The 57,671-nt window shown below is 47.3% G+C and carries 36 protein-coding genes and 2 tRNA genes (1 of these 38 running past the window's edge); 17 read left to right on the forward strand and 21 right to left on the reverse strand.

Annotation, left to right across the window (positions count from 1 at the left end; all coding sequences use genetic code 11):
- Nucleotides 1-197: 197 nt before the first annotated feature.
- The 4 genes from mmp10 to WC593_02255 form a co-directional block, all read right to left on the reverse strand.
- Nucleotides 198-1,439 (reverse strand): methyl coenzyme M reductase-arginine methyltransferase Mmp10, encoded by a 1,242-nt coding sequence (mmp10, locus tag WC593_02240; GenBank protein MFA4823957.1) that lies wholly within the window; start codon nucleotides 1,437-1,439, stop codon nucleotides 198-200.
- 371 nt (nucleotides 1,440-1,810) lie between these two features.
- A complete protein-coding gene (locus tag WC593_02245; GenBank protein ID MFA4823958.1) occupies nucleotides 1,811-2,287 on the reverse strand; it encodes a pyridoxamine 5'-phosphate oxidase family protein in 477 nt (158 codons plus the stop codon).
- 79 nt (nucleotides 2,288-2,366) lie between these two features.
- The gene (locus WC593_02250) at nucleotides 2,367-3,734 is read right to left on the reverse strand and encodes an MBL fold metallo-hydrolase (GenBank protein ID MFA4823959.1); all 1,368 of its coding nucleotides are present in this window, start codon (nucleotides 3,732-3,734) and stop codon (nucleotides 2,367-2,369) included.
- A gap of 86 nt (nucleotides 3,735-3,820) precedes the next feature.
- Complete coding sequence (locus WC593_02255) at nucleotides 3,821-5,134, reverse strand: 2'-5' RNA ligase family protein (GenBank protein ID MFA4823960.1); 1,314 nt, start codon at nucleotides 5,132-5,134, stop codon at nucleotides 3,821-3,823.
- A 316-nt stretch (nucleotides 5,135-5,450) separates the two neighbouring features.
- Here WC593_02255 and WC593_02260 point away from each other — a divergent pair, with 316 nt between their 5' ends.
- Nucleotides 5,451-6,146, forward strand: a complete 696-nt coding sequence (locus WC593_02260) for an HAD family hydrolase (GenBank protein ID MFA4823961.1) — start codon at nucleotides 5,451-5,453, stop codon at nucleotides 6,144-6,146.
- Nucleotides 6,147-6,318: 172 nt separating this feature from the next.
- Nucleotides 6,319-6,861: an arginine decarboxylase, pyruvoyl-dependent gene (locus tag WC593_02265; GenBank protein MFA4823962.1), complete on the forward strand. Its 543-nt coding sequence runs from the start codon at nucleotides 6,319-6,321 to the stop codon at nucleotides 6,859-6,861.
- 26 nt (nucleotides 6,862-6,887) lie between these two features.
- On the opposite strand, the gene WC593_02270 is transcribed toward WC593_02265, so the two are convergent.
- The 6 genes from WC593_02270 to acsB are packed head-to-tail and all read right to left on the reverse strand — an operon-like array spanning nucleotide 6,888 to nucleotide 14,941.
- Nucleotides 6,888-7,646 carry an AAA family ATPase gene (locus WC593_02270; GenBank protein ID MFA4823963.1) on the reverse strand — a complete coding sequence of 253 codons (759 nt, stop codon included), beginning with the start codon at nucleotides 7,644-7,646 and terminating at the stop codon, nucleotides 6,888-6,890.
- A gap of 22 nt (nucleotides 7,647-7,668) precedes the next feature.
- The gene (locus tag WC593_02275; protein ID MFA4823964.1) at nucleotides 7,669-8,703 is read right to left on the reverse strand and encodes a hypothetical protein; all 1,035 of its coding nucleotides are present in this window, start codon (nucleotides 8,701-8,703) and stop codon (nucleotides 7,669-7,671) included.
- 5 nt (nucleotides 8,704-8,708) lie between these two features.
- A complete protein-coding gene (locus WC593_02280; protein MFA4823965.1) occupies nucleotides 8,709-10,610 on the reverse strand; it encodes an ASKHA domain-containing protein in 1,902 nt (633 codons plus the stop codon).
- Complete coding sequence (gene acsC / locus WC593_02285) at nucleotides 10,611-11,945, reverse strand: acetyl-CoA decarbonylase/synthase complex subunit gamma (protein MFA4823966.1); 1,335 nt, start codon at nucleotides 11,943-11,945, stop codon at nucleotides 10,611-10,613.
- Nucleotide 11,946: 1 nt separating this feature from the next.
- Nucleotides 11,947-12,903, reverse strand: a complete 957-nt coding sequence (locus WC593_02290) for an acetyl-CoA decarbonylase/synthase complex subunit delta (protein ID MFA4823967.1) — start codon at nucleotides 12,901-12,903, stop codon at nucleotides 11,947-11,949.
- 7 nt (nucleotides 12,904-12,910) lie between these two features.
- Complete coding sequence (gene acsB / locus WC593_02295) at nucleotides 12,911-14,941, reverse strand: acetyl-CoA decarbonylase/synthase complex subunit alpha/beta (GenBank protein ID MFA4823968.1); 2,031 nt, start codon at nucleotides 14,939-14,941, stop codon at nucleotides 12,911-12,913.
- Between the two features lie 145 nt (nucleotides 14,942-15,086).
- On the opposite strand from acsB, the gene WC593_02300 reads away from it, so the two are divergent.
- Both WC593_02300 and WC593_02305 read left to right on the forward strand, forming a co-directional pair.
- The gene (locus WC593_02300; GenBank protein ID MFA4823969.1) at nucleotides 15,087-16,193 is read left to right on the forward strand and encodes a PEGA domain-containing protein; all 1,107 of its coding nucleotides are present in this window, start codon (nucleotides 15,087-15,089) and stop codon (nucleotides 16,191-16,193) included.
- 108 nt (nucleotides 16,194-16,301) lie between these two features.
- Complete coding sequence (locus WC593_02305; GenBank protein ID MFA4823970.1) at nucleotides 16,302-17,804, forward strand: MBL fold metallo-hydrolase; 1,503 nt, start codon at nucleotides 16,302-16,304, stop codon at nucleotides 17,802-17,804.
- Nucleotides 17,805-17,831: 27 nt separating this feature from the next.
- Here WC593_02305 and WC593_02310 read toward each other — a convergent pair whose 3' ends face one another.
- The gene (locus WC593_02310) at nucleotides 17,832-18,611 is read right to left on the reverse strand and encodes a site-specific DNA-methyltransferase (protein ID MFA4823971.1); all 780 of its coding nucleotides are present in this window, start codon (nucleotides 18,609-18,611) and stop codon (nucleotides 17,832-17,834) included.
- 166 nt (nucleotides 18,612-18,777) lie between these two features.
- Between WC593_02310 and hxlB the strand changes: the two genes are divergently transcribed.
- From hxlB to WC593_02325, 3 genes are read left to right on the forward strand one after another with little or no spacing between them, the layout of a single operon-like run.
- Nucleotides 18,778-19,377: a 6-phospho-3-hexuloisomerase gene (gene hxlB, locus WC593_02315; GenBank protein MFA4823972.1), complete on the forward strand. Its 600-nt coding sequence runs from the start codon at nucleotides 18,778-18,780 to the stop codon at nucleotides 19,375-19,377.
- Nucleotides 19,378-19,387: 10 nt separating this feature from the next.
- Nucleotides 19,388-20,494: a pyridoxal phosphate-dependent aminotransferase gene (locus tag WC593_02320; protein MFA4823973.1), complete on the forward strand. Its 1,107-nt coding sequence runs from the start codon at nucleotides 19,388-19,390 to the stop codon at nucleotides 20,492-20,494.
- Nucleotide 20,495: 1 nt separating this feature from the next.
- A complete protein-coding gene (locus WC593_02325) occupies nucleotides 20,496-21,533 on the forward strand; it encodes a M42 family metallopeptidase (GenBank protein MFA4823974.1) in 1,038 nt (345 codons plus the stop codon).
- An 870-nt stretch (nucleotides 21,534-22,403) separates the two neighbouring features.
- Here WC593_02325 and WC593_02330 read toward each other — a convergent pair.
- Nucleotides 22,404-23,261: a hypothetical protein gene (locus WC593_02330; protein ID MFA4823975.1), complete on the reverse strand. Its 858-nt coding sequence runs from the start codon at nucleotides 23,259-23,261 to the stop codon at nucleotides 22,404-22,406.
- A gap of 302 nt (nucleotides 23,262-23,563) precedes the next feature.
- Nucleotides 23,564-23,635 (reverse strand) — tRNA-Arg (locus tag WC593_02335).
- Nucleotides 23,636-23,937: 302 nt separating this feature from the next.
- Here WC593_02335 and WC593_02340 point away from each other — a divergent pair.
- Nucleotides 23,938-25,389 carry a hypothetical protein gene (locus tag WC593_02340; GenBank protein ID MFA4823976.1) on the forward strand — a complete coding sequence of 484 codons (1,452 nt, stop codon included), beginning with the start codon at nucleotides 23,938-23,940 and terminating at the stop codon, nucleotides 25,387-25,389.
- 81 nt (nucleotides 25,390-25,470) lie between these two features.
- On the opposite strand, the gene hypD is transcribed toward WC593_02340, so the two are convergent.
- Entirely contained in the window at nucleotides 25,471-26,499 is a 1,029-nt protein-coding gene (gene hypD / locus WC593_02345) for a hydrogenase formation protein HypD (GenBank protein ID MFA4823977.1), read from the reverse strand.
- A gap of 59 nt (nucleotides 26,500-26,558) precedes the next feature.
- Between hypD and WC593_02350 the strand changes: the two genes are divergently transcribed.
- The 6 genes from WC593_02350 to WC593_02375 all read left to right on the forward strand — a co-directional run bounded on the left by WC593_02350 (nucleotide 26,559) and on the right by WC593_02375 (nucleotide 46,329).
- Nucleotides 26,559-27,590, forward strand: coding sequence for a mechanosensitive ion channel family protein (locus WC593_02350; GenBank protein MFA4823978.1), 1,032 nt, complete (start codon nucleotides 26,559-26,561; stop codon nucleotides 27,588-27,590).
- Nucleotides 27,591-27,650: 60 nt separating this feature from the next.
- Nucleotides 27,651-28,361 (forward strand): sugar phosphate isomerase/epimerase, encoded by a 711-nt coding sequence (locus WC593_02355; GenBank protein ID MFA4823979.1) that lies wholly within the window; start codon nucleotides 27,651-27,653, stop codon nucleotides 28,359-28,361.
- Nucleotides 28,362-28,520: 159 nt separating this feature from the next.
- Nucleotides 28,521-28,594, forward strand: a tRNA-Thr gene (locus tag WC593_02360).
- 914 nt (nucleotides 28,595-29,508) lie between these two features.
- On the forward strand, nucleotides 29,509-29,847 hold the full coding sequence (locus WC593_02365; GenBank protein ID MFA4823980.1) for a hypothetical protein: 339 nt from the start codon (nucleotides 29,509-29,511) through the stop codon (nucleotides 29,845-29,847).
- A 386-nt stretch (nucleotides 29,848-30,233) separates the two neighbouring features.
- Nucleotides 30,234-31,457 (forward strand): PLP-dependent aminotransferase family protein, encoded by a 1,224-nt coding sequence (locus WC593_02370; GenBank protein ID MFA4823981.1) that lies wholly within the window; start codon nucleotides 30,234-30,236, stop codon nucleotides 31,455-31,457.
- A 190-nt stretch (nucleotides 31,458-31,647) separates the two neighbouring features.
- The gene (locus WC593_02375) at nucleotides 31,648-46,329 is read left to right on the forward strand and encodes a tetratricopeptide repeat protein (protein MFA4823982.1); all 14,682 of its coding nucleotides are present in this window, start codon (nucleotides 31,648-31,650) and stop codon (nucleotides 46,327-46,329) included.
- Between the two features lie 82 nt (nucleotides 46,330-46,411).
- Here the strand turns inward: WC593_02375 and WC593_02380 are convergent, their stop codons facing one another.
- The 5 genes from WC593_02380 to WC593_02400 form a co-directional block, all read right to left on the reverse strand.
- Nucleotides 46,412-47,044, reverse strand: a complete 633-nt coding sequence (locus tag WC593_02380) for a tetratricopeptide repeat protein (GenBank protein MFA4823983.1) — start codon at nucleotides 47,042-47,044, stop codon at nucleotides 46,412-46,414.
- A gap of 74 nt (nucleotides 47,045-47,118) precedes the next feature.
- Complete coding sequence (locus WC593_02385) at nucleotides 47,119-48,087, reverse strand: methyltransferase domain-containing protein (GenBank protein ID MFA4823984.1); 969 nt, start codon at nucleotides 48,085-48,087, stop codon at nucleotides 47,119-47,121.
- A 70-nt stretch (nucleotides 48,088-48,157) separates the two neighbouring features.
- Nucleotides 48,158-49,282, reverse strand: a complete 1,125-nt coding sequence (gene dnaJ, locus WC593_02390; GenBank protein ID MFA4823985.1) for a molecular chaperone DnaJ — start codon at nucleotides 49,280-49,282, stop codon at nucleotides 48,158-48,160.
- An 8-nt stretch (nucleotides 49,283-49,290) separates the two neighbouring features.
- Complete coding sequence (dnaK, locus tag WC593_02395) at nucleotides 49,291-51,141, reverse strand: molecular chaperone DnaK (protein MFA4823986.1); 1,851 nt, start codon at nucleotides 51,139-51,141, stop codon at nucleotides 49,291-49,293.
- A 19-nt stretch (nucleotides 51,142-51,160) separates the two neighbouring features.
- Complete coding sequence (locus WC593_02400) at nucleotides 51,161-51,685, reverse strand: nucleotide exchange factor GrpE (protein ID MFA4823987.1); 525 nt, start codon at nucleotides 51,683-51,685, stop codon at nucleotides 51,161-51,163.
- Between the two features lie 307 nt (nucleotides 51,686-51,992).
- On the opposite strand from WC593_02400, the gene purH reads away from it, so the two are divergent.
- The 3 genes from purH to WC593_02415 all read left to right on the forward strand — a co-directional run bounded on the left by purH (nucleotide 51,993) and on the right by WC593_02415 (nucleotide 55,279).
- Nucleotides 51,993-53,477 carry a bifunctional phosphoribosylaminoimidazolecarboxamide formyltransferase/IMP cyclohydrolase gene (gene purH, locus WC593_02405; protein MFA4823988.1) on the forward strand — a complete coding sequence of 495 codons (1,485 nt, stop codon included), beginning with the start codon at nucleotides 51,993-51,995 and terminating at the stop codon, nucleotides 53,475-53,477.
- A 265-nt stretch (nucleotides 53,478-53,742) separates the two neighbouring features.
- Complete coding sequence (locus tag WC593_02410; protein ID MFA4823989.1) at nucleotides 53,743-54,402, forward strand: DUF4013 domain-containing protein; 660 nt, start codon at nucleotides 53,743-53,745, stop codon at nucleotides 54,400-54,402.
- Nucleotides 54,403-54,520: 118 nt separating this feature from the next.
- Complete coding sequence (locus WC593_02415; protein ID MFA4823990.1) at nucleotides 54,521-55,279, forward strand: DUF4013 domain-containing protein; 759 nt, start codon at nucleotides 54,521-54,523, stop codon at nucleotides 55,277-55,279.
- Between the two features lie 41 nt (nucleotides 55,280-55,320).
- Here WC593_02415 and ilvD read toward each other — a convergent pair whose 3' ends face one another.
- Together ilvD and WC593_02425 are read right to left on the reverse strand one after the other, a co-directional pair.
- Nucleotides 55,321-56,964, reverse strand: coding sequence for a dihydroxy-acid dehydratase (gene ilvD / locus WC593_02420; GenBank protein ID MFA4823991.1), 1,644 nt, complete (start codon nucleotides 56,962-56,964; stop codon nucleotides 55,321-55,323).
- Nucleotides 56,965-57,296: 332 nt separating this feature from the next.
- Nucleotides 57,297-57,671: the 3' end of a cobyrinate a,c-diamide synthase gene (locus WC593_02425; protein ID MFA4823992.1), read on the reverse strand. It continues 957 nt past the right edge of the window; 375 of the gene's 1,332 nt are visible here — the last part of the coding sequence; the start codon falls outside the window, past its right edge; it ends in the stop codon at nucleotides 57,297-57,299.

Raw genomic sequence — 57,671 nt, forward strand, 5'->3', positions numbered from 1 at the left:
CAAGGGGATACTCCCCTTGGGCTGCCTCCCCCTTTGGGGGAGAGAGGTGGTCACCCTCCTGTCTTTAGTCGAGGACAGACAAGCAACAGAAAAGAGGATTTCAACAGAGCCGTAAAACATTATACTTTTGAGATTTCCAACTTTTGATGGAATCGCGGCGACGTTTTGTTGTCTCGTCTTTAGCCGGTCCGTTTAATTCAGCTTGGTTTTTTATTACTTCCGTACCGGTTTATTGTCTGGATAAGCTCGGCAAAGCCTTCCATCTCAAGAGCGAGCACTTGATCGCGGGTCATGCCCATACTGGTTTCAGCATCAGCAGTAAGCATATCCGGCCCACGGATCACTTCACGATCCACACCATCTCGTGCCAGTATTTCCTGTGCCTCAGGGTCAAACACAAATGCCCGTCCCGGAATGATGACCGCACGTTCAAGCGCAGATATATCGACTTTCTGAAGATCGTCTGCTGTGATGAGACACGCGATCTCCTTGCTAACCGGTATTACCGGAACTTCTGCACCACAGGCAGACAGGATTTTCTCGATATAGGGAGCTGCCACGCTCCCACTGATAACAGATGCCCTCCGGTTTACCCGGGGTAGTTTCTGTATCAGATCAGGTTCACTGATAATTGCAAAGGGAGAACCAATATCAGGATCCCACAGGGGGGTTCCGGATATCTTCATGTCGAATTTGACGCTCAAATCAGCAACAAGATCACGGAAAGATTCCACCGTCTGCACCCTCTGGTTTTTGATGATCGGACCATTTCCCAGGATCAAACCCTGATCCGTTGAGTTTGCAAACCGCATCAGGATTAATCCTTTTGCTCCACAGGCATCCAGCCATTCGCAGGTGTGCTCGAGAACCTCTCCATCATTGATCCCGGGCAGTATCACAGCAGCAGCATATACATCAGCTTTCTCACACAATCGTTCCACAATCTTTAATGATACTTCAGGAGTTCGATCATGCATGTAACGTTTGCGAAGAGCAGGATCCGATGCAAAGATCGTAAAAGATATTTCTGAAAGACCATTGTTTATCAGGAGATCGGCAATCGCAGGATCATCCCAGCCTTTACCACTGGTATAACCTATGTGAAGCGGTGCTTCCATACTGCCAAGCAGTTCAATAAGTTCGGTGAACCGGGGATAGCAGCTCGGATCCCCACCCCCGCTGATAGTAATCCGGTCGATATCTCCCCTTTTTGTCTGGAGATTCGCAAGAGTTTCTTCAGCAATAGTTTTGAGATCCTTAAATCCGCTGTACTCTTCTTTAACACCGCGAGTGCAGTAATCGCATCCTTTTTTAAATGGGAGGCAGTACCGGCACCCCAGTGGCTGGACACCCTTGACATGTTTGAAGTAGCAATATTCGCAGAAACCGCGGCAGTTAATGCCCGGGCTTCCTCCAATGTCAACAGTCAATTGGGTCATCTGTGTATCTGATCTCCGTTGTTGTGCATAAAATGTGTTTGGAAATGTGAACGCAGGTCCGGGATACAAGAAAAAAGGTTTTTCAAAGGATCGGAAGAGTCCTTGATTATCTGAAAGAAGATACGTGCTGGCGTTGATAATGGGCTGCGGTTGCGGTATCGTATCAGTCCTCCATCATGCTGTGTGCACCCTTCCCGCAGGTATCTGCGCTGGAAAAGCAAGCACCGCAGATACGGGAGAGACGACTTTTTTTAAATCAATGAATTGCGTAGCAATTACTTATGCCTGTTCCGGAAATGCCTTTTTGCAATCCTTCATGTATCCAAAAGTTTTCCTTGAATTTCTTGAAATCTGAAAAGGATACGTAACCATCAAAGATTTTTTAATGCAACAAGATCCTTGACGCCTACCAGTTTCCAGACAAGCGATCGCTCTTCTTCGCCAATTGCAGCAGGGGGGTCCAATGGTGAATGACCCAGTGCAGCAAGAATATTGCATGAAAGGTTGCGTTCAACAATAAGATCCACGAACTTTTCCCTAATGATCTTCTTCTCAATGGAGTCGTGCACTTCTTCCATGTATCCCTGGAGTGTTACAAATGTGTAGGATGAGAGATCTTTTGTGTATTTTTCGATTTCAACCGAGGCATACGGGCTTTTACGGAAATATTCGATCTTTTTCCCGTATTTTGTCGAGAGAAAATACAAAAATGAACCGTCAAAAACATACAGGAATGGTGCAATATAGGGATATTTCTCCCCCTGAAATGCAATACGACAGATGTACCCCTTCTCAATCAGACGGTCATATTCCTGTTTTTCCATCCTCGGGATCTTAATTATATCCATACATTCACAACAATCTGCATTCCCATACAAAGAAGATAAATCTTGTTAATTCTGGCAGGAATAATAAAAGATCTTTTAATTATTTCTCAATACTATAACCCGCCCGTATCCATGCCGTCATACCTCCGAGCACATTGGTCATCTTCGTGTAGTTGTGCAGGGCAAGTATGCTCGCTGCAAGGCTTCCCTTGTACCCGGCATCACAACAGATCACGAGAGGTTCTTTTTTCGGGATCTCATCCAGATGATCAGTAAGTTCCCCGACATACCGGTGATGTGCATCCTGAATATGTCCCAGTAAATTCCAGTTTTTAATATCGCGCACATCAAGGATATACGGTGATTCGGTTTCCAGGCGTTCTTTGAGCTGCTGCACGGAACAGGTAGGAAGGGTCGTGAAATCCTGCGCGGCTTTTGTCCACTGGGGAAATCCTCCCTTAACGTATCCTGCAACATTGTCGTAACCAAGCCGGATGAAATGACACTGCACGGTATCAAGAGAGAGATTAAAATCATCTACAATGACGATCGGCAGCTCGTAATTGAGTATCCAGCCCATGAACGCAGGGAGCCCCTCGCGCCAGATTGAGATACTTCCCGGAATATGTCCTGCACCAAAACTGGTGGGTGAACGGATATCGAGAATCTGGCATCCGGATGTCCTGAGCACATTAACTTCACTGATTGAAAGGGGCTTGAGATCCGGAGTCCTGTGCAGGAGCGGTGCACCTTCTTTGTTATAGTGTTCCATTTTCCTGAAATAAGGAGGGACATAGGGAGATTCCTGGATCCTTGCAGATACAAAAGCATCCTTATCAACTTGAAGCCATTTGTTGGTTTTCTTTTCATATCCTATGGTGGTGAAAGGGTGATCCGCTATCTCTCCTCCACAGATCGAGCCCGCCCCATGCGCAGGACAGATGATCACGCCATCGCCCAATGGCAGGATTTGTGTAGTGATGTTCTGATAGATTCTGGCTGCCATCTCCGCGTTACGATCCTTTCCGTAGAAATCTGTTCGGGCAATATCACCGGAGAACAGGGTATCCCCACAGAAAACCATGTATGGTTGTGTTGAAACCTCCTTATCCCTAAGGACCAGAGAAATACTTTCTTCAGTATGTCCCGGGGTTTCAAGAATGGTAAGTTCAAGAGAGCCAAATGTAAAGGTATCTCCTTGCCGGACCGGTATACCATAAGAAAAAGCCATCGCTCTACCATGGTATATCGCTGCACCGCAGCGGGAGGCAAGTTCTTTCGATCCTGTTACGTAATCCTCATTCCGGTGCGTTTCAAAAATATGGGTGACAACCAGATCATTTCTCCGCGCTATATCGAGATATATCTCACAATCCCGGCGCGGGTCAATCACTGCGGCCTGTCCTCCCGAACCGATGAGATATGAAATATGAGAAATTCCTTCCGACACAATCCGTTCAAACAGCATTATCATTTCACCATTACAGTGGGACTATATTTCCGGTTCGTAAATAGATTATGACAGAGCGGTTTCCTGCGCCAGTACAGGGGATTTCAATCTATGGAGTGATTTCTGAGGAGAACAGGGGCGGTATTTCCGCCGGACTGGCGGGATTGTATGAGTGAGCAGATCTCGTCCAATCCCACTGGTACATAACCGATTACTTCCGCACTGACATTTATCCGTCGTTTTTCCCTATTGATGAAAGGATAATGATGGAGATTGTTGTTATGGTGATGGCCGTGGATAACCCATCCTTTAAAATCCTGAGGGGCATCGGCAGGATTATGCACCAGAAGGAATGTTAACCCTTTGTAATCCAGTGTTGATGACGGGACTGCTCCGAGTTCAACATCATCGTGATTGCCTTTGATAAATGTTATGTTCCCGGTCAGTTTTTTCCGGTAATCATTGATGCTACGTGCATGTTTACCGTAGCGGAAATCACCCAGATAATAAACCCTGCTTTCGGGTAGGATTACGTAGTTCCAGTTGTCAATGAGAACACGATCCATCTCGGCCACATCGGAAAAAAGGAAGGGGCGCGAACAGTACCTGATGATATTGGCATGACCGAGATGTAAATCCGAGATGAGAAATACCTCTCCTCCCTGATCGGGTTTTCTGGTTGTCAGTTCAAATCCTGTTTTTTTACGGTATTGTGACAGGGTGTTCTGCCATGATTGGGAGGTATGGCGATTTCCATCAGCAATCCAGCATTTTTCAAGAAGATCATATTCTGCAAGAATCTTTTCACCCTGCATTACGGTAATTCTGAGCCCGGTTTCATTCAGCGTTACCGGCCAGATGATCAGCCGGGATTTTAATCCGGCTGTTTTTTTCAGCCATTTGAGAAGCCCGGTGAATAATCCCGGTTGCGTCCGGTCAATATGGGGCAGCGTATCATCGGATTTTGTAATAGCTGAAAAATAATCTTCTGCTTTCCGGGGATCGAGCCGGTTGGCAATGGTCACGTGAAACCATTTCCTGTCGCGATATGCATCCCAGACATTATAGCTGAAGGTTATCGGCATGAGTGCATCAGCAATTGCGGCAGTGAGATTTTTTAGTGCTTCTGAAGATCGGACCGAAAAAGCGATCACACTTCCATGCATACCTTCACGTTTTTCCCATCCGTCTATCATGAAAGGAACTGGATCATACCGGGATGCAACCTGTCCGATAGCGTCAAGGAGTTGCTGCGAGCTGATGCCTTCATTAAGGTTCAGGGGTCCATACAGGGTGATATGAGGATTTCTCTCCACAAATTTTTCGAGCCGGAACTTTTTGGCAATGGCATATATGGTCTCTCTAACCCGCCATTTTGTCGTCCCCAGACGGATCTCAATGAGAAATATTTCGGCCATGTAGTGCATCCCGGTAGATAATTTCTGCTCTGTAGAAAACCTTTTTTTTCACGTAATATATTGCCCCCTTCTTGCGCCACCAGTCCCCTGTTGGGGGGCGGGCGCAGTGCGATAGCCCGGGTAAGGTTACCGGTAATACGTTGTCATCGCAATGGGGGGTGCCCCCGTGGCGGGGGCAAAGCCCCCATGAACGTCAGAGTTTTCTCAATGATTTCTACAAAGCAATATTTTCTATTTGCCGTCTTTGGGGTTAAATCTTTGACCCGGAATTTGCCCGGATCAAAAATCCTATGCATTGAGCAACCAAACTATTGAGATGATGATAAACCCCAAGACCGGGAAAAACAATGGAATTACCACTCTTCTTTTCGACATGGATAATACCCTTTTTGATCTTGTCGGAGCACAGATCACGTCCTGCCACGCTGTCACAAGATTTCTTGGAACTGATGATGGTGATGAACTCTTTGAGTATTTCCTGCGCCCGGTCCGGGGATTCGAATCCCATGAAAACATTCTTGATTATATGAGTGATCGCTCACTCTCTCCGGATGGAATTTTCAAGGATGTATGCCGGATATACGAAACTGAAAAACTCCATCACATTACACCCTATTCCGGTGTAATGGAAACTCTTGAAATTCTCAAGGAACTCGGCTATCCTATGGGGATTGTGACTGATGCATGCGCAAAAGATGCCACACTTCGTCTGGAAAAAGCAGGACTTCTCCCGTTTTTTTGCGGGATGGTAACCTATGATATGGTTGGTGTAAAGAAACCCGCGCCTGATCCTTTCCTTGTTGCACTTGACATGATGAAAGCCAGAACTCACGAGGTACTTTTAGTGGGAGACAGTCCCCGCAGAGATATCGAACCGTGCAGGAAACTGGGCATACGTTCGGTCTATGCCCGGTATGGTGACCGATTTTCTGATGATCGAAGTGAGTTTAATGCTGATTTTACGATTGACGCGATGGATGAGTTACCCGGCATCCTGGCCGGGCTTTCGTAATTTGAGGGTATTACATTACAGACATACCGTATGGATGGGCTCTCGATTTTCCCGATTTTTCATCAACCAGCAGGGCGCGGTCATTTTTTTTAACGGAATACCTCTTATTTTTATTTTATATATTGCCCAAATGACCAAAACTTAAAAAGGAAACAGATATTATTTAAAAAATATGTTTGTTCCGACCCAGATTTTTTTCACCAAAGGTGTAGGTGTCCATAAGGACCGTCTTGCCTCATTTGAGCTGGCATTACGAAGGGCCGGGATAGAGAAATGCAATTTAGTGTACGTTTCAAGTATTTTTCCTCCCAACTGCAAGCAGATCTGCAAATCTGACGGGTTAAACCAGCTCCTCCCGGGGGGAATCACGTTCTGCGTTATGGCAAGGAATGATACAAACGAACCGAATCGCCTGGTATCGTCAGCTATCGGTCTTGCCCTCCCAAAGGAAGTTGAAGATTACGGGTATCTCTCAGAGCATCACGCATATGGAGAAACCCAGGAAAAGACCGGGGAATATGCTGAAGATCTTGCAGCCACGATGCTGGCAACCACCCTCGGTATCAAGTTTGATGCCAGTCTTGCATGGCAGGAACGCGAACAGATCTACAAGGCCAGCGGAAAAATTATCAAGACAAAACACGTCTGCCAGTCAGCTGAAGGGAACAAAAACGGCCTCTGGACAACCACTATTGCCGTGGCTGTTTTCCTCTGATTTTTTCTACGTTTTTTTTAAAGAGATTAATTTTTTTTCGCGAGTAAACAGAGTTTCCTAGCAAGTTCCCGCACAACAATCCGTGCCGGACTATCCGGCGGGATTTCTGAAACCGGCTTTGCAGCAAGATCCGCAGCTTCCACTTCGGGATCATCCGGAAGAATTGCTATCGGAGTTTCGTTGCCGATATCAACCGGTGCAGCACCTGACTTGTATTTGTTGAACACGATATGGATTTTGGCTGGTTCAAGTCCTAACTGGGTGGCAATCTCCCGTATCCGTGAGACCGTGCGCAACCCCCGTGCACCGGGATCACTTACAATCAACAGCATGTCGGGTTTTCCTATGGTTCCCCTGCTGATATGCTCCATGCCCGCTTCAGTATCAATAACAATAAAACGGTATTCCCGCTCCAGTTCTGTCATGCATTCCGAAAGGAGATCGTTTGCGAAACAGTAACACCCGCTGCCTTCCGGTCTTCCCATTGCAACGAGATCAAAACCCTCCGCCTCAACAAGTGCCTGCCGGAACCTGAAGCGGACATAATCGTGCCGGTTCATACCCGGGGGAATCCTTCGGGTAAACGCTTCCTCGCGCATACTCCCCAGGGTCTCAGTGACCGAAACTCCCAGTGCCTCGTGGAGATTTGCATTGGGATCTGCGTCAACGGCAAGTACTGGCTTTTCTCCAAGATCGATGAAAGAGCGGATGAGCAGTGAACTGATGGTTGTTTTCCCGGTTCCGCCTTTACCGGAAATGACAATGGTGAAGGGATGTGTTGACATGAAAAAACCTTAATTCCGGTTATCAGGTGAGGTTTGAACGAATACGACGAGAAATTTCTGCGGCAGCCTGCATTATATCTCCGGCAGAGGCGCGATCAGCAAACCGAATCCCGCAACTCGGCGTGATAAGTGACTGTTCATCGAAGAGCTGTTCGGGCATACGCGTGGAGAGCTGCGTTCGGATATCGAGATATTTACGGTACAGGGATTCGGTGGTTTCGGTTATAAAGATCCGTGAATCCGCTGGAACAATTCCCCATGCAACTACTCCTCCCCGTTCCATGTATCCGGTTATTGCGTCAGCATAGAGCAGGAATTCCTTCGATGTTGCGTAGGCATCGATAGATACAACAGATGGATTGAGCCCGAGGACAAATTCCCAATCGGTATTTGAACAGCAATGGATCCCCAATCCGCCTTCAACAAGCATTGCGATATCTTCCCAGCCGGACTTCACCGTCTCTTTATCTACAGGCACAACCGAAGATCCAAGGGACGCAAGATAGGGCTCGTTGAGGACGATCAGGGTTTCTTTTACACCGGTCTTTTTCTGCATCTCGACTTCGCACCAGCGGGCTTTCAATGCCAGCATCTTTGCCAGCACATCGGCGAGTTGTGCATCATAATAAATCGGACGTTTGTTGGCATCTACTACCTGCATACCAAACGTGACCGGACCGGTGACCTGGTATTTCAACATGCTGACCCGGGAGAGATCGTGCGTCATCATTTCAGAAAATGCCGAGGCATAATCCTTGTTCAGGGTATAAGGAGCGAAATTTTTCTCAACATAGTCCATATACACCTGTTCCATTGCAGCGGTCTGGTCTGTTGTGCTGTCAAAAAGGAGCCGGTCATCGCGTATTATCCGCCCGGGCAATTGTTCTGAATCATTAAAGACAATGCTCTCCAGTTGTCCCCGGTCGGGTAATGTCGGGATATACGGGAAGGAGGGGAATATTTCCAGCACATCGTTGCATGCTTCACGGGGATCTTTGTGGGGGAGGGCACCGACACCGGTTGCCTTTGAACAGGGAGAAGAGATCATTTTTGCCATGGTTCTTACTCCTTTGCAATACGGCAGGTATCCAGCAGTTTCTGTACCATGGGAAAAAGGGTGAGATCCGTATGAGGCAGGAATGTGCTGGAGGTGTACTCGTCCATGAACGACGACTCGGCATTCAGCTCGATATAGGCAATCCGGTAGGCAATCTCATCAAGGGTTTTTCTTTTTCGCCGGTTGATGAGTGCGATATTTGCACCGGTCACCGCCCCGTTTCCTATATTAATAATCCGGTCGATACCGATTTCCGGTATGAGACCGATAATCGTGGCATTCTTTTTGTTGATGTAATTGCCGAATGCACCTGCGAAATAAATGGTAGTAATTCCACGACGGGTTATGCCTGCCAGGTTCATCAGGGTCAGGCAGGCTGCATGCACTGATGCCTTACTCATGATCAGGTTTTTGATATCATTTTCAGTGATAACGATATCTTTTCCTATATCGGTCTCGGTTGCCCACGCAACGACAAATTCGGGAAAGTGGCCGGTGGTTCGTATCCGTGGGTTGGTAATACTGGTATTGATGCGCCCGGTGCGGTCGATAATACAGGTACAGAGAAGTTCTGCCAGGAGGTCGATAAGCCCGGATCCGCAGATGCCCCGGGGTTTTATGCCATTAATTGTTGAATAAACCGGATTTAAGGTTCCCGGTTCGATGGTGAGTTTTTCAATCGCACCCGGGTTTGCCCGCATACCGAAGAGCACCTCACCCCCTTCGAGCGCAGGACCGGCTGCGCCGGCGCACGAGAACATCCACTCGTTGTTCCCGAGTACAACTTCAAAATTGGTACCGATATCGATCAGGAGGGAGATCTCTTCTTTCTCGCTCATGCCGCAGGCAAGGATATCTGCGATGATGTCCCCGCCAATAAAATCACTGACTGCAGGAAAGACAAAAAGCCCGCCATTTTTGTTGCATGCAATACCAATCCTGCCGGTTGCCACTGAAAGTGCCCTGCGCACTACCGGAACATACGGTTCGGCGATCATATACGCCGGATCGATGCCGAGCAGCATATGGGTCATAACCGTATTTCCTGCTACCACCACTTCGTAAATATCTTCCCGGTCGATTCCCGCGGTATTGGATGCAGAGGTGATAGCCGCATTGATACTCTCGGTTGCAAGTGCCTGGAGTTTTGCAAGCCCGTTTCTGCGGGCAAAATTCACCCGGGCTAATATATCCTCGCCACAACTGATCTGCCGGTTGTAATTCGATGCAATTCCGGCTATTTTACCGGATACCAGATCCCAGAGGTATACGACAATTGTAGTGGAACCCAGGTCAACTGCTGCACCATAGAGTCTTTTCGATGTGTCGTTTTCCTGCAGGTCCACAAGGCGGTATCCTCCCGGAACGAGAGAGATCGTCCCGGTGGATTTCCATTCGGAATGGCGCAGGATTGCCGGGATCTCCCGGAGCACTTCTAACGGAACATACATCTTTTCAGCAACCGGACCCCCGTTTTTCTGGATGCCCCAGAGCAACCGGGAAAGGTCCGGTGATGGATCGGAAAGTGTAGGGGGCTGGAGTTCGACGTAATATTTCCTGACTGACGGGTGAAATTCAATGGCGGTTTCCTGGCCGTCAATGAGAATTTTTTGTTCCTGGATCAACGTACTCTCAGGAATGAACACCTGCAGATCGCTATCGATTGTTGTTTCACAGGCAAGGCAGGCGCCCCGTGCACGCTCATCATCGGTTAAAAACCTCCCGTATTTCTGCGCATCAAAGCTGGTTTTTCCCGACTGGACATAGACAATACATTTTCCGCATTTTCCCTGGCCCCCGCAGACTACGTTGATGTTCAGTCCGGCCCGCTGGGCAGCATCGAGGATTGTACTGCCCCTGGCGATCTCAGTTTTACGATACCCGGGGAGGAATGTGACCGTTCGCATTTATTGTTTCCACTCCTCGTGAAGATACTCCCCAATTTCGGCAGCGTCACGAGGCCCGACCAGTACTTTCCACCCTGTTGCCTCTTCGATCCGGCCCGAGAGTGGTGATGCATATCCCGGGATTATCAGTTTTCGGTGGGACACTTCGTCTTCGACAGCGAATTTCTTTATCGAGTCTTTAACCAGCATCTCACTCAGTTTTCCCGCAGCAACCGCTGTCAGCACTGAGAGTCCTTCTGTGTCGACAATCAGCATGAAGCAGGGTAAGCGCGTGGATTCGAGATACCCCTGGAGGGTGAAGAACGTAAGCGAGAAGTTCACCGTCATCAGGACAGGGGCGTCCTTTCCCGGGTTGCCTACACGGTACAGCCCCGGATTCATCTGGATCGGTTTCTGGGGATCGGTGTATATATTCTGGCGCAGGGTCAGTGCAGCTTCTGCCGCTGCATAAGAGAGCGGGGAAGTAACAATGACAGACGCATATTTTGTAATTCCCAGTGCAACAGCTGCATCCGGTAGTTCCATGACGGATGCATCGAGAAATACCGGGTACCCTAGATCGGGAGCTGCCCGGGTTATGGCAAGTTGTCGGATCGCGGTAGAACGGACAATAAATGCCTGTAACGATTCCGGGGAAAGGTCCAGAATAAGGTCCTGCACTCCATCTGCGGTACAATCTTTGGTCATCTGTGCAAGTTCTTCAATTGTCTTACCCTTGACCACCAGCGGACAACCATGCTGTTTTGCCAGTGCACAGAATTCCTTACGATTTTCCAGTGTGGCAGCATGAATAAGCGGACGATAGGTTCCGCAATACGTAAGGGCCGCTGACAGAGCTGCAGGATTGGCCGTCATCAGTACAAGGGGCAGGTCGGCGGTCTTTTCAACAGTTTCGACAGCCCGGGCAAACGTATCTGCAGAACCACTGGTATTTTCTATGGCTATTCCGTTAAACCGGAGGTCCGCACCTACCCGGGTAAAAAATTCATCCCGTACACGCGCTGTTACCGCGGAAATCTCTTCCGGGGCCCGGGTGTCGGCAATCTTGAAAATGATTCCCGGTGGATGGTAAAACGTCTTTTCATGACGATAGAGTACAAACTCTTCACCCACTGCAAAGGATCGTTCACCAATGCCGAGTTTTACCAGCCGGATTGGTGGGCGCGTTGTAGCACCCAGTACTGATTTGGCAGCATCGTCGAGGTAAGGGCAGAGGTCGACATCCGCTTTTCCCCCGGCAAGTTTCATGGCAAAGGTCAGGCAGGTAGGGTCACCGCATTCCTTGCAGTTTTTCTTGGGCAGGAGTTTGTAGATGTCGAGTGCCTTGAGAGCCATATTATACCTCCCCTGCCGCCGTTTTTCCGGCATTAAGGCTGGCGAACGCTTTCCTGAGCAGGGGAATTGTTCGGGGATGCCGCACGCAGATGATTTCTGAACCGGCAGCGGCAGCGGCAAGTCCGGTGGTAAATTCCCATTGGACAGCGATATCGTCCTGAATCGCGGGGTCTGCTTCACGGACTTCCTTTACCGTCAGGGTGTCGATTGCAGAACAGATGATCGGCATGGCAAGATCGGCATCGCCTTTCAGTGCTGCGAATCGGATTCGCTCCATTGCCGAATAGGAATACTCAAAACCGTAGCCTAACGATCCGGTGTACGGATCGATAATGATGTGGTCCCGTAAAACCCCAATCTCCTTTAACAGGATGTTGAGCTGTTTTGCCAGATTGACATCAATAGGGGACTGTGCAATCACCGAATGGTTGTAGGCCATGGCAGCAGCAGCAATGCTCCGGTACCTGCCCGCTTCAGCAGTTCCCAAAAGGAGGCGTTCTCCCTGGCCGGCTTCTCCGCATTTCAGGAACACCTCGCTGTCAATTTTTGGTTCATTGCTTCCCTCAATAATAAGGGGCAGGCTGGTGCCGGATAAAACGGTTTCTACGGTTTTTCCTACGGATGCGATATCGGAAAAATCCCGTTGCCGGGTGCTGGTCAGGTACAGGCGGATCATGTCTGCCCCATAGACAGAATCTGCTGTAAATGCCCATTTCCCGCAATCATTTACTATATCCCCGCAGTAGTTCCTGACAATCGGGGACCAGTACTGGGGATTATCGCAGATCTCAAAGGCGATGAGCGGGGCAGAAGAACCCGGTATCCGTTCAAGAAAGGGAAGTGTTTTTCCCCCTCCAATCCGGTAAGAAATTCTCCGGGTGCCCCCGTCTGTTTTTGTGGCGCCGAGCACTACTTCGGTAATCGTGTCACTCCAGCCAAAATTCAGATCAAATCCCATGATAGCATCACACCAGGGGTTTCATGGTCAGGGCCGGATGTTTTACACTTTCAAGATATACCATGAGATCTTCGATTGTTGCTGCTTGTGTCTCATCAGCGATCTTGTCAAACAAGTCCGGCCTGCCCTGATCGGCCAGTATTTTCACCAATCGCGGCTTGAGTTCTTCTTTAAGTTGTGCGGGCATCCAGACAAGGCGTTCGATGCCACCTTCACCTTGTAAGAACCGGTCTGACAGGATATACCCTTTTGAAATTCCTGCAAATCCCGGTGTCTGTGCACCGCCACCGATTGTACCGGCAAGGGTGGAAAACGACATGCCCGAAGGCGTCAGTCCTTTGAATTCCCGGTTCACCACCATGATCCCGTTTACCTCCGGAAGCATCAGGGCAATGCATTCAAAACACCCGCAACAGGTCATCGGGTATTCCATTACGCTGTAGAGCGAGCACCGGTCAACTTCTCCATGGCTGGCTTTCCTGACAAACCGGTTGACCCCCTCAAATTCACCGTTCTGGGCATTGATCACCGATCCTTTCTCGATTGGCTGGTTTGCACCGGCAGGTGATATCTCGAACGCTATTTTACCGTCCAGCCAGCTGATGGCCCCGCACAAGGCAGGGCGCTCGGGGGTGATCACGCAGACATGGTTCGGCGCAAATGTCTGGCAGAGCGTGCAGGAATAATAGGTGCTGACATCGCCATCACGCATGTCCTTGATGCGGGCATCCCGCTCATCATAGACCCGTTCTGCTTCCTTCTTTGCTGCCAGTACTTTTTCCTTATCTGTTATGAGCGTGACCGATACGGCATCCAGCAACTGGGGAAAATCCATGCGGAACTTGCTTGCGAGAAGTTTGCCGAGATGCTCGATCTTCACGCCTTTTGCTACGGCTTCTTTCGATAACCTGACCCAGATGAGATCCCGCTGGGCTACATGCCATGATCCTTCACCGTAATTGACAAAATTATGAATTCTTCTCTCGAGAACCGGTTCATAATCTTTTTTCATGGTTTTGCCGGCAACTTCAATGATAATTGCGAGCGGGTTTGCAGATCCTTCTTTCAGGGAATCGATCTCGGGACCAATAACCGTTACCTGCCCGTCAGTGATCTCATCTGCATTTTTCATCCGCAGCAGTTCAAACGCCGGTGATCTGCCTCCACCAAACTCTACATACATTTCCTCTTTCCGGATACTTTTTCCTTCAAAGGCGGGTGAGCAACCCATGGGAATGGGGATGGCTGTCACATTGACACGAATGCCTTTTAATTCCATGCCTTTGCTGACAATATCCTGGGGAGTTGCAGAAATCCATACGCCTCCAGAATATTCTCCCAGCGACAGGATGGGAAACCCAAGCACTCTCATACCATCGACAAGTGCAATTTCTTCATCGGAAAGACCGGGAAGAACGATAACAATGGCCTTCGCACGTTCCGTTGCATACCCGATAAGCCGGTGTATATCCCCGGGGGTAACCCCACCAAACATCATGGCTACACGTGCAATGATATCAACAAAGTGCACACCATACAACGCATTTGAACCGAGGGGGATAAGACGATAGTCAAGACCCAGTTTTACACCGGCAGCAGATAAAGAAGGTACGACCGGGCCGGCAAGGAACGTGAGCATATATTTTTCCTGGAGTTCGCGGCAGATGGCTGCAGCAGAACCGGCACTTTGGGGTGATCCGACAATCAGGGCAAGGCCAAGGATACTTCCGTCAACAAGAGAATACCCGAGTTTCCGGATTATACTATCGCCAATAAAACCTGTGAAGGGCGCCTCTTCTTTACCCTTAAGTGCAGTCTTACTTGCAAGAATGCATTCCGACGCAACGAGTAAGTTATCCTGCGTACGGGAAAAAACATCCAGCGATGCATTACTGTCATGTACCGGTATGCCAGTAAGTGCGTAGGATATGGGGAGGTGATAGGCAGTATCCTCATAGGAAAATGTTCCCTGAATTTTCATTATTGCTGTTTTTAATTGCAGGTCGCCATTTTTTTTGGCCAACTCAACGTCGGTCATTGTCAAATTCCCTCGAATATATCGTTTCCCTGTTATACAGATATAGTTTCGTTATAAGGAAAAAAAGGTAAATGTATGATCCACTAACGATAACAAAAATATATATCCCTTTTAAATGATATTCTCTTTAATGAGAGGCTAAAAAATGGGTGTCTTGCGAATTTACAAGTATTTTTCAGTTTTTGTGCTGCTGGTTGCAGCAATTTGTATTATCCAGCCGGTGCTGGGTGCTAATGAGACCGTAACCATAGCCTATTGGGGATCGGGCGGAAGTTACATTGGCGACACGGTTATTTTTGATGGGAAAAACACTGCAGGCAATATCACCTTTATCCGGATAACCGGCCCGGGTCTTCCTTCGGAAGGTGTTCCCCTGTACGATCTCAATGGTGCTCCGGGATCGGGAAGTCCTGTGAACGTGAACCCGGATGGTACCTGGAGATTTTCATGGTATACCTCGAGTATCAAAGGAATTGAAAAAATGCAGACTGCACGGTATTATTTCACGGCAGCCGATCTCGCCCGTCCAGAATTTTCATCAACAACGTCAGTGGTTCTGAAAAAAGCGGAATTTTATGCCACGCTTTCCCCGAATCCTGCAACCATAGATGACTATGTATCGATAATAGGCTCAGCAGAGCGGGGTGTGTCTTATGTCCGGATTGATGTAACCGACAGTACCGGTAAAATTGTTCACACCTATTCTTCTCCGGTCAGTGCTTCCGGATATTTCAACTATGGTTTCCATGTTGACATGAAGCCGGGACAATATTTTGTGACGATAAGCAATCCCTCGCTGAAAAATTCTCTTCAGATGGTTCTGACCGTCGTCTCTCAACATACTCTGGCCGGAACAAATACAACCGTGGCAGTGGTTCCCGGTAGTCCAACTGTTTTAACACCGGCCCCCCTCGTGGCTACGACCCCCCAAAATCCTCCGGTTATTACGGCAAATGGAGGGGCACTCTCCATCGCATCAACCCCGCCGGGAGCTTCAGTATATCTCGATTCGGTGATGATGGGAAAAACACCTGTTGATCTGGGCAATCTGAATTTTGGTAACCACCTTGTAGAAATAAAAACTCCCGGATACGTCCCCTTTTCCGTTCAGGTAGCCGTCGTTGAAGGAACTCCGATTACCATATCCCCAATCCTCCAGAAAACCCCGTCAGCAATACCTCTATCCCCCGTCACCGTACTTATTGGCCTTATCATATCCGGTGCAATTGTCCTTGTCTGGAGAAGGACGTAAAAACCAATTTTTTTCTGAATCGTATCCTTTGTTTTAATTCCTGTTATCCACACCATAACCTATATCGATATAAACGAAAACTTGTACTCAAATAACCGGTGAATATCCGTGAAGAAATTCTCTTTTATCGCTCACATGCCCGATACCCCCGGATCACTCCAACGTGCCGCGGAGATTATCAAGCATTATGATGGCAATATCAACCGTATCCAGTTTGACCGCCGCATCGATCCCGGAACCGTCTTTTACGAGGTTACTGCATCAGAAGAATCCTATTCCCGGATTACCCGGGATCTTGCGCAGATCGGGTTTCTCCAGAGTTCCATAAAACCCCAGAGTTTTTTAAAATTCTGTGTATATCTTCCCCATCGCCCGGGTGCACTGTACGAATTCCTGGGATTAACTACCGATGTCGGGGCAAATATCTCGTTTCTGGATTTTGATGATAAGAGCCGGCACCCGGAACGTCTCACGGTAAGCCTGAATCTGGAACAGGGTGCCGTAGTTGAGCGGTTGCTTAACCAGTTAAAATCGTTGTACCGCATTGAGATCATCGAATACGATACTACCGGAAAACAACTGGATGATACCGTTTTTTATGTCCGGTACGCCCAGGCAATCCGCGAGCTCATCGGGGAATCCGAAGATATATTCCTACTCTCGTTTCTTGCCGATACCAACCATATGGCACAGGAACTGATGGACCGCGGTTGCGATCCCAAAAAAGTATTTGAAAGTGTACTTGCTTCAGGCCAGACAATGAAAGCAACAACCGGACAGAATTTTTACGCAGATGTCCAGAAATTCCCGGTTGACGATCGAATGACATTATTCTGCTTCCAGGTACCCTGTGGGGGAAATATATTCCTCATCAAATCCGGAGAAAACCTGCTGATGATTGATACCGGATACGGGATTTATCATCACGATGTAATGGCTATGTTTTCCCGGTATGGCATGGGAGATCTGAAAAAAATCAATCGGATTGTTGTGACCCATGCCGATGCGGACCATTGCGGGGCTGCCGGGTTTTTTACTGCTCCCGTACTCATGCACAACAGTACTCTGGAGATCATCCGGACGAATAACCGGGCGTATGGTTCACGAAGCGATCATGCATCGCTCGATGAATTCTATACAAAGATGATCAACCTGTTCTCAAAATTCACTATCCCGAAAAATGTCGAATGTCTTTCTGTCCCGAACGGAACCATGAGGGGAATATTCCCTGTTATCGGGACCGTATCAATCGGTGATATTGAGCTGGAAATACTGGATGGTCTGAGCGGGCATACTGCCGGCCAGGTGTTCCTCTATTCACGTACTCATGGATTGTTGTTTGCTGCTGACAGCCTGATCAATTTTTCCAGTCTTTCAAAAGAACGGGCAGATTATAGCTCGCTTGCAGCTTTTCTCGTTACTTCTGTCAACGTTGACAGTGACAGCGCAAAGAAAGAGCGAAAAGGACTCCTTGAACTGGTGCAGGAAACAGATGCCCATCTTGCCTCTTCCGGCAGACGATGCCTGATCTGCGGAGGGCATGGGGCAGTATCGGTTTTTGATGCGGGAAAACTCGCGATGACGGGTCAGATCGAACGATACATTCCATAAAACGGATCTGCACACGGAATCAATCAATTACTCTGTATCCAGAAACCTGTCCCGTGCCAGATCAAGATATTGTTTGTCGACATCCAGACCAATAAATCTCCTTTTATACTGGTGTGCAACGATGCCGGTAGTGCCGCTGCCACAGAAAGGATCGAGCACCAGATCTCCTTCCTTTGAACTGGACAGGATAATCCGTTTTAAAAGGGCAACAGGTTTTTGTGTCGGATGCTTTCCCCTTTTCTTTTCATTACCCCTTGGTGAGGGAATACTCCAGACCGATCGCATCTGGCGTTCCGGTCGTTTCATTACATCTTCTTTCCAGCTGCCGTTCTTGATTATGTCATAGTTGAACGTATGTTTTGCATCCCTGCTTTTACGTGCCCAGATCAGGGTCTCATGACTAGCGGTAAAATACCGGCCGCTCAGGTTTGGTGGCGCATTGGGTTTGAACCAGCTGATATCATTGAGGAGGTGAAAACCGGTACGCTGGAGTGCATAACCGCAGGCATAGATGGAATGGTATGTCCCGGATATCCAGATTGAACCTTGATCTTTGAGAACCCGGCGGCAGCTCGTTATCCATGCGTTATGAAAATTGAAATCTTCCTCAATACCGGAACTTACATCCCATGCTCCTTTGTGAACCGGGACTCTTTTCCCGTTCTGGCAGGTAAATCCCCCGTTTGAAAGGTTATAGGGAGGATCGGCAAAGATAAGATCTACAGAATTGTCAGGCAGTGTTGCAAGATACTCGTTGCAGTCAGCATGGTACAGACTGAATGTATCGTGCGAAAAATAGGGGAGCATTTCGAATCGTCACCAGGTAGTATACAGGAATTATTGGCACTTATCTGCTGTTAAACTATGCCGGGAGAACCTGTCATCGTTTTGTCAAAACTCTGAAAAACGCCTTGATACCATCTTTTGCGAAATTCTCATCTACTATGCAATAACATCTTGTGTGGGAAACGTAATGGAGAGCCACAGGGTACAGGAAATGATGCGGCTGATGGCATCAAAGATCCGCACAATTGCTAATACCATTTCTGATGAAGATGTGGGGAAGTTCATTACTGAACTTTTGAACGCAAAGCGCATTTATGTGATCGGGGCCGGGCGGTCCGGACTTGTTGCCAAAGCCTTTGCCATGCGCCTCATGCATCTCGGGCTCCAGGCATATGTTGTCGGAGAGACAATAACTCCTGCCCTGAACAAGGGAGACCTGATGGTCATTTTCTCTGGTTCTGGCAGGACCAAGACGGTTGCGGATCTCGCAGAAACGGCAAAAGAGATTGGAGGACGGATATGCCTCATCTCATCGAATGCAGATTCGCGTATCGGCAAGATCGCTGACTGCATTGTAATCATCGAGCATCACCGGGATACGGTTGAGGATGATGCGGTCGAGTTTGAGATACGGCAGATGATGGGGGAGCACAAATCCTTCGCTCCTTTAGGCACGCTCTTTGAGACTGCTTCCATGATCTTTGCAGATGCCGTCGTCTCACTCCTGATGGAGATCACAAAGACCGATGAAAGTGCTCTCAAGAACCGGCATACGAATATTGAATAACACGGGAGTGATGAGCATGAAATTTGCAGACCGGGTAAAAGATATCGAGATCTCGGGCATCCGCCGCCTGTTCGAGGCAGCAGGTCCCGACTCCATCAATCTCGGGCTCGGGCAGCCGGACTTTGATACCCCCCAGCACATCAAGGATGCTGCCATCAGGGCCATACAGGAAGGAAAGACCGGGTATACCGGCAACAACGGCATCCCCGAGCTCCGCCACGCAATCAGTGAAAAATTCAAACATGAGAACCGGCTCACCTGCCCTTCGGACCAGATCATTGTCACGGCCGGTGCAAGCGAAGCGCTCCATATTGTGATGCAGGCAATGGCCGGCAACGGCGACATTGTTCTCTGCCCGGATCCGGGTTTTGTTTCTTATGCATCCCTTGCAATCCTTGCTGGTGCCACTCCGGTCAGTGTTCCCCTCACCCATGATTTGCATATCGATGTGGAGAAGGCAAAGGAACTGATGGATGGGGCAAAACTGTTTGTGATAAATTCCCCGGCAAATCCAACGGGGGCAGTTGAGAGCAAAGAGTCCATCAAAGCCTTAGTTGAGTATGCAGATGATGCCGGTGTAACCATCATTTCTGACGAAGTGTATGAACATTTCATCTATGGTAAAAAGCACTGGAGTGCCGGCCAGTTCGGCGATAATGTAGTTACGGTCAACGCGACCAGCAAGACCTATGCGATGACCGGCTGGCGTCTCGGTTATCTTGCCGCATCTCCTGACATCATCGGCCAGTGCATCAAAGTCCACCAGTACTGCCAGGCCTGCGCGACTTCCATCTCCCAGTATGCGGCAGTTGCAGCATACGAAGGTGACCAGCATCCCGTTACGGTTATGCGGGATGAATACCGGGCGCGGCGGGATCTTTTCTGTAAAGGTTTGTCTGCACTGGGGCTGGACTTCCCGCTCCCTGAAGGTGCATTCTATGCGTTCGTACCGATGAAACCTGCGCTCACCCAGAAAATTATTGATGCCGGGGTAGTGATTGTCCCGGGCGCTGCGTTCGGTGTCAATGCACCCGAATATGCCCGTATGAGTTATGCTACCTCGCGGGATAACCTGAAGCGTGCCCTTGATAGGATTCAAAAGGTAATGTGTGATTAACATGGTCAAAGAACTGTTACGTAAATTATCCAATGCCCACGGTGTCTCGGGCAGTGAAGGCAATGTCTATGCGGTCATCAAAAAAGAGCTTAAGGGTCATGTCGATGAAATCCGTGAAGATCCCATGGGCAACCTGATTGCGATTAAGCACGGCAACAAGTTCAAGGTGATGCTTGCTGCCCACATGGACGAGATCGGCCTTATGGTGAAGTATGTCGAAGAGAAAGGCTTCATCCGGTTCGTTGCTCTTGGCGGCTGGTACGGGCCGACGCTCTACAACCAGCGGGTGATCCTGCATGGGGCAAACGGTCCCGTTATTGGTGTCATTGGCGGTAAACCCCCGCATATGATGGATGATGAAGAGCGCAAGAAAGGGGTAAAAGTCGATGATCTCTTCATTGATATTGGTGCCACAAATCCCGATGAGGTCGACTATCTCGGTGTCGAAGTCGGTACTCCTGTAACAATTGACAGGGAGTTCTGTGAACTTGCCAATTCCCGGGTTACCGGAAAAGCCTTTGACAACCGGGCCGGTGTTGCGATGCTGATAAAAACCTTGAAAGAGGTTGATTCCCCACTTACCATCTTTGGCGTCTTCACAGTCCAGGAAGAAGTTGGCCTGAAAGGCGCACGGACCAGTGCGTACGCACTCGATCCCGATTGTGCCATCGCAACCGATGTCACCATCCCTGGCGATCACCCGGGCATTGAGATGAAAGATGCACCCGTTTTAATGGGCAAAGGTCCGGTCATCACCATCGTTGACAGCAGCGGAAGGGGGCTTATTGCGAACCGCAAAGTGGTCAAATGGCTCAAGGAAGCAGCGGATTCAAACTCAATTCCCGTGCAGATGGAAGTCGGCAGCGGCGGGACTACAGACGCAACGGCAATTCACCTGACCAAGGGGGGCATCCCGAGTACAACGATGAGTATCCCATCCCGGTACATCCATTCACCGGTAGAAGTGCTGGACTGCAATGATATCGAAGCCGGTGTGAAAATACTGGTAGCGGCTCTGAAGAAGAAGCCGGTATTATAATTTTTGTTCTTCATTTTTTTTTTGAAATCTTTTTGTTCACGGGCATTTGCCTATGACCCCGGCAGCGTTAAGAAAATTTCCTGATTATTTCCCCTGAAAATCATATTATTCGGAAAAAATGGAGATGTATCCTTTTTACAACTGCGATGAACGCCGCCGCCCCCGAAGGGACGCCCCCGCGGCGGTTTTAATGAATAAACTGTTGACCCCTCATTGCCCCGCCGTGCCTCGAAGATGCCATGAGGCGGGGAATTCTCATTACGATTTATCATTTCAAACGATTCTGATAATTTAATTATGAACCCATTTGGATCATTCACCGGTAAGTGCATAGTACAAAACCCGGTTCGCGTTTCGCACAGAAAAAATCGCAATCGAACTCCGGCAAAAAAATTTCAATCACCCCCTCACCCCCCGCTCATTTTTTTTCAATCGACCCTTGATTGCATTTTCCGGACCATCACGCCGGAGAAACAAAAATTTTGTAGCATGTACATACCGATTGTAGGATAATTATCCGATTGTAGCCTCATCAACTAACACCTCATGCACGCGATTGAAATTTTTTGCTTTGTAGAAATCATTGAGAAAACTCTGACGTTCTCGGGGGCTTCGCCCCCGCCACTGGGGCACCCCCCATTGCGATGACAACGTATTACCTGTAACCTTACTCGGGCTATCGCACTGCGCCCGTCCCCCAACGGGGGACTGGTGGCGCAAGAGGGGGGCAATATATTACGTGAAAAAAAGGTTTTCTACAGAGCAAAATTTTTCAAGCAGGGTCTGGCAAAAAAAATTGAAAAAAAAAAAGAAAATTCTGCTGTGAAAATGTGCACCAAAAACGTACAAAAAAGTGATACCGAATCCTGCTCAGGAACTCTCCACCATGCTTCTGACCAGTGAGTTTGTGGCCGGATCGGAAAAGAACCGGAAAGCCAATTCCCCAGCTTCAGTAATCCGGTAGGTTTTCTCTTTCCGGCTATCCGGAGAGTATTCCTCCTCAATGAGCCCTGCATCGCGGAGGGTGCCGATAAACCCGGAGAAGGTGGCATGGGATAATTCTGCGGCCGGCTTGCGACCCCGCTTGTATTGTATTACCGGCTTGGAGGGATCACCGGGTTTTGCCTTCTTTGTCCGGGACGGGATATAGTACGGCCAGAGCTGTTGGTACAGGTACTGCCGGGACACCCACGGAATTGGTGTCGCTCCCTTTTTGTCCTCCCTGTACCGGAGGAGTATAGCAAGGATTGTCTGGTAATTAGGATTGGAAAGCAGGGTACTAATGGTACGGTCCGGCAGCGGGACCCTGCGTGTGATTTTTTCATCAAAGGAAGAATAGACCACCCCGCCAAGCCAGGGAACAAAGGCAAAGAGCGCCAGGCAGAGTTCTTTTGACCCGCCGGAGAGATCGAACGTGTACCGTGCATCCGGGTACTCCCGCCGGATCTTCGCAAGCGCTGACCGGACAGAAGTATAGGCCGGCGGATAGATCATCTCCCGGGCGAAGGGTATCGAGAGCGACGCAGAGATCTCCTGCACTGCCGAAACTGCATTCCGTACCGCGAACCGGTGTTTCTCTATCACCGGGTCCGGAGATCCTTCATGGATGATGCTGTCGGTAAAAACAATGGTCCGGGAGATCGCCGGGAGTTCACGGAACATTGCCGGATAGGCAATGGAGATTTTCTCACCGGCACTGATGATATGGACGTGTTCTTTCCGATCCATAGATCAGTGTCGGGTATAGCGGGTTAAATGGTTGTTTATCTTTCGCTTGTTGTCTTGCAGCCCGCGAACATGGGAAAAATGCGGCGGACTGTGATGTAGAAAAACATCGTACACCCGTTCCTCTCATGTGTTCCCAAGCAGGGTGTTGATTAAGGTACGAGTGGTCAGAGACTTCTTAAATTGTTGAGTGATTTTCACCACTTTTATCCATACGTTTTGTTTTCCTTTTCCACTAGTCAGATTAATGATAAAATATTCTGAAGATGCTATTTTGAGAAAAGATTTAGACGTGAAAAGAAACACGCCTCGGCCGGGACTTGAACCCGGGTCAAAAGCTCCGGAGGCTTCTAGGATGTCCGCTACCCTACCGAGGCTGATGGTCAAAATTGTCCACTGCTTACCCGTTAATTTAGGTTAGATTCCGATTCCGGATTGATGGAATCCATGACACTGGACATTGCCATATCAAAGAGGTGAGTCGAGCAGAAAAACATTTGCAGAGACCGTAGAATGAAGGTAGAGTAAATATGAGCAATGAAGATCGTGTCCTCCTTTTTTTCTAAACGACGCGCATTACACACCAAGAGGTAGTATTGTCGGAGAAAATCAGTTCAAACAATTTATGAATCGGGAATTATACATTACATGTTAAGATGCAGACCTGGAGACACGGGGAATGAAGTTCGACGATATTCCCTCAATAATATCAGAGTTGAATGATGACCCTTGGATTTCTCTTTGGTTATATCGGTTCGGGCAATATGTCGATCTTTTTGCTATCGTGGCAATTTTCGGGATTTTAATACTTAATTGGTTCCAAGTCGTTCCAACGGACATCAATAACGCCCTGTATTTTTTAAGCGCGATGGTCCAGGCACAAGCAGCCATAGTCTCCCTTGTTATCACTTTAACACTCATCGCAATCCAGATGACCGCGGGCTCATATACCCCCCGGGTTGTCGACGTGATGAAGAAGAACCCGGACATGTGGTTTCTTCTCGTCATATATATCGAGTCAATTTTAATAGGATTTTTTGCGCTCAAAGAAGTAGCCAGTCCGGATGATCAGTCCCTTGTCTCATTGATCTTTATTCTCGGTGCCTACACGTTTCTCACATTGTTCCTCTACATGTATAACACAATCAATCTTCTCCGTTCTGATGCAGTAGTGAAGATGCTGGTGGCCGATATTAATATCGGCAACATTCAGCTGACGGAAGGGGCTGCTGATATGATGCAGCCCGTTTTCGATGTCGTCCACGCATCGATTAATCGGTTTGATATAACGACAACCCGGGCGGGTCTGAATCAATTGGAGGAACGGGTAATTGAACTCCTTCGTTCATCTGATAATCTTCATAGATATTCTATCGTTGACCATTTCTGCAATCATATTGAACGCTCCGCTGTGGTTACGCTCAGGAATGACGATGAAGGGACTGTCATAGAAATAATGATGGTTCTTGAAAAATTGGGGGATCAGGTTGCGGATCTGGGACCGGTAGATGATGATTTAGGACTGGTGGATTCAGCTCAGCGGGTAGCTATGACCTTAAGAAAAATTGGTATCCATGCCGCGGATAAGAAATTTGAAAGAGCAACCATTCTTATGCCACAGGCACTTCGTTACGTTGGAATCCATGCTGCATTATCGGGACTTGAGATGGGGACCATAGAGGCAGTTCGGGCCATTAAGGATATTAGTATCCATGCCATAGACCGGGGAATGGAGCTGACGGTTTTGGTGGTGCCCGGGCTCCTCGATGAAGTAAGTACCTATGCCGTGAATAATGGACTGGAGAGGGCGACCGTGCATGTGTCTGGGGCTTTAGGGGATATTGGCATCCACGCTGCGGATAAGAAACTGGAGGATATGACCATACAGGTGGCTCTTGCCCTGAATACGGTTGGCGTCCACGCCGCGGATAAAGGAATGGAGGATGCGACTTTAAACGTCGTGGGGGCACTTTATTGGGTGGGTATGCATGCCGCTGAAGAAGGACTAGATGATGCGACTATAAAGGTGGTTGATGCCATTAAAGAGGTGGATATTCACGCAGCTAATAACAAACTGGAGAAAGTAACCACCAATGTAAAGGAGATTCTTAAGAGCTTTGGTAAAAAGTGATACCGGTTAGCGTGTTTTCCCATCCAAATATTAATTATTCCAGCACTACTTTTTTCCATATGCAAGGATGATTGAGGATATTCAGACCTTTTTTTTATGGTACATGTGCCAGATCTTACAGGCCCCTTCATGACTGACCATGCAGGGACCGACCGGGTTTCTCGGGGTGCAGACCTTGCCGTAAAGCTTACAGTCTTCGGGAGTGGCAATTCCCCGCAGTACCTTGTCGCAGACACATGCGGAGTGCTTGCTTATGTGCTTGAAGACAATATTGAATTTCTTCTGTGCATCGTACTGTTCGAATTCTTTTTTCAGCCGGAGGCCGGAGCCGGGAATGACCGGGAATCCGCGCCATTCGACATCGGCAGTTTCAAACACTTCATACATCACTTTCTTGGCTTTCATATTCCCTTCGCGTGAAACCGCACGGGGATATGCATTGTCAACCCGGTGAGTTCCTTCTTTTACCTGTTTTACCAGCATGACCAGTCCGAGAAGGATATCTTCCGGCTCAAATCCCGCAACCACCTGGGGCACAGGGAACTGTTCATACTCCTCATATCCCATGATGGTGCAGACATGGCCGGGAAGCATGAACCCGTGAAGTTTCGCTTCACCCTGTTCCAGCAGCCATTTCATCGCAGGAGGGACGATGCGATGACAGGAAAGGATGGAAAAATTTTTCGGGGGTCTGGTAAGAATGGTTGCTGCAACCGTAGGAGCCGTTGTTTCGAAGCCGACAGAGATAAAGACTACTTCCTTATCGGTCTTCCCGGCGATTTCTACCGCCTTGTGTACTCCCTGCACCACGCGTACATCCCCTCCGCAGGATTCCAGCGAGCCTTTCGATCCCGGGACCCGGAGCAGATCGCCGTAGGTCGCGATGATGCAATCCTTCTCCACGAGATCGAGTGCGGCATCAATTTCACCCTGGGGAGTAATACAGACCGGGCACCCGGGCCCCATAACAATTTTTAATTGTTCGGGCAGGATACTGCGCAGGCCGGATCGTGCTATGGATGCTTCGTGCGTACCGCAGATATGCATAAAGGTCATATCCCGGTCTACTAATTCAGCAAGCGTTTTGGCAATATCAGTCCCCGTAGCCATGTAATCTCATAATTATTTACCTTTGGTCACATAAGACTACGTACAAGGAGTGTGGCATTGTGGATATCAATTACATGTATGCAGCAGGAATGATAATCTTCGGGATACTGATTGCTCTCGGTGCACGATCCATTGTCGGGTGGCTCAAAGCCCGGGCTGATGAAACAGAAACCCAGCTGGACGACATTATCATTGCTGCTATAGGCACTCCGGTACAGGTTGCAATTGTTGTTATTGCAGCTTATTTTGCTATCAGTCATTTCGGTATTCTTCCGGAAAACCTGCAGTGGATCCTCGATCCCCGTTACGTGACCGCCTTTTATATTGTCATCGCGGCATGGATCCTGGCTTCGTTCATCCATGATATCATGATGATCTATGGTCACAAGCTTGCCTCATTATCAAAGGGTGACTGGGATGACCGACTGGTGGAACTACTTGTCCTTATCAGCAAATACGTGATCTGGTTTGCCGCATTGATGGCGATCCTGTCTGTCTTTAATGTAAATATCACACCGTTCCTTGCAGGTGCCGGTATCGCCGGGCTGGCTGTTGCGCTGGCAGCCCAGGATATTATCTCCAATTTCTTTGGCGGGGCGATTATAACCGTTGACAAACCGTTCAAAATTGGTGACCGGATAAAAGTAGACCAGTATTATGGTGATGTGCTCAGTATCGGGCCGAGAAGTACCCGTTTAAAAACACTGGATTACCAGATCGTGACAATCCCGAATAACAAAATTACAACCAATGTTATCGTAAATTATGCAGAGCCGGATCAAAAACTCAGGATTACCCTCCCGGTTTCTGTGGCCTATGGAAGCGATCCAAAGAAAGTAAAAGAGATTTTGCTGGATATTGCACAAAATACTATCAAACAAACCGAATATCTTCTCGAAGAACCTGCGCCAAAAGCTTTCTTCTTAGAGTTCCAGGACTCCAGTCTGAAGTTTATCCTCTACGTATGGGCACGGAAATATAATCTTCCCGATGAAGTAAAAGATGCCATCAATATTCAAATTGCGGAACGCTTTGCAGCAGAAGGTATCGAGATCCCTTTCCCGCAGATGGAAATCCGGTTAAAAAAATAACTCCTGATTTTTTTAAACGATGTGCATCTTTATTAGTGTCGTTTGGCATATCACTCATTCATGTTTGGTGTATCCACATTCTGCCTTCACGAAATCCCGCTTCCGGATGCACTTGACAAACTCTCTCGTATTACCAATTATATTGAAGTATTGGATGAAGGACTGCATTTCTTAAAATCTGCCGAACCTCTTCATTCCTGTTCCACACGTTTTTCCATCCATACCCCGTGCAGGGGGACAAATATTGCCAGCCTGCTTGAACCAATCCGCCGTGCGAGTATTGAGGTAATGAAAGAATGTTTTGTAATAGCAGCAGAAGTGAATGCGCCACTTGTTATTCACCCGGGGTATTTTGCATGGGCTGAGGAACGCGATAAAGCCGAACAGCAGATGAAGCGTTCTCTTAACGATCTCAACCACTTGTCACAGGAATATTCGGTTCAATTTTTTATCGAGAATATGGGCAATTGGGAATATTTCCTGTTAAAAACACCCGGCGAACTTCCGCTTATCGGTAATACTACCCTTGCTCTTGATGTGGGTCATGCACACCAGAACAAGTGCCTGTCAGAATTCCTCCGGTATCCGGCGGGACACTATCATCTGCATGATAACAGGGGAAAAGAGGATTCGCATGATGCTGTTGGGGCAGGTAGTATCAATTTTAAGGATGTGATGAGTGCGATAAGAAAGACTCCGATTGTTCCTATTATTGAAGTTTCAACCTACGATGGAGTACTACGGAGTATTGATCATATTCATGCGCTCTGAACTGCTGATGATAGGGTGTTGCCTCAAAGAGCAACGGGAAATATTCTGGTTTTCCTCTTTTCTTTCCGCAATGTTTTATAGGGATGACTTACAACGTTGTTAGGCAATTCGTCTCCTTGGAAAGCGATTGCGCAACTGGTTATATCCTCAATAAATTATGCCTATGTGACACAGCCCGGCAGTGTGCCTCCTTGGTAAGGAGGAAGTCCCGAGTTCAAATCTCGGCATAGGCTTCTTGTTTTAAGTATTACTGTTCCGAACTTCCTTTCCATAAAAATACTGAAATTATTGCAATAACTTATTGCAATAACATTACGGGATTCCTGTTGCAATTGATTTTGTTGCGTTTCAACACATATTATCCTTCATGGAACATATCCGCCCGTTGCTATACTTCTCGATCATCGCAGCGGTAAGAATCCTCGTTATGAATCGTCAGATTCCCTTTTTGTTATTGGCAGGATAATTTTGTACAATATTTCTTTTATCATTGCCCCGTTCCCCCCATTACCATTTAATGTTCGATATCGGAGATCCTTTAAACAGTTGTTCATCTGCACGATCCTGCTGTATCAAGTTGTATTAATGCCAGGGAATAATTACCATTTCCGCTCCACGAATTCGTCTTTGACAACGGAGAAATGCGGTATAGCATTCTTTTTCTTTAGAAAAACATTACAAAAAAAGTGTTAAGATTACGGCATTATTTCTTCTTTGGAGCTGCCTTCTTTGCTGCTGATTTCTTCGCTTCCGGCTTCTTTGCCGCTGCCTTCTTTGCTGCTGCCATGTGGATTTTCACCTCCTACCGGAAAGGGTTATATTTTTTGTTAATTTGGGAATTAATAAAGATTTTGGTCGCAACACCATTTTCAAGCATAGAATTGGGGTAAACCATGACTTTTGTTCTTAAATTATCGCCCCCTTCGACCAAAAACGAATTATATGTCTGTTAATTTACAAAATGCGCAATCCTTCAAAAAACCACCGGATTACCTTAAATCTGAATATTTGAACGATTTTATAAAATGAAGTTCCGTCGTTTTCTTCCACGATAGAGCGCATGCGCTGCGTGAATTATTGCGTCTGTTTGCAGCGGGTCAAATCGGTAACGGCAACATTTATCCACAATTACATTGACGGTAAGTGTATGAAAAGGCCGTTCATTATCGGACTCGCCGGCGCAATTTTGGGACTCGCAGTTGCTTTTTTTGTGATCCTTACTGCCACATCCAGTGATATGATGTTGTCGGGAGTCCAGGCTGCATTATTCTCAAGTCTTGGTATGGGGGGTGCGGCAATCTCAAAAAAACAGACGAGATTTGCCGGATGGATGCTGCTCTCATCCGCAGTCTGGATCACCCTGTCAGTTCCCATTGCCGGGACTCTAAACCTACTCTACCTTTATTCTCCGGCTATTCTGTTGCTGGGAATAGCAGCCGTGCTCTGCTTTATGGAACCTGAAGTATTTGTATCCGATGAACTGTGAAAACAAATCTCTCTAAAATACAAGTTCGTCATTTTTTAATGAGTCAGAAGTGGAAAGTAACCCCGTCAGATAAATACATGAGTAATTGCTCGTTTAATCCCAATTTTTACTTTTACCTGTTATTTTCTAACCCATAAATGATCAGATTCCATGTCGTGAAAATATTAAAGGCATTTTTTAGGAATTAATTCAAACTTATGTCAAAAAAATGTTTTTTCCCACTTGTCTATTATCATTCCTTTAAAAATGCATTTTAACTTGCATTTTTTGTCATTTTTTCATTCTGTAAATTCTTCTTTGATTACGATGTCAAAATGGCATACTATTCTTTAAAAATAAGTACATCCTATCATTTTTTTGACAAATATTCTGTTATCAGGCGATTAATGAAACCTCCCTTTGCACCACATACCCGTACTGCAAATAAGCAGTACACATTTGCACCAAGGATGGCAAAAACTCCCAAATCCTTTATCCGGGAGATACTCAAGGTTACTGAAAATCCTGACATCATTTCCTTTGCCGGGGGTCTTCCGAATCCTGCACTCATTGATGTTGAAGGAATTGCACGGGCTTCTGCACGGGTTCTTGCCGATGACGGAAGATCAGTATTGCAATATTCCACAACGGAAGGATACCTGCCCCTTCGCCGGTTTATCGCTGAACGATATAAAAAACGGCTGGGATTATCGATACATTCCGATGAGATATTGATTACGAATGGCTCTCAACAATGCCTTGATCTTATCGGCAAGGTTTTTATCGATACCGGGGATCATATCGCCATAGAACGACCCGGATATCTTGGAGCAATTCAGGCATTCTCTCTTTATGAGCCCGTCTTTCACCCAATAAACCTGTCAGATGAGGGGCCGGATCCATCTATGCTCCATGATGCCTGCCGGCATCATGACATCCGGTTGTTCTATGGGGTTCCGAATTCCCAGAACCCATCGGGCATTACCTACTCGGAGAAACAGCGTAAGGAAGTCGCAGGGATCCTTGAAAAAACCGATACCTTGTATATTGAAGATGATGCCTATGGCGAACTGAATTTCTCCGGCAAATCTCTTCCCTCCCTCCGGAAGTTTTTACCGGAACAGACCATTATCACCGGTTCGTTTTCAAAAATCCTTGCCCCGGGCATGCGACTGGGATGGATCGTTGCACCCCGGGAAATTATGGAACAGATTGTGATTGCAAAGCAGGCTTCGGATTTGCATTCCAATTATCTCTCACAAAGGATTGCCTTTGAGTACCTGCAACAGGAAACTATCGATACTCACATCGCCAAAATCCAGAACGCATATAAAAATCAGTGTGAATGCATGCTTGACGTAATGGCAGATACATTTCCGGATTCTGTTACCTATACGCGGCCAACGGGTGGAATGTTCGTCTGGATTACCTTACCGGATGGCATTTCCTCCCTGGATGTTTTTGCTGCTGCCTTAAAAGATCATGTTGCTGTTTTGCCAGGAACTCCTTTTTATATTGATGGTGGCGGAAAGGATACCATGCGGCTCAATTTCTCCAATTCCACAGACCCGAAGATTATTACGGGAATAAAGCGGCTGGCACTCGTGATAAAAAAACAATGCGGGGAATAATTTTTTTAAGTTTCTCCAAAGTTTTTCATCTCTTTATCACTAGTATAAAAACAGGATTCATAAATCCCTGCTGTACATATAATAGTACCAGAAAGGGTATATGCCGCCTTTATAAAACTTATAAGTCTAAGAACTGCCGCGTGAAAAACCAAAAATATTCAGTTAATTATCGTGCGAGGTAAAAAAATACATGAATAAGAGTGATGCTGAAGCATTGTTGCGTCAGGGCATCGAACTCTATGACCTTGGCAGGTATCAGGAAGCCATTGTCATGTTTGACCGTGGACTTGCGCTGTTCCCCAAACTTGCAAAAGCCCATTATTTTAAAGGAATTGCTCTGTACGATCTCGGGAAATACGAAGAGGCCGTTGCAGCATATGATCTTGCCCTCTCAATAGAACCCGGAGATCCAAATGCCTGGTATAATAAAGCAGCAACGCTGGCCCAGATTGGAAGAAACGAAGAAGCCCTTGATGCCTGCGAACAACTGCTCTCCATACGGTTTGACAATGCCGAAGCCTGGATCTTAAAAGGCATTGCATTGTATGAACTGGGGCGGTTCAAAGAGGCAATCAGTGCATACGATCATGCGCTCACCATAGATCCGACCCATGCGAAAGTATTCTACAATAAAGGCATTGCTCTCGGAGATATCGGAAGGCATCATGAGGCGATCATTGCTTACGACAAAGCGATTGAGATCGTGCCCGGATATGCCCGGGCGTTCTATAATCGTGGTATCTCTCTTTATGAAATAGGAAAATACGATGAAGCGCTGGCTGCATTCGATAAGGCTAATGAACTGGACCCTGCCGATATCTGGGTCTGGTATTACCGCAGTTTCATATTAGCAAAACAGGAACGCTATGAAGATGCTGCACAATCCGCAGCAAAATTTCTCGAACATGAGCCCGATCATGCTGATATCTGGGCAATCAAAGGGATTTCCCTTCTGAAATCAAGGAAATACGAAGAAGCTATATCTGCTCTCGATCAGGCACTTTCACGTAATCCCCAGGTTGCAGATGCCTGGTATCATAAAGGTCTTGCCCATAACCAGCTTCAGCAATACGATGATGCAATCAGCGCTTTTGATAAATCTGCAGAACTTAGCCCTGCTCATGCCCAAACCTATTATAACCGGGGTATCGCGTATGCGTACCTGAATGAATATGATGAAGCAGTGCAGGATTTTGATCGGACCCTCTCATTTGATCAATCGAATGCCGATGCTTATTATTTAAAAGGGGTAGCCTGTATCAACCTTAGCCGGTATGATGATGCCCTTGATGCATTCAACCATGCGTTAGAGAAAAAAGAAGATCATGCTGCATCATACTATTACCGGGGAGTTGCGCTTACCCGGTTGGGGAGATACAAGGATGCTCTTGAATCCTTTGACGATGCACAAGTCCTTGATCCTGTGTGTGCACCCGCAATGTACCAGAAAGGATTGTCCTATGCACATCTCGGTCGCTATGCTGAAGCAATTGCGGCCTACAATCTTGCATTGCAAATCCGTCCGGCATATGCTGATGCATTGTACCACAAAGGGTTTGCTCTTGCCAAGCTGGGACGAAACACTGAGGCTATAGAAGAATTTGACCGGACAATTGCAGAACAACCTCAGAATCCCCAGGCATACCATCAGAAAGGTCTCCTGCTTGCAAAACTCGGGAAATTTGAAGATGCGGTTGATGCATACCTGCAAAGTATTGAATTAAAGCCCGCCTATGCACAGGCATTTTATGATATGGGCCTGGCCTATTCAAAGCTTGAACAGTCTAAAGAAGCAATCGAAGCATTTGAGAGCGCCATCGCAATCAATCCCAATTATGTAAATGCGCATTATAACCGGGGACTCGCTTTTGCCAGTCTCGGCCGGTATAGTGATGCTTTCGATGCTTTCGACCGGGCTGCAGAGATCGATCCTTCTCACACGCTGGCCCTTTACCAGCGAGGCATCATGCTCATGCACCTTTTGCGTTATGAAGAAGCAATAGATGCATTTGACTGTGTTCTTGCGATTTCCCCTCAGAATGCCGGAGCATTGTATGAAAAAGCAATGGCTCTTGTGCATCTTGAACGGCTTGAAAACGCCATTCCGGTATTCGATGAAGCACTTGAACAGAATCCCTCCCTGATCAATGCCTGGTTCCATAAGGGCATTACTCTTACAACTCTCGGCATGCAGGAAGATGCTATCGTTGCATTTGACAAGGTAATCATCTTAAACCCAAAACATAGCGAAGCATCTGTCCGCAAAGCAATTGCGCTGGTTAATCTTGACCGGTTCGGTGAAGCAATCGTTCTTTTTAACCGTTCCCTTGAAGATAATCCGCGGGATATCTGGGCATGGTGCTATAAAGGAGTCGCCCTTCTGTCCCTGAACCGGTTTGATGAGGCAATACGGGCATTTGATAAGGCGCTGGAGATCAATAACCAGTTCTCCCATGCCCATTTCGAGCGAGGGAATGCGCTTCTCCTTTCCAACCGACTGCAGGAAGCAACAGACTCCTATAATCTGGCACTGGAAATCGATCCGGACAATAGGGAGATCCTCTCCCGCAAAGGGTATGCACTGGTAAAAAATAAGCAATATGATGAGGCCATAACGACATTTGAGCACGTTATTGCACTAGATCCTCAAAATATCAATGCTCTTTACGAGAAAGCACAGGCGCTTTTCCATATTGGCAGATTTGAAGATGCGGTACAGGCATTTGATGACGTTATCGATTTAGATCCTACACATCTCAATGCCCAATATTACCGGGGAAAATCACTCCTGAAGATTGACCGGTTTGATGATGCCGTTGCCGCATTTGACCGTGTACTTGTGCTCTCCCCTTATAATGCAGATGCTGCTTATGAAAAAGGCGCAGCTCTCATGCACCTCCGGCGATTCGAAGATGCAAATGTCTCATTCAATAATGCACTTGAACAGGATCCGACCCTGGTTGATGCCTGGCTTAAAAAAGGTGTAACCCTTTCTCATCTTGGGTTGGAAGAAAAATCAGTTGAGGCGTTCGAGAAAGCGATTGCCTTAAACCCCCAACTCACTGAAGCTACGGTAAAAAAAGGAATAGCACTTGTCAACCTCTCCCGGTTTTCCGATGCAGTCACGATACTCAACCTGGCACTTGAGGATGATTCTGAGAATGCCCAGGCATGGTATTATTCCGGTCTTGCTCTTTCAGCATTGAATAAGACTGAAGATGCTGTAAAAGCATTTGACCGGGTATTGGAGATCAACCGTAAGTGCGCCCCGGCATGGTATGAGCGGGGAATTACACTTGCACGTACAGGTAAACACCTTGAAGCTGTGTTGTCCTATGATCAGGCGCTTGAAATTGCTCCGGATGATCATCAGACGCTCTATCACAAAGGACTTGCTCTTGCCCAGCGTGAACGATATGATGATGCCATCAAGGCATTTGAACGGGTAATAACCTTTCAGCCTGAAAATGGCTCTGCGTATTACTATCTGGGAATCTCTCTTGCCGGGCGGGAACGCTACGAAGAGGCTATCCGGGCTTTTAATCAGGCTCTCACCATCGATCCCACAAATGCCCCGGCCCATCATTTCAGGGGAATTGCCCTCATCCAGTCTGAAAGATATGATGATGCAGTAACCTCTTTTAAACAGGCTATTGAGCGAAATCCGGCAAATCCCCAATCCTATCATTATCTGGGTATAGCCTATGTCCAGTCAAGGCAATACGACAAGGCATTAGAATCACTCAACAGGGCAACTGGGATGGATCCGTCGCTTTCCGATGGATATATGTACCAAGGTATAGCGCTAGCCCATCTCTCCCGTCATGAGGAGGCGATTATGTGTCTTGATCGGAGTCTGGCAGCAAATCCCTCTCTGATGGAAGCACTGATCTACCGGGCAGGATCCTTAATCTCTCTCAAACGATATGCTGAAGCCATTGACACTGATGACCGTATTCTTTCGCTAAATCCGACGCTGATCGATATATGGATGCAAAAAGGAGATGCAAATGTCAGTCTTGGTAAAAACCCTGAGGCATTGGTCGCGTTCATTAAATCCCTCGAGATTAATCCAAATCTTTCTGAAGGCTGGGTGAAAAAAGGACATGTCCTGTATGATATGGGAAAAACACAGGAAGCGATTGTTGCCTATTCCCGCGGACTGGAGATAAATCCTTCATTGCAGGATATCTGGATTCGCAAGGGTGATGCTTTAAATGAACTCGGTAAAACCCAGGATGCCATTGCTTCGTATACCAAAGCAGTAAAAATCGATCCCGGACTGGTAGACGGATGGGTAAAAAGTGGCAGGGCATATTATGATCTGGGAAGGTACCAGGATGCTATCGATGCGTTTGATAATGCAATTACATTGAACCAGCGATGCATTGAAGCATTCCATTACAAAGGATTGTCCCTCGAAAAGATCAACCGGATCGAGGAGTCAATCCATGTGTTTGAAGTGCTTCTCGAAATTGATCCTGCTAACAGCGATGCCCAGTTCCATAAAGGTCTTGCCCTTTCAAAACTTGGGGATCATCAGGATGCAATTATTGCTTTTAATAAGACTATCGCACTTCAGCCCTCTGCTCCGGTATATTACAATAAAGGTCGATCATTAACAGAGATTGGCAAATACACAGAAGCGATTGAAGCTTTTAATCGTGTACTGGAGATAGAACCTGCATATACAGAAGCCCATTATTATCGGGGATATTCCTACCTTAAACTGGGTAAATACCCAGAAGCGATCGAATCTTTTGACCGCAATCTTGAGAGTGATACGAGTAATGCACATGGGCACTTTAACCGGGGTATTGCACTTCAGAAACTTGACCGGAATAAAGATGCCCTTGAAGCATTTGACAAAGCCCTCATCTATGATCCTGAAAATGCACTTGCATTTTATCACAAGGGGCAGTCCTATTCAAACTTAAAGATGTTCAGTGAGGCCGTCTTTTCCTTTGATAAGACGCTCCGTCTTAAACCAAAATATACTGATGCGCGATTGAAAAAGGGGATTGCTCTTTATAATCTGGGTAAATTCCGGGAATCCATTAAGGATTTTGACCGGACTATCCATGAGAACCCCCACAATTCTCATGCATATTATTATAAGGCTCGTGCCTTATTCGATCTTGGGAACTTCACTGAAGCCAACGAATCCTGTGATAGGGCATTAGAACTGAATCCGGCTTTTTGCGAGGCTCATTTCCATAAAGGTCTCGTGCTTCTGAAACTATTACGGTTTGATGATGCAATTTCAACCTTAGATCTGGCACTCGAGATTGATTCCGATCTTGAACAGGCGCATTATAACCGTGGGTATGCACTCGCAAAAACCGGGAAACACAAAGATGCGATTACCGCATTTGACCGGGCTCTTTCGTTGCTTCCTACTGACGTGTCTGCAGCATACCAGAAAGGACTCTCTCTCTATACCCTTGGTCTTTACCGGGATGCACTGGACTCCTTTGACCGCACGCTGGAACTAAATCCCCAATCTGCTGACGCAGCCTTTTACAAATCGCTTGCACTGCATGATCTGGGACGCAATGAAGATTCTCTTGCTGCTGCCGAACGGGCGATTGAGATCAATCCGGAATTTTCCGGGGCATGGTACCGGAAGGGTGTTGCCTTATCAGATCTGGAACAATACGACAAGGCTGTCAGTGCATTTGACCGGACAATCGAATTGGATAAGACCAATGCTCAGGCATATTTCGATAGAGGACTTGCCCTTATCCATCAGAAAAATCCAGAAAAGGCAATTGAATCTTTTGATCATGTGCTTGATCTGATTCCCGGTTATGCTCCTGCATTCTATAACAAAGGAATTGCCCTCTGCGCGATTGGTATGTTCGATGAGGCGGTACTCTCGTTCAACATTACCCTCGAAATTTCTCCAGACAATGCTGATGCGCTCTACCAGAAGGGACTGGCTCTTGTCCGTCTGGAGAATTACCACGATGCTATTGTTGTCTTCGAGGCTGCATCCAAAATTGAACCCCGGAAAGCAGAGATCATTTACCAGAAAGGACTCTCTCACGCTTTATTGGGTCAACACGACGAGGCCGTATCGTCATTTGGCCTCGCATTTGAACTGGATCCGGGATATACCGATGCCCTGTATCACAAAGGGCTCTCACTTGCCGAATTAGGGAGATTTACCGAGGCTATTGAAGCGCTGACCAAGACGCTTGAGACTTCTCCGAAGTTGGCTAATGCCTGGCTGATTAAAGGGTTCTGTCTTTCCGCAGAAGAGCGCTACCAGGAAGCAATCCTGTCTTATAATAACGCGCTCGATATCGACGCGAACAATGCTCATTCATGGTTTTATAAAGGACGAGCGCAGCTAAATCTGGATGCTCTCTCTGATGCAGTTACTTCATTTAACCATGCTCTTGCCAACCAGCCTGCATTCGGGGAAGCTTTCTATTACAAAGGTATCGTATTATACCGCCAAGGTGCCTTTGCTGACGCGGTTGCATCATTTGAACAGGCAAATGGCCTGATGCCCGATTTTGAACCGGGATATCTCCAGAAAGGACGGGCACTTTTCGCACTGGAACGATATCAGGATGCTGCCGATGCATTCAGCAGGGTAATTTCCGCTAATCCAAAAGAAATTACTGCACTCTATGGTCAGGCACGGGCATTTGATAAACTGGGATTATATGATAATGTCATTCAGTCGTATGAACAGGTCAACCGCCTCGATCCTGCGTGTGAACGGGCATTTTTATATAAGGGCATAGCACAGGTCAAGATGCATCAGGACGAAGATGCAGTGGAATCTTTTAACCGCACGCTTGAGATCAATCCGATAAATTGTGAAGCCTTAAGCGGCAAAGGGAGAGCATTAGTCACACTCCAGAAGTACGTAACTGCTGTGGAAACCTTTGATGCATTTCTTGCAATTAAACCCGACACCGTTGATATCCTCTATGATAAAGGACTGGCTTTAAGCCGGATGAATAAGGCAGAATCTGCCCTTGAAGTGTTTAACCGGTGCATTACTCTTGGTCTTGATACATCAAGAGTTCATGCAGAAAAAGGATTTGTCCTCTATACCCTGGGAGATTATGCTGAAGCGATTCTCTCGTTTGACCGGGCTCTCTCAATTGATCGCCATGATGCCCCGTCATTCCTGGCAAAAGGTCTGTCCCTGGCACAGACCGGGCGACACGAAGACGCAATTACCGCGTTTGATGCGGCACTCCTTATCGATCCTGATAACGGGCAGGTACACCGGAGCCGGGGTATTTCTCTCATAAAACTCAGGAGATATGAAGATGCGGTCATATCTCTCGATCATGCACTGGATTCCGATAAGGCAAATCCGGAAATCCTCACGTGCAAGGGATATTCCCTGTACCGGTTGAACCGGTTCAAGGAATCGGTAGAAGCGCTGGGAAAATCCCTCAAACAGAGATCGCTGGATGTCAAAACCCTTTTCTTACGGGCAAAAGCGTACATGCACCTGAAACGATGGGAAGACGCGATCATGCTCTTTGAAAAAGTGCTCTCCATCGATCCCCAGTATGCTGCCGCATGGTATTACAAGGGTCTTGGATATGCCCGGATGGCCCTGTATGATGATGCCCTGCAAGCGTTTGAGAATGCACTTGCACACGACAGCGAATGCACTGTTGCATGGTTCGAAAAAGCAGAGGCGCTCACACGGCTTGAACGATTCGCAGAATCCCTGCCCGCGTACGATCGTGCCCTTGAACTCAACCCGCAGTTCCAGAATGCTGCCTATCATAAGGGGCTGGCACTTTTTATCCTTGGACGGAATGACGAAGCGATCGGCGCTATTGATCAATCCCTGACAATTGGTGACGTGAACGCCCAGATACTGTTCAGTCGTGGACATGTGCTTATGACTGCCGGGCGGTACCAGGATGCATTGAGTTCCCTTGTTCGTTCGATCGAAATCGTACCTGATGATGCAGCCACCTGGTACGAGAAAGGACAGGTACTTCTCTTGCTTCAGGATTTCACCGGGGCAATCGATGCCTTCGATAAAACACTGGAACTGAGTCCAAAGGATGCTCATGCATCGTTTGGTAAAGGCCAGGCACTGTTTGCCCTTGGACGGGATGAAGATGCGATTACGGCCTATAATCAGACGTTAACCCTGGATACCACATTCACTGAAGCAGCCTTTGGAAAAGGGCTCGCTTTTGCCCGCCTTGGGAATTATCCGGATGCGATCAAATCATTTGATTATACTCTTGAATATGTTCCTGAACATGCCAGAGCACATTACCAGAAGGGACTGGCACTGGGTTTAACAGGAAAATATGAAAAGGCAATCCGTGAATTCAAAATAACACTGACGCACGATCCTTCAATTCACGATGCAATTTATCAGTCCGGGCTGGTGTATGCATACCTTGGCCGGTATGAAAATGCCCTTCGTGCTTTTGATCAGATGCTAGAGCTGACACCCACTGATGCAATGGTCCTGTACCAAAGAGCACTCACTTTAACAAAACTCAACCGGTATGAAGAATCCCTTTCAGCATTCGATCTCTCCCTTGCCAATAATCCTGAATATCCGGATACCTTCTATCAGAAAGGACTCGCGCTCGCGAATCTCGAACGATACGAAGAAGCAGTTTTAGCTTTTGATCGGGGAATTGCGCTTGGAAAGACTGATGCCGGGATCCTGTTTAACCGGGCCCATGCACTCATGGTTATCGGCCGATATGCTGAATCGTTATCTTCTCTGGACCAATCTATCGAGCTAGCACCGAAAGACCCGGCGGTCTGGTTTGAGAAAGGACAGGTACTGGCATTACTGGGAAATTATCCCGGTGTCGTTGACGCATTTACCCGTACTCTGGAACTGAGTCCAAAGGATGCTCATGCAGCGTTCGGTAAAGGCCAGGCACTGTTTGCCCTTGGACGGGATGAAGATGCGATCGCAGCATATGATCAGACGTTATCTCTCGATTTAACTTTTGCCGACGCAGCATATGGAAAAGGGCTCGCCCTTGCCCGACTCGGGAACTATCCTGAAGCAATCAAATCATTCGATTATACTCTCGAATATATTCCTGAACATGCCCGGGCACGTTACCAGAAAGGACTGGCGCTGAGTGCAATAGGGAAATATGAAAAAGCGGTTGATGAATTTACAAAAGCACTGATACACGATCCTTCAATTCACGATGCGATTTACCAGTCCGGGCTGGCATATGTACATCTTGACCGGAATGAAAATGCCCTTCGTGCTTTTGATCGGTTGCTGGAGCTGACACCCACTGATTCCACGGTCCTGTTCCAAAGGGCACTCGCTTTAACAAAACTTGACCGGTATGAAGAATCCATTCCGGCATTTGATCTTACACTTGAGTACAATCCTCAACAGCCGGAAGCCGCCTACCAGAAAGGACTCATACTCACTATTCTTGAGAGATATGAAGAGGCCGTTGTTGCATTCGACCAGGCAATCGTTCTCGGCAAGGATGATATTCAGGTCCATTTCAACCGGGCGCACGCACTCATAGTAACCGGCCGATACCCCGAAGCATTACGTTCCCTGGACCGCACAATCGAACACGCACCGGATGACGCGGCTGCGTGGTTTGAGAAAGGGCAGGTTCTGGTATTGCTCGAAGATTTCCAAGGAAGTGTGGACGCATTTACCCGGACCCTGGAACTGAGCCCTAAAGATTCACATGCATCGTTTGGTAAAGGCCAGGCACTGTTTATTCTTGGACGGGATGAAGATGCGATTACCGCGTTTGATCAGACGTTAAAACTCGATTCTGCATTCGCGGATGCAGCATATGGAAAAGGACTCGCCCTTGCCCGCCTCGGGAACTATCCTGAAGCAATCAAATTATTCGATTATACTCTTGAATATGGTCCTGAACATGCCGGGGCGCATTACCAGAAAGGACTTTGCCTGAATTCTATAGGAAAATACGAAAAGGCAATCAGGGAATTCAAGACGGCATTGACATATGATTCTTCAATTTATGATGCGATTTACCAGTCCGGTTTAGCATATGCGCAGATTGGCAAGTATGAAAATGCCCTCAAGGAATTTGATAAGATGTTGGAGTTGACTCCTGAAGATACAAAGGTCATGTTCCAGAGGGCACTTGCCTTAACAAAACTTCACCGGTTTACTGAAGCACTTATCCCGATTGAATCTGCACTGGACCTTGAGAATAACCTGGCAGAAGTTTGGATTCTCAAAGGAAGTGCACTGTATGAATGTGAACGGTATGTGGAATCGGTGGAAGCATTTGAGCGGGCTCTTGCATTAGAACCAGAAAACATCACTGCATGGTACCGGAAAGGCAAATCGTATCTCGAACTGGAAAGAACCCATGAAGCAATACAGTGTTTTGAGCGGGTGCTGTCGGCCGATCCGGCATGTGCTCCGGCATGGTTCAGGAAAGGAAGTGCACTTCTCTCTACCGGGGAGTTTGAACCTGCTGTTGATGCACTGACTCGTGCCCTTGAGATCAGGTCTGGGTCAGCAAATGGATGGTATGACCGTGGAATCGCCCTCTTTGAACTTGGACGGTTCGATGAGGCCGTGGCATCATACGATCACGCTATTGCAATAAATCCTAAATATACAAATGCCTGGTATGACAAAGGTATTGCCCTTACCCGCTTGAACCGGGATGTTGATGCAATCCGAGCATTCGAACGCGCAACAGGCATAGATCCGCATTTTGCCACAGCATTTTTTGATACAGGGCTAGCAAATCTTCGAATTATTAATTTTAGGGAGGCAATAACTGCTTTTGAAAAAGGTCTCGCGGTAAATGCGTCATATGCCCCGGCTTATTATTATAAAGGCATTGCACTCTCCCACATAAAAAAATTCAAAGAAGCGATTGGGTCATTCGATGCTGCAATCAGTCTTGATGGGGGCAACTATGATGTCTGGTATAACAAAGGTCTTACCCTCCTAGAAATCAGCCAGTTTGAGAAAGCAATCGTTGCATTTGACAAGGCGATCAGTTTTGATCCGCTCAGATATGATCCCTGCTTTGGAAAAGGCTGTGCGCTCTTCCGGTTATCACGATACGATGATGCAATTGTAGCATTTTTGCATGCACTATCTCTCGATGATAGCCAGCGGGATGGACACTTTGCCTTAGGTCGTGCATATGTGGCTTTAAACCGGTATGATGATGCCATAATCTCATTCAACCGGACGATCACCTGCGATCCCGGTTTTGTTAAGGCATATCTCGCCAAAGGTCTTGCTCTCGAAGAACTTGGGCGATACGAAGAAGAAATAACTGCATTGGCGGGAATGCTCTCGCACGAGCCTGAACATGCCGGCGCATGGTACCATACCGGATTTGCCTACGAGCGTCTTGGTAAGGATGACGATGCGGTGGCAGCATTAGAGAGAGCCAGAACTGGCGATCCCTACAATATCCCCCTCCTCTTGTTAGAGGGACAGATATTACGGCGACTGGAAAAATATGAAGATGCCATCCATATCCTTGATATCGCTCTGGGACGTGAGCCGGATAATGGAGAGATACTCTTTGAAAAAGGGCTTGCGCTTTTCCATCTGGAAAGGTATGAAGAGTCAGCAGAAATTCTTGCAGCAGCAGCATCAAATCTTCCCCGGCGGTATGAACCCCCTTATAACCAGGGACTCTCGCTTGTGATACTTGGCAGGTACGAGGAGGCTGGTGATACTTTTGATGCAGCACTTCGCCTTAATGAAACGAATCCTGATATATGGGTTGAAAAAGGTTCAGTACTCCTGCACCTCAAGCGGTTCCAGGAAGCAATCGATGCATTCACTACTGCCACTTCGTTCAATTCTGAATCTCACCGGTCATATCTTGAAATGGGAATGGCATATGCATGTCTTGGGAAGATGGAAAGTGCCATTCAGGCATTCGATCATGCTATTCAGCTCAAACCGGGAGATGAACGTGCACTGTATGAAAAAGGTCTTTCCCTGTTCCACCTCAAAAAGTTTGCAGAGGCTGTCAGGGCACTGGATGGATCCCTTGCATCAGCACCCGATAATATCGCGGCATTGTATTATCGGTCTGCATCTTTAGCCGAAGCAGGAGATTATGTCCAATCTGCTGAATCCTACGAGCATTTGCTCCGTCTTGATCCTGATAATGCAGTTGCATGGCTGGAACGGGGTCTTATCCTTGCAAAGATCAATCAACATGAAAAGGCTCTTGTTGCCTTCGATCAATGCATAAATCTCGAGCCGGAAAATTTTGCAGCGTTTTATAATAAGGCACGTTCTTTGGATCTTCTTAACCAAACCAAAGAAGCTATTCCGGTATACAACCAGGCACTCTCTCTCGATCCTGCACATGCACAGACTCATCATTTCAAAGGACTTGCACTCTATCGTCTCGGCAGGTTTGAAGAAGCGGCAAAAGAACATGATCTGGCACTGGAGATAGATTCTGCGTTTGGGGAAGCTCTCTATGACAAAGGCCGGTCACTGGCATCCATGGGGATGTACCGCGAGGCAGTAAAAACATTCGACAAAGCATTAACGATTGAGAAAAATTATGCTGCGGTCTATTATGACAAAGGTCTTGCACTTGCGCACCTGGGACGTCATGAAGACGCTATAATTGCATTTAACAAGAACATCGATCTTGATGCCGGCAATGCCCTGGCATTTTTCAACAAAGGATTATCTCTTGTAGCCATCGGGCGCCAAAGTGATGCGATAGAGGCATTTGACCGTATGCTGAGGATTGACCCGCAATCGATTGATGGCTGGCTTCACCGTGGGCGAGCCCTCGCCGATCTCACACGGTACAATGATGCCATTGAAGCATTTGTGAGGACCTTAGAGATCGATCCATCAAATGCTGATGCATGGTACCTGAAAGGGAGTGCACTCTACGCGCTCGGAGGATATGATGATGCCATTGAAGCGTTTGCCCGCGCCTTGGCGATCCGCCCCGATTATTCGCAGGCCTTTTTTGATAAGGGACGTTCCCTCTTCCAACTGGGAATGTATAAAGAGGCAACCCTATCGTTTGAAAATGCCCTCAACTTAGAGCCGAAGAATATTGATGCTTTGTACCAGAAAGGGCGGGCACTTATACGACTCGGACGGTATGAAGATGCAATTGCGGCATTTGATCCGGCACTGCGCATCCGCCCGACTGCTGCCATGATCTGGACCGGAAAAGGTATCGCCCTTTCGGCGTTATCAAAAGAACAGGAAGCAATCAGCTGTTATAACAAGGCACTGGGCATCGATGTCAGGGATGTTCAGGCACATTATAACCTAGGGGTCTCAAATATCCGTCTTGGCAGGTACCAGGAGGCGATTCGGAATCTGGATGCTACCCTGTCTTACCGGCCCCGATGCGCTGAAGCCTATTTCCAGAAAGGACAGGCCCTCTCGGGTCTTTCAATGTACCATGAGGCTATCAGCGCTTTTGACAAAGCACTGGCACAAAACGGCACTTTTGCAGATTCATGGCTTTATCGCGGCATTGCAGAAACAAATCTTGGCAGTTACGATGCAGCACTGGAGTGTTATGATCATGCGATTGCAATTGACCCCGCTTATGCAGTACCTTACCTATACCGGGGCATAGCCTTGATTCATCTGAAACGGTACACTGAAGCTATTGATGCCTTTGATCGGGCACTGGAACACCAGCCTGTGTATCCCGAGGCGTTTTATCACAAAGGTGTTGCACTGATTCACCGGAAACAGTATGAAGATGCGATAGTCCTGTTTGAAAAAGCGCTTGCCCTGAATAACCGGTACTGTGAGGCATTCCAGCACAAGGGTATCGCCCTTGCCCGGATTCAACGATATGAAGATGCGATCGAAGCTTTTGATGCAGCACTTGCAATAAAACCTGATTCTGAAGAGGCGCTGTACGAGAAAGGTCTTGCCCTGATACAGAATGAAAATCTTAAAGAAGCAATTGTCGCATTCGATCGCTTACTGGCAATAAATCCCGGATTTGCCGATGCGCTTTATGAAAAGGGAAAGGCGTACTTCTCACTGGGCAATTATGAAACAGCTATTACCTCATTTGAACATGCCATCGAGATTACACCAACTTGTGCTCCTGCATTCTTCTGGATGGGGCGGGCATATGTAGAACTGGGTAATGTTGATGCGGCCATCACCGCATACAACCATGCGCTTGAGAACAAACCCCGCTCTGCTGAAATATTTTCCTACCTGGGAATTGCATATGCAGCACTTGAACAGTACCGTGATGCCATCAAGTCCTATGATCGGGCACTGGAGATTGATCATACCGCTGCCACGTTCGCTCATAAAGGAGTTGCCCTTGCGGAACTGGGTATGACGCGCGATGCCATCGATGCTTTTGACCGGGCAATTGATCTTGACAAGACAATGGCAGACGCGTGGATTGGCAAAGGGAACGCATATTACGATCTGGGCAAATTTAAGGAAGCACAATCTGCGTATGAACAGGGTCTGGCACTCGATCCCGAAAATGTTGTTGGCTGGACTCGTCACGGCATGTCACTGGCAGGTCAGAATCTGGATAAATCTGCGCTGATTTCCTATGACCGGGCGATAGCAATCGATCCAACATTTTCCATTGCCCACTTTACTAAGGGCAGTGCGCTTGATGCACTGGGACGGTACGATGAAGCGGTGGAGGCATACAGTGATATGATTACCATCCAGCCGGAGTTTGTGGATGCATGGATTCACAAAGGACGATCTTTAAAGGAACTGGAAAAATACCCGGATGCCCTGACTGCATTTAAACGTGCACTGGAGCTGGATGCATCCCGCAAAGAAGTCTGGAAGGATATTGGCGGGATTTTGGATACGATTGGCAAGCATGAAGACGCACAAATATGTTACGATAAATCCCGGTAATTCGGTTAATATCCAGAATCCCTGTTTTTATTGAATGACTTCCCTTTTTTTGGTTTATCGGAAAGGACAGAACTGAGAAAAATTAGTGTTCTTTCCTGACGGAAATAAACCACACGATTGCGCCGACGGTGAAAAGGACAATAATTCCTATTGTGAGAGCGTTTTTAATATACCATGGAGTAGCTGCATCGCGGCTTTGTTCTGCAATACGCCGGTTATCGGCAAGTTTCGGATAGGTAGGATCGAGTGACTTTACTTTATCAAAGACGGTGATCGCTTCGTCATACCGTTTCAATCCTGCAAGGGAATAGCCTTTGTTGAACCATGCATCAGGATTTGAAGGATCGATGGATATGGCCGTTTCATAGGCTTTCAGTTCATCTTCATACCGGCCAAGATTGTAGAGTATATAACCACGGTTGATCCAACCCTGCAGATAGTTTGGATTCAAAGACAATGTCTTGTCCGATGCAGCGAGAGCCTCATTGAATCGTTGTGCCCGGTTTAATGCATCGGCTTTGCCATTCCAGGCCTCAAAATAATCCGGGGCCCGGGCAATCGCTTCATTGTAAGCACCAATTGCCTGGGTATAATTTTTATTTTCAATAAGCATGTTTCCCTGTGCGTACCAATCGGCAGCTTCAGGTGAATATGCCAATACCGGAAGAGTGCAAAGAACAAAGAAAACGATGCCGAATATTCCTGCACGTATCATTTTTTTTGCATACATAACTACCGGGTTATATCTGGCATGGATGCACCATAAATTATCCTTTAAAAAAAGTATTCCTAATGACCGAGAACTAAGACGCGTCGTGTGAGACTCTTATGCACGCGCTGTTCGTGCTGCTGGAGAACCGTCATATGTTTACGGGCAATTTCGGAAATATCCTTATGGGTTACAATAACCGCTCGCCTTCCTGTTTTTAAGATACGGCCAATCTCATCCAGTGCATCTGCATAGAGATTAGCCATGGTATCTGCCTTTTTAATGCAGACCGACTGGCCATAGGGCAAATCAGTGACAACCGAATCGATTGAATGATCCTGAAAAGGTAAAGACGTTGCGTCAGCAAGCATCAGAGAAGATTGTATCACATTCTGGCGGCTTCCCTGCACCATCAATGGATCGAAATCACTGCCAATTCCCATCGCCCCCAGTAGCTCTGCTTCAATAAGGATTCCGCCCGTGCCACAGAACGGATCGAGAACCGTATCTCCTGCCTGTACACAAGCAATATTTGCCAGTGTCCGCGCCATTCTTGGCATCATGACACCCGGGTGAAAAAAATCACGTTTCCCGGGATTTCTCGTATCATATCCGGAACGGTTGATGGGGAAGAGGACCTTACCAAAATAACACTTGTCTTCAGAAAGAATTGCACGGTATTCAGTATCCGGGTTGTTCAAACATACCGGACCCGATATCATATCACCAATCAGTCGTTCGAACTTTCGTTGTGATGAGGGATTGTGTTCATTGCATCCCCCATGAATTTTTTTTACCCGACCCGCAAAAGTATTTGTTGACCTTATGGCCAGTTCTTCAAGTAATGCAGTGAATGCAGGTATAGTCGGATCGCATTCCCCGAGATACTCGAGCACGACCTGGGTCATGGCAAGTCTTTGGGCTTCTTCGGGATGGGGACATTCTGCAACCGCAACCTGCAGGCGCTCTTCAAGAATAGTGCCGACACATGCAAGTTCAGCAAAGGGCAGTGTCGGGTTCTCTCCGGAAAGCTCAAAGAGCAGTTTCATCCTTATCCCATTACATGCAGGAACTCAAATAAGTGTGTTAAAAAACAAAACGGGAAAGTGAATAATCCCGTCATTTTTTTCCTTTTTTCTTTCCCATGATACCCGAGAAGAACCCTCCACCTGCGTCGGAACTGCCTTCCATATCGGCAAGTTTCTGATAAAGATCTCTCTGTTCCCCGCTCAAGGATTTTGGCGTGATAATTTTCACCCGTACGAGCAGATCACCGTGATGCCCGCGGCGTTTTACCCCTTCGCCTCCAATCTTTAGTGCTGTATTATACTGAATACCGGCAGGTATTTTGAGATCGATATGTCTTTTGTCAATAGTCTCTATCTCCATGGATGTACCAAGAGCTGCCTGTGCAGGACTAATCTCAATAGTAGTCTCAAGGTTATCACCGGTTCTGATAAACCGGTCATGTGACTGGACATACACTTCGATAAACAGATCGCCATTTGCTGCACCGTAATCCCCGGCCTCTCCATATCCCTCCATGCGAAGCCGCATACCATTGTCAATCCCTGCAGGGATATGTACAGATATTTTCCTTTTCACGCGGGTATGACCGGACCCATGGCAGGTTTTGCAGACTTTCTCAGGAATTTTACCTTTTCCGCCACACTGGGTGCAGGGTGTCATGCGGACAAACTGGCCGAATGCTGACTGGGCAGTCTGTCGCATCTGCCCGGTACCCCCACAACGGGGACACATGTTAAGGCGTTTTGTCTCACTTCCCGATCCACTGCAGGTAGCGCAGGGTTCGGTATGCATCACTTCGATCTCACGATCAATGCCGGAAACTGCATCCTCAAGCCGGATCTGGATGCGCATGAGGAGGTCTGCGCCGGGTTGCGGCCCTGATCGCCGCTGGCCCCCGCCAAAGAAATCAAAAATATCTCCAAATCCGGAGAAGTCAGCAGAGAATCCTCCGCCCCCATGTCCCCCTCCGGTATAGGAGCCTTTTGAAGCATTGGTGTACGTCTCGTGACCCATGTTGTCATACTGTCCTTTCTTCTGTTCATCGGAAAGGACACTGTAGGCCTCGTTGATCTGCTTGAACTTCTCTTCTGCTCCTGGTTCTTTGCAGACATCCGGGTGATATTTACGGGCGAGGTTGCGGTATGCTTTCTTTACTTCCTTGTCATCGGCATTCCGGGATATGCCGAGTATGTCGTAATAATCTCCTGCGCCCATTTTTTAATTCACTCTTCTTTTACCTTGTAATCAGCATTGACAACATTGTCATCATCTTTGGTATCCGGGTTTGGCGGAGCGCCGGCACCAGCGGACTGCTGTTGTGCTGCCTGTTCTGCCTGAACCTTCTGATAGATCTTTGTTGTCACAGCATATACTGCTTCGGTGAGAGCTTCCATGGACTTCTTGATCTCATCGAGATTGTCATCCGCAAGCGCTTTTTTTACTGCTGCAACGCTGTCTTCAACCTTCTGTTTATCTTCAGATTCAAGCTTGTCACCGCTTTCTTTGAGCATCTTCTCTGCTGTGAAGACCGCAGTGTCGGCCTGGTTGTGCAGTTCAATTTCATCGCGTTTCTGCTTGTCCTCGTTCTCAAACATCTTTGCGGCATCCATCATCTTCTTGATATCTTCATCAGTGAGTTTCTTGTCACCTTTGATGGAGATATTCTGCTGGTTACCGGTGCCAAGATCCTTTGCGGATACGTGGATGATACCATTTGAATCGATATCAAACGTGACTTCAATCTGTGGAATACCGCGCGGAGCCGGGGGAATTCCGGTTAGCTGGAATTTGCCTAGGGTGAAGTTGTCTTTTGCCAGCGCACGTTCTCCCTGGACAACATGGATCTCGACACTGGTCTGGCCATCGGCTGCCGTTGAGAAGATCTGGCTTTTTCGTGTAGGGATAGTCGTATTGCGCTCGATGAGTTTTGTGGCTATGCCTCCCAGTGTCTCGATACCAAGTGTAAGCGGGGTGACATCCAAAAGAACAATATCTTTTGTCTCACCGGTCAGGACTGCACCCTGGATACCTGCACCGAGGGCAACGCATTCATCCGGGTTAAGTCCTTTATCCGGTTCTTTTCCGAGAAGCTTTTTCACTGTATCCTGAACAAGTGGTACACGGGTTGACCCGCCAACGAGCAGGACATGATCGATGTCCTTTGCCTCGAGCTTTGCGTCACTGAGCGCCTGTTTGACCGGGCCGACCGTTGATTCGACCAGATCACCGATAAGTTGTTCGAGTTTTGCCTTGGTGAGGTCGATGTTCAAAAACTTCGGACCGCTCTTGTCCTGTGTAATATAGGGCAGATTGATGTTGGTGCTCTGGCGCTGCGAGAGCTCGATCTTGGCATTTTCCGAAGCATCGCGCAGGCGCTGCATGGCATACGGATCGGTACGAAGGTCGATGCCTTCTTTCTTTTTGAACTCCTCAACAAGATAATCGGTGACTCGCTGGTCGAAGTCGTCGCCGCCAAGATGGTTATTACCTGCTGTGGATTTTACTTCAAAGACACCGTCTCCGAGCGTGAGAATTGAGACATCGAACGTACCACCACCAAGATCATAGACAAGGACCGTTGCGTCCTGTTCCTTGTCAATACCATACGCGAGAGCGCTTGCGGTTGGTTCATTGATGATACGCAGTACTTCTAATCCTGCAATCTTTCCCGCATCCTTGGTTGCCTGGCGCTGGGCATCATTAAAATATGCCGGGACGGTGACAACCGCTTTTGTGATCTTTTCGCCAAGATAGGCTTCAGCATCAATTTTTAATTTCTGCAGGATCATCGATGATATTTCCTGCGGAGTATAGTTCTTATCATCAATTTTGATCTTTTCGCTGCTACCCATCTTTCGCTTGATGGACTGGATTGTCCGCTGCGGGTTTGTTACCGCCTGCCGCTTTGCAAGACTGCCAACCAACCGTTCACCTTCTTTTGTAAAAGCAACGATCGATGCTGTTGTTCGTCCACCTTCGGAATTCGGGATCACAATTGGCTTTCCCGCCTCCATGATGGACATGCAGGAGTAGGTTGTTCCCAGATCAATTCCCAAAACTTTATCGTTAGCCATTTTTTTTACCTCCTTTTACTTACTTTCCTTTTGATACTGCAACTTTTGCATGCCGGATTACTTTGTCATGCATACGATACCCGCGTGCCACTTCATCGACAACGATTCCTTCATTTTCCTCGGAAGGCACATGCGCAATTGCCTCATGCTCTGCAGGATTGAATGGTTTTTTGAGAGCATCTAATGGTGTGATGCCGTGGCGCTGCAGTTGTGAATAGAGCAGATGCTGAATCTGGACGATACCTTCGCGCAAGTGAGCATCATCTGCTTTTATTGCCCGCTCAAAGTTATCGAGGACTTCTATGATATCAACTGCGAGTCGTTCATTTGCAAGATTCGTAATCATTTCCCGGTCACGCGCTGTGCGTTTTTTGAAATTTTCAAAATCCGCAGCAAGACGTAAATACCGATCATTGAGTTCGGAAAATGCCTTCTTCTGCTCATCCAGAACGGCTGGATCCGTTTCGGCGCTCAAAGGGGCACTATCCGAAATGCCGGCACATTCTTCGCAAGTCTGTTCGTTACTGGGTTCTGCATTAGTCATAGTGCGACCTTTACGTTTTTCTCATATCTGTTGTATTGTAGTTCTATATATATATTTACATAATCCATAAACTGGAATCGCCGTTATGGGGGGGGATTGGTATTTAAGACTTAAAACCAGGGCCATTATTTTTATCGCGTTTAAAATTAGCCCAGATTTTGATTTAAGGCCCTATTCAATAGAATTTATTATAATGTTTAAGGATTTCATCCGCTGAAATCCTATAAAAGCAACTGTCGAATAATTGGTTTTTTAATTATCATATACCAGCATACATTTTTCTCTCCTGTATTTCATACAATAGACCATGAAATGGGCATTGCTTTCCGTCTGGGACAAGACGGGGATCGTCGAACTTGCGCGGGAGCTTATCCGGGAAAAATACAGCATAATGAGCTCCGGGGGGACCGGCAAGGCACTGGCAGAAGCCAGAGTTGCTTTTACCGAAGTCTCGAATTATACTGGTTTTCCTGAAATGATGGATGGACGGGTCAAGACCCTGCATCCAAAAGTTCATGGAGGGCTACTGGGACGGCGGTTGATTGATGATGCAGTCATGCAAAAACATGGTATCAATCGCATTGATCTTCTGGTCGTAAACCTGTACCCGTTTGAAAAGATGTCCCAGAAACAGATGAGACTTGAAGATCTGATAGAATACATCGACATCGGTGGACCAGCCATGATACGCGCTGCGGCAAAGAATTATCGCGATGTTGGCGTGATTGTTGATCCTTCAGATTACAAGGATATTATGAATGCAATCTGCAACACTGGTTTAACTGCTGATATGCGCCTGGACCTTGCAAGAAAAGCATTTGCGCGAACTGCTGCTTATGATGCAGCGATCAGTAATTATCTTTACCGGCTTGAAAACCCATTTCCGACTACATTCTCCATCCAGTTCACCGGGGGCCGGACCCTGAGATACGGAGAAAATCCTCACCAAAAGGCTGCAGTCTATGGAACCAGCGGCATTGCGGGTACTGAACCCGTGCAGGGCAAGCAGATGTCTTACAATAATTATCTCGATGTGAATGCCGGAACCGGCCTCTTGAGGGAGTTTGTAGAGCCGGCCGCGGTTATCGTCAAACACAATAATCCCTGCGGTGTGGCTGTTGGAGAGAATCTGCTGGATGCGTATATATCAGCACGAGATGTTGATCCCGTTTCTGCATATGGATCTGTAATTTCATTAAATCGTGAAGTGGATCGTATCTTGGCAGAAGAGATTTGCAAAACCTTTGTTGAAGTGGTTGTGGCACCATCATTCTCACCAGAATCACTCTCTGTCATGAGCCGGAAAGATACAATGAGAGTGCTCATTCTTCCCCCACCTTCCCCAGCTGATGAAATTCGTACTATTGATGGAGGAGTACTCGTACAGCGAACCCCGGAATACCAGGAACACTGGGAAGTGATTACGGACAGGGATCCAACGCCTGATGAGATGAAAGCTCTCCAACTTGCTTGGAAAGTCTGCAAACACACAAAGAGTAACACGATCATCTTTGCCGATCAGAAACGGACCTTGGGAATTGGTGCCGGTCAGATGAGCCGGGTGGATTCAGCAAAGATTGCTATAGAAAAAGCGTGTAGTTCACTTAAAGGATCAGCAGTTGCTTCTGATGCATTCCTGCCATTTCCCGACACGCTAGAAGTTGGTGCACAAGCTGGTGCAACAGCACTTGTGCAACCAGGTGGATCAATTAGGGATAAGGAAGTTATTGAAGCCGCAAACCGCTTACACATGGCGATGGTTTTTACGGGTATACGGTACTTCAGGCATTGAATCATTTGTTCATTTTTTTTCAAAAAAAAGATTTACCTGTCGTTTCCTTCAATCCACCAGTTATTTGGAATAAATAGAAAAAGTAAACGTGCAGCAGTATCAAGTTTATTTTGAGAATGAAGGGGTAATTATCCTTTTTTTTTAAATTTTTTATTACAATACGCGATAAATATATATTCTGCGAAGTGATCATACGTAATTTAAATCGTTTGTGGCTTAGTGTCATGGATGATTGACAGAATCAGCATTTAAGAGGTTTGAAATAATGGATTATGGAAGTATGGTTGGAGAATCCTTTGAATACGCAAAGGAAGCAGTTGTTGGCAAGTGGAACAAGTGGGTAATGCTTATCATCGCAACTATCCTTCTTGGACTTCCCCTTGCAGGCTATTCAATGAAAATTCTGAGAGGGGAAAAACCCGCTCCTGAAGTCGAAGACTGGGGAACCCTTTTCATTGACGGTATCAAGTATGTAATCGTCGCTCTCATCTATGCAATACCACTCATCATTGTCTGGGTTCTTGTTATCGGTGCATCTGCAGTTGCAATAGTAACCCAGGATACAACAGCAATGATGGCAGCAATTGGTGCTATGGCTATCGGCCTGATAATCATGCTCATTCTTGCGATTGTTATCGCCGTCTTTGAGATTATCGGAATTGTCCGGTTTGCCAGGACCGGAAGCATTGGTGAGGCATTCAACTTCAGCGCAATCCTTGCAACGATCGAAAAACTCGGCTGGGTCCCCTATATTATTGCTATTGTTGTCTTGTTCGTCGTTGGAATTATCTTTGGAATCATCGTTACGATCCTGATGATGATCCCGTACCTGGGAATCCTTATTTATCTCTGCCTCATTGCTCCATGGACTCTGTTTATCTCCCGCTATGTCTGCCAGCTCTATGATGCTGCAGGTTCTGCATAAAAATCAATCTTTTTTTTAAATCACTGAAAAAAAAGTGTTATTCTTGGTGGATAGCCTTTTTACTTTCAAAAATTCTATGATTTTTACTAATCTGGTGGTTTTTATGGATTATGGTTCAATGCTTGATCAGACATTTGCCTATACTAAAGAGGGTGTATGGGGACGAACAAAACGGTGGCTCATTCTTATAGGCTGTCTGATACTATTCCCTTTGATTCTCGGCTATATGGTACGTATTTTCCGGGGAGTAAAACCGGCCCCAGAACCTGAACAATGGGGTTCGATGTTTATCGATGGCCTGAAGTTGCTCGTAGTGGAGGTGGTGTACATCATCCCCGTTATCCTGCTGGTTATCATCGCGTTTCTTCCGCTGTTATCAACGTTGATTGCCGGGGGAGCGCCACATAAGGATCCATCATCTCTTTCCGATGCCCAGATTCAGCAATGGATACTAGTTCATCCGGAATTTATCTCAGCGATTGGTTTTTTGGCAATTCTGCTCCTGCTTGCAGTCCTCTGTGGGATTATTATCAGTATTTTTTCATTTCTTGGCGTGGTCCGGTTCGCCCGGACCGGCAGCATGGCAGAAGCGTTTAATTTTTCTGCAATCGTGTCCCACATCCGCAGGATTGGCTGGTTGAATTACCTGTTAGCGCTAATTGTGATCAGTGTAATCGGCTTTATTTTTGGTATGGTTACCAATGTATTCTCATTAATCCCAATATTTGGCGATCTTATTGGCGTGATTGTCATGATCATACTCTATGTGCCCTATTTCATTTTCACGAGCCGTTATGTGTCTTTGGTATATGATATCGGTGAGGAAAAGTCGGATCCTGAACCAATAATGTACAATACAATAATCACAACACAATAATTTTTAAAAAGATATTTCAAAAGGGAAAATTCCCGTTTTGGTTAACGCTGCACAGCACCGAGGTTTGCCTGTTCCACGGTTTTTGCATAGCGTGCAAGGACCCCGGTCAGTTTCCTGGTATGGGGTTTGAGGATTTTTCGCCGCTGTTCAAGAATGGCTGCATCAACAAGGATATCGATCTTTTTTGTGAAGAGATCAACAAAAATCTTGTCTCCTTCTTTGACCAGTGCTATCGGTCCACCAACCGCTGCTTCCGGCGCAACATGCCCGATACAGGGCCCCCGTGTTCCCCCGGAAAACCGTCCATCGGTGATCAGGACTACCTTGGTATATCCCAGTCCCATGAGTGCAGATGTGGGAGAAAGCATTTCTGGCATACCTGGAGCTCCCCGTGGTCCTTCGTACCTGATGACGATTACATCTTTTTCCTTGATTTCACGGGCTAGAATCGCCTTCATGGCCGGCCCTTCGCCATCAAAAACGCGGGCGGGCCCTTCGTGCTTCCACATCTCCTTTGGTACCGCCGCGCTCTTGACGACAGCGCCGTCTGGTGCAAGGGAACCCGATAAAATTTTGAGTCCTCCTTCCCGGTTTATTGGATTTTTAATATCCCGGATAATTTCATCATTTCTGATGCGTGCATCTTTTGCAATGTCAAGAACTTTTTTACCTGAGACCGTGATACAGTCATCCAGATACGATTCAAGTCTTTTCAGCACAGCCGGGATACCTCCTGATCGGTGGAGGGTCTGCATTGAATGCGGACCGGACGGTTGCATATAGCAAAGGTGAGGGATCTCATCTGCGAGTGTCTTAAAATCCTCAAGAGTAAGGGGGATATCAGCTTCTACCGCAATTGCCATCAGGTGCAGGACTGTGTTGGTCGATCCGCCCAGTGCCATATCCACCCGGATTGCATTACGGAGACTCTTTTTTGTAATGATATCCCGCGGTTTGATTCCATTTTTCACAAGGGGCAGGATGGCTTCTCCGGTCTCTCGCGCAATCCGTAATTTTCCAGCATCAACTGCCGGGATAGCAGCACATCCGGGAAGTGACATTCCCATAGCCTCGGTCATACAGGCCATGGTGTTTGCCGTGTAAAGGCCCTGGCAGCTGCCGCATCCGGGCATGGCACACCCCTCTAACTCACAGAGTGCTTCTTCACTCATGGTTCCTGCAGCTACTTTTCCGACTGCTTCAAACACATCGATAAGAGAGCGTTCTTTTCCTTCCTGAAATCCCGAGAGCATAGGCCCACCGGTAAGAACGATCGTGGGGATATTGGTCCGTGCTGCTGCCATCAGCATGCCCGGGACGATCTTGTCGCAGGTTCCGACACAGACAAGCCCATCAAACCTGTGTGATTCAGCCATCAGTTCAATGGAATCAGCAATATTCTCCCGCGAAGGCAGCGAGTAGCGCATACCCTCGTGGCCCATCGCAATCCCGTCACATATACCGATAACACCGAATTCAAACGGGACGCCGCCAGCTGCAGCTATCCCTTCACGGACTTTCTCCGTAAGTTGCCTGAGATGGATGTGTCCGGGGACAATCGTATTGTAGGCATTTGCAATTCCAATGAACGGCAGTCCCATCTCCCGTTCAGTGACCCCGAGGGATCGCAGGAGCGAACGGTTGGGAGCCCGCTGGTATCCGGATTTAACTTCATCGCTACGCATGAATTTTCCCCAGTATACTGGTGATGATAGGTTCGCAGTATGACAATTATATCCCTTGTGGAAAAAACGTCTTATTGGTTCTTTTCCTTTGGAGGATCATCACTTAACTGACGTCACAGCGCCCTTTTTTAGCTTTAATGCATTCCGCGATGCAATGAAATAATCGCCCCGATGTCGAAGGGAAGCGTCAAAAAACACATTTTGGGTGACCCCAGTTATCAATCATGAAAAGAAGAGAATATTCCCCCAATTACAAAGATCGGATTATCAACTTTTGTTTAATAGGACAATAATGGAGAAAGAATCCCTACAATCCTGGCAGTAAATACTTATTACTGTCGTGAAAACAGCAAAGAAGAGTTAACCAGGGCTTCTGCAAATGACGTGGTGAAGTATGCATGCGTATAGCAGCCTACGACATTTTGCGAGATCAACCCGTCTTTTCCATCCTCAATACCTTTCCCCCGAGATAGCCGGAATGCGTACTTGGCATCGTACGAGGGATCCAATCGCGAATAATGAAACTCATGACCGGTAACCGACTGGCCCGATGGAAGGAAGGGATGACCGTCAATACTCTCCCCTTTTACATAACCGAGCGCCTGGATACGGCCGGTCATCTCTGCACAAGCGGGAAGGATGTTGCACATCCGGTAAGTTGTATCCGATCGAATCTCTTTGGTAAGATACATCAGTCCACCACATTC

Source organism: Methanoregula sp., assembly GCA_041645435.1.
GTDB lineage: Archaea > Halobacteriota > Methanomicrobia > Methanomicrobiales > Methanospirillaceae > Methanoregula.

Coding starts and splice junctions, on each gene's coding strand:
- mmp10 (MFA4823957.1), bottom strand. CDS start 1,439: ATGACCCAATTGACTGTTGACATTGGAGGAAGCCCGGGCATTAACTGC.
- WC593_02245 (MFA4823958.1), bottom strand. CDS start 2,287: ATGGATATAATTAAGATCCCGAGGATGGAAAAACAGGAATATGACCGT.
- WC593_02250 (MFA4823959.1), bottom strand. CDS start 3,734: ATGCTGTTTGAACGGATTGTGTCGGAAGGAATTTCTCATATTTCATAT.
- WC593_02255 (MFA4823960.1), bottom strand. CDS start 5,134: ATGGCCGAAATATTTCTCATTGAGATCCGTCTGGGGACGACAAAATGG.
- WC593_02260 (MFA4823961.1), top strand. CDS start 5,451: ATGATGATAAACCCCAAGACCGGGAAAAACAATGGAATTACCACTCTT.
- WC593_02265 (MFA4823962.1), top strand. CDS start 6,319: ATGTTTGTTCCGACCCAGATTTTTTTCACCAAAGGTGTAGGTGTCCAT.
- WC593_02270 (MFA4823963.1), bottom strand. CDS start 7,646: ATGTCAACACATCCCTTCACCATTGTCATTTCCGGTAAAGGCGGAACC.
- WC593_02275 (MFA4823964.1), bottom strand. CDS start 8,703: ATGGCAAAAATGATCTCTTCTCCCTGTTCAAAGGCAACCGGTGTCGGT.
- WC593_02280 (MFA4823965.1), bottom strand. CDS start 10,610: ATGCGAACGGTCACATTCCTCCCCGGGTATCGTAAAACTGAGATCGCC.
- acsC (MFA4823966.1), bottom strand. CDS start 11,945: ATGGCTCTCAAGGCACTCGACATCTACAAACTCCTGCCCAAGAAAAAC.
- WC593_02290 (MFA4823967.1), bottom strand. CDS start 12,903: ATGGGATTTGATCTGAATTTTGGCTGGAGTGACACGATTACCGAAGTA.
- acsB (MFA4823968.1), bottom strand. CDS start 14,941: ATGACCGACGTTGAGTTGGCCAAAAAAAATGGCGACCTGCAATTAAAA.
- WC593_02300 (MFA4823969.1), top strand. CDS start 15,087: ATGGGTGTCTTGCGAATTTACAAGTATTTTTCAGTTTTTGTGCTGCTG.
- WC593_02310 (MFA4823971.1), bottom strand. CDS start 18,611: ATGCTCCCCTATTTTTCGCACGATACATTCAGTCTGTACCATGCTGAC.
- hxlB (MFA4823972.1), top strand. CDS start 18,778: ATGGAGAGCCACAGGGTACAGGAAATGATGCGGCTGATGGCATCAAAG.
- WC593_02320 (MFA4823973.1), top strand. CDS start 19,388: ATGAGCATGAAATTTGCAGACCGGGTAAAAGATATCGAGATCTCGGGC.
- WC593_02325 (MFA4823974.1), top strand. CDS start 20,496: ATGGTCAAAGAACTGTTACGTAAATTATCCAATGCCCACGGTGTCTCG.
- WC593_02330 (MFA4823975.1), bottom strand. CDS start 23,261: ATGGATCGGAAAGAACACGTCCATATCATCAGTGCCGGTGAGAAAATC.
- WC593_02340 (MFA4823976.1), top strand. CDS start 23,938: ATGAAGTTCGACGATATTCCCTCAATAATATCAGAGTTGAATGATGAC.
- hypD (MFA4823977.1), bottom strand. CDS start 26,499: ATGGCTACGGGGACTGATATTGCCAAAACGCTTGCTGAATTAGTAGAC.
- WC593_02355 (MFA4823979.1), top strand. CDS start 27,651: ATGTTTGGTGTATCCACATTCTGCCTTCACGAAATCCCGCTTCCGGAT.
- WC593_02365 (MFA4823980.1), top strand. CDS start 29,509: ATGAAAAGGCCGTTCATTATCGGACTCGCCGGCGCAATTTTGGGACTC.
- WC593_02370 (MFA4823981.1), top strand. CDS start 30,234: ATGAAACCTCCCTTTGCACCACATACCCGTACTGCAAATAAGCAGTAC.
- WC593_02375 (MFA4823982.1), top strand. CDS start 31,648: ATGAATAAGAGTGATGCTGAAGCATTGTTGCGTCAGGGCATCGAACTC.
- WC593_02380 (MFA4823983.1), bottom strand. CDS start 47,044: ATGATACGTGCAGGAATATTCGGCATCGTTTTCTTTGTTCTTTGCACT.
- WC593_02385 (MFA4823984.1), bottom strand. CDS start 48,087: ATGAAACTGCTCTTTGAGCTTTCCGGAGAGAACCCGACACTGCCCTTT.
- dnaJ (MFA4823985.1), bottom strand. CDS start 49,282: ATGGGCGCAGGAGATTATTACGACATACTCGGCATATCCCGGAATGCC.
- dnaK (MFA4823986.1), bottom strand. CDS start 51,141: ATGGCTAACGATAAAGTTTTGGGAATTGATCTGGGAACAACCTACTCC.
- WC593_02400 (MFA4823987.1), bottom strand. CDS start 51,685: ATGACTAATGCAGAACCCAGTAACGAACAGACTTGCGAAGAATGTGCC.
- purH (MFA4823988.1), top strand. CDS start 51,993: ATGAAATGGGCATTGCTTTCCGTCTGGGACAAGACGGGGATCGTCGAA.
- WC593_02410 (MFA4823989.1), top strand. CDS start 53,743: ATGGATTATGGAAGTATGGTTGGAGAATCCTTTGAATACGCAAAGGAA.
- WC593_02415 (MFA4823990.1), top strand. CDS start 54,521: ATGCTTGATCAGACATTTGCCTATACTAAAGAGGGTGTATGGGGACGA.
- ilvD (MFA4823991.1), bottom strand. CDS start 56,964: ATGCGTAGCGATGAAGTTAAATCCGGATACCAGCGGGCTCCCAACCGT.